The sequence below is a fragment of the Hymenobacter actinosclerus genome (genome assembly GCF_900111515.1).
In the GTDB taxonomy this organism is placed as follows: domain Bacteria; phylum Bacteroidota; class Bacteroidia; order Cytophagales; family Hymenobacteraceae; genus Hymenobacter; species Hymenobacter actinosclerus.
The window spans coordinates 115343-173013 of the sequence record NZ_FOHS01000005.1; the positions used below are offsets into that span (position 1 = coordinate 115343).

Annotated in this window: 46 protein-coding genes and 2 pseudogenes (2 of these 48 running past the window's edge); 16 read left to right on the forward strand and 32 right to left on the reverse strand. The window is 53.4% G+C overall.

The features are described 5' to 3' along the window. The 5 genes from BMY67_RS16560 to BMY67_RS16580 all read right to left on the reverse strand — a co-directional run. Positions 1 to 335, reverse strand: the beginning of a protein-coding gene (locus tag BMY67_RS16560) for a hypothetical protein (protein WP_092773731.1). The gene continues 4489 nt to the left of window position 1, outside the view; 335 of the gene's 4824 nt are visible here — the first part of the coding sequence; its start codon is at positions 333 to 335; its stop codon lies off the left edge, out of view. Between the two features lie 572 nt (positions 336 to 907). Further along, positions 908 to 1468 carry a hypothetical protein gene (locus BMY67_RS19095; RefSeq protein WP_143069877.1) on the reverse strand — a complete coding sequence of 187 codons (561 nt, stop codon included), beginning with the start codon at positions 1466 to 1468 and terminating at the stop codon, positions 908 to 910. Between the two features lie 4 nt (positions 1469 to 1472). Beyond that, positions 1473 to 3098, reverse strand: a complete 1626-nt coding sequence (locus tag BMY67_RS16570; RefSeq protein ID WP_177189892.1) for a M48 family metalloprotease — start codon at positions 3096 to 3098, stop codon at positions 1473 to 1475. 518 nt (positions 3099 to 3616) lie between these two features. Next, entirely contained in the window at positions 3617 to 7492 is a 3876-nt protein-coding gene (locus BMY67_RS16575) for a UvrD-helicase domain-containing protein (RefSeq protein WP_092773737.1), read from the reverse strand. After that, positions 7492 to 11634 (reverse strand): DEAD/DEAH box helicase, encoded by a 4143-nt coding sequence (locus BMY67_RS16580; RefSeq protein ID WP_092773739.1) that lies wholly within the window; start codon positions 11632 to 11634, stop codon positions 7492 to 7494. The genes BMY67_RS16575 and BMY67_RS16580 overlap by 1 nt, the downstream gene beginning before the upstream one ends. A 779-nt stretch (positions 11635 to 12413) precedes the next feature. Between BMY67_RS16580 and BMY67_RS16585 the strand changes: the two genes are divergently transcribed. From BMY67_RS16585 to BMY67_RS16600, 4 genes are all read left to right on the forward strand, one after another. Beyond that, positions 12414 to 13640 carry a DNA/RNA helicase domain-containing protein gene (locus BMY67_RS16585; RefSeq protein ID WP_092773741.1) on the forward strand — a complete coding sequence of 409 codons (1227 nt, stop codon included), beginning with the start codon at positions 12414 to 12416 and terminating at the stop codon, positions 13638 to 13640. A gap of 4 nt (positions 13641 to 13644) precedes the next feature. Beyond that, a complete protein-coding gene (locus tag BMY67_RS16590; RefSeq protein ID WP_218144627.1) occupies positions 13645 to 13956 on the forward strand; it encodes a nucleotide pyrophosphohydrolase in 312 nt (103 codons plus the stop codon). An 89-nt stretch (positions 13957 to 14045) separates the two neighbouring features. Next, complete coding sequence (locus BMY67_RS16595; protein WP_177189893.1) at positions 14046 to 15794, forward strand: McrB family protein; 1749 nt, start codon at positions 14046 to 14048, stop codon at positions 15792 to 15794. 26 nt (positions 15795 to 15820) lie between these two features. Beyond that, complete coding sequence (locus tag BMY67_RS16600; protein ID WP_092773747.1) at positions 15821 to 17260, forward strand: McrC family protein; 1440 nt, start codon at positions 15821 to 15823, stop codon at positions 17258 to 17260. A 23-nt stretch (positions 17261 to 17283) separates the two neighbouring features. Here BMY67_RS16600 and BMY67_RS16605 read toward each other — a convergent pair whose 3' ends face one another. The 14 genes and pseudogenes from BMY67_RS16605 to BMY67_RS16665 form a co-directional block, all read right to left on the reverse strand. Continuing rightward, positions 17284 to 17817, reverse strand: coding sequence for a hypothetical protein (locus tag BMY67_RS16605; RefSeq protein ID WP_092773749.1), 534 nt, complete (start codon positions 17815 to 17817; stop codon positions 17284 to 17286). Between the two features lie 92 nt (positions 17818 to 17909). Further along, complete coding sequence (locus tag BMY67_RS16610) at positions 17910 to 18557, reverse strand: hypothetical protein (RefSeq protein ID WP_092773751.1); 648 nt, start codon at positions 18555 to 18557, stop codon at positions 17910 to 17912. Between the two features lie 88 nt (positions 18558 to 18645). Continuing rightward, positions 18646 to 19074 carry a hypothetical protein gene (locus tag BMY67_RS16615; RefSeq protein WP_092773753.1) on the reverse strand — a complete coding sequence of 143 codons (429 nt, stop codon included), beginning with the start codon at positions 19072 to 19074 and terminating at the stop codon, positions 18646 to 18648. A gap of 139 nt (positions 19075 to 19213) precedes the next feature. Beyond that, positions 19214 to 22105: a DEAD/DEAH box helicase gene (locus tag BMY67_RS16620; protein ID WP_092773755.1), complete on the reverse strand. Its 2892-nt coding sequence runs from the start codon at positions 22103 to 22105 to the stop codon at positions 19214 to 19216. A gap of 9 nt (positions 22106 to 22114) precedes the next feature. Then, positions 22115 to 22510 (reverse strand): (deoxy)nucleoside triphosphate pyrophosphohydrolase, encoded by a 396-nt coding sequence (locus BMY67_RS16625; RefSeq protein WP_092773757.1) that lies wholly within the window; start codon positions 22508 to 22510, stop codon positions 22115 to 22117. 296 nt (positions 22511 to 22806) lie between these two features. Next, positions 22807 to 23376, reverse strand: a complete 570-nt coding sequence (locus BMY67_RS16630) for a hypothetical protein (RefSeq protein ID WP_092773759.1) — start codon at positions 23374 to 23376, stop codon at positions 22807 to 22809. Between the two features lie 87 nt (positions 23377 to 23463). Further along, positions 23464 to 23997, reverse strand: coding sequence for an SHOCT domain-containing protein (locus BMY67_RS16635; RefSeq protein WP_092773761.1), 534 nt, complete (start codon positions 23995 to 23997; stop codon positions 23464 to 23466). Between the two features lie 65 nt (positions 23998 to 24062). Further along, entirely contained in the window at positions 24063 to 24998 is a 936-nt protein-coding gene (locus BMY67_RS16640; RefSeq protein WP_092773763.1) for a toxin-antitoxin system YwqK family antitoxin, read from the reverse strand. Between the two features lie 65 nt (positions 24999 to 25063). Next, a pseudogene (locus BMY67_RS16645) lies at positions 25064 to 26134 on the reverse strand (IS3 family transposase); the annotation flags it as partial. Between the two features lie 124 nt (positions 26135 to 26258). After that, on the reverse strand, positions 26259 to 27515 hold the full coding sequence (locus BMY67_RS16650; RefSeq protein ID WP_177189894.1) for a 5-methylcytosine restriction system specificity protein McrC: 1257 nt from the start codon (positions 27513 to 27515) through the stop codon (positions 26259 to 26261). Positions 27516 to 27602: 87 nt separating this feature from the next. Then, the gene (locus BMY67_RS16655; protein ID WP_177189895.1) at positions 27603 to 28505 is read right to left on the reverse strand and encodes an McrB family protein; all 903 of its coding nucleotides are present in this window, start codon (positions 28503 to 28505) and stop codon (positions 27603 to 27605) included. Between the two features lie 166 nt (positions 28506 to 28671). Next, positions 28672 to 29328 (reverse strand): hypothetical protein, encoded by a 657-nt coding sequence (locus BMY67_RS19100; protein ID WP_143069879.1) that lies wholly within the window; start codon positions 29326 to 29328, stop codon positions 28672 to 28674. A 23-nt stretch (positions 29329 to 29351) separates the two neighbouring features. Next, on the reverse strand, positions 29352 to 30539 hold the full coding sequence (locus BMY67_RS16660; protein WP_218144628.1) for a DNA-methyltransferase: 1188 nt from the start codon (positions 30537 to 30539) through the stop codon (positions 29352 to 29354). Positions 30540 to 30643: 104 nt separating this feature from the next. Then, positions 30644 to 31606 carry a site-specific integrase gene (locus tag BMY67_RS16665; RefSeq protein ID WP_092773771.1) on the reverse strand — a complete coding sequence of 321 codons (963 nt, stop codon included), beginning with the start codon at positions 31604 to 31606 and terminating at the stop codon, positions 30644 to 30646. 198 nt (positions 31607 to 31804) lie between these two features. On the opposite strand from BMY67_RS16665, the gene BMY67_RS16670 reads away from it, so the two are divergent. The 8 genes and pseudogenes from BMY67_RS16670 (at position 31805) to BMY67_RS16690 (ending at position 38005) form a co-directional block, all read left to right on the forward strand. After that, entirely contained in the window at positions 31805 to 32323 is a 519-nt protein-coding gene (locus BMY67_RS16670; protein ID WP_092773773.1) for a site-specific integrase, read from the forward strand. Further along, positions 32320 to 32751 (forward strand): site-specific integrase, encoded by a 432-nt coding sequence (locus BMY67_RS16675; protein WP_143069880.1) that lies wholly within the window; start codon positions 32320 to 32322, stop codon positions 32749 to 32751. Before BMY67_RS16670 ends, BMY67_RS16675 begins: the two co-directional genes overlap by 4 nt. Positions 32752 to 32888: 137 nt before the next feature. After that, positions 32889 to 33818, forward strand: coding sequence for a hypothetical protein (locus tag BMY67_RS19105; RefSeq protein ID WP_143069881.1), 930 nt, complete (start codon positions 32889 to 32891; stop codon positions 33816 to 33818). 380 nt (positions 33819 to 34198) lie between these two features. After that, a complete protein-coding gene (locus BMY67_RS16680; RefSeq protein ID WP_092773777.1) occupies positions 34199 to 34501 on the forward strand; it encodes a transposase in 303 nt (100 codons plus the stop codon). After that, positions 34498 to 35370 carry an IS3 family transposase gene (locus BMY67_RS16685; RefSeq protein ID WP_092773779.1) on the forward strand — a complete coding sequence of 291 codons (873 nt, stop codon included), beginning with the start codon at positions 34498 to 34500 and terminating at the stop codon, positions 35368 to 35370. Before BMY67_RS16680 ends, BMY67_RS16685 begins: the two co-directional genes overlap by 4 nt. Positions 35371 to 35430: 60 nt before the next feature. After that, positions 35431 to 36039 (forward strand): hypothetical protein, encoded by a 609-nt coding sequence (locus tag BMY67_RS19110; protein WP_143069882.1) that lies wholly within the window; start codon positions 35431 to 35433, stop codon positions 36037 to 36039. A gap of 21 nt (positions 36040 to 36060) precedes the next feature. Next, positions 36061 to 36633, forward strand: coding sequence for a hypothetical protein (locus BMY67_RS19115; RefSeq protein ID WP_143069883.1), 573 nt, complete (start codon positions 36061 to 36063; stop codon positions 36631 to 36633). A 262-nt stretch (positions 36634 to 36895) separates the two neighbouring features. Further along, a pseudogene (locus tag BMY67_RS16690) lies at positions 36896 to 38005 on the forward strand (IS3 family transposase). Positions 38006 to 38247: 242 nt separating this feature from the next. Here BMY67_RS16690 and BMY67_RS16695 read toward each other — a convergent pair. Beyond that, positions 38248 to 38502: a DUF4394 domain-containing protein gene (locus BMY67_RS16695; protein ID WP_092773781.1), complete on the reverse strand. Its 255-nt coding sequence runs from the start codon at positions 38500 to 38502 to the stop codon at positions 38248 to 38250. Positions 38503 to 38606: 104 nt separating this feature from the next. Here BMY67_RS16695 and BMY67_RS19760 point away from each other — a divergent pair, with 104 nt between their 5' ends. Continuing rightward, entirely contained in the window at positions 38607 to 38735 is a 129-nt protein-coding gene (locus BMY67_RS19760) for a hypothetical protein (RefSeq protein WP_262490365.1), read from the forward strand. Between the two features lie 61 nt (positions 38736 to 38796). Here the strand turns inward: BMY67_RS19760 and BMY67_RS19120 are convergent, their stop codons facing one another. From BMY67_RS19120 to BMY67_RS16710, 4 genes are read right to left on the reverse strand one after another with little or no spacing between them, the layout of a single operon-like run. Beyond that, on the reverse strand, positions 38797 to 40098 hold the full coding sequence (locus BMY67_RS19120; protein WP_143069884.1) for a hypothetical protein: 1302 nt from the start codon (positions 40096 to 40098) through the stop codon (positions 38797 to 38799). Between the two features lie 38 nt (positions 40099 to 40136). Continuing rightward, positions 40137 to 42092, reverse strand: a complete 1956-nt coding sequence (locus BMY67_RS16700; RefSeq protein ID WP_092773783.1) for a DUF3732 domain-containing protein — start codon at positions 42090 to 42092, stop codon at positions 40137 to 40139. 29 nt (positions 42093 to 42121) lie between these two features. Then, positions 42122 to 42613, reverse strand: coding sequence for a three component ABC system middle component (locus tag BMY67_RS16705; RefSeq protein ID WP_092773785.1), 492 nt, complete (start codon positions 42611 to 42613; stop codon positions 42122 to 42124). A gap of 10 nt (positions 42614 to 42623) precedes the next feature. Beyond that, positions 42624 to 43829, reverse strand: coding sequence for an ABC-three component system protein (locus tag BMY67_RS16710; RefSeq protein WP_143069885.1), 1206 nt, complete (start codon positions 43827 to 43829; stop codon positions 42624 to 42626). Between the two features lie 343 nt (positions 43830 to 44172). On the opposite strand from BMY67_RS16710, the gene BMY67_RS19415 reads away from it, so the two are divergent. Next, on the forward strand, positions 44173 to 44373 hold the full coding sequence (locus BMY67_RS19415; RefSeq protein ID WP_092773789.1) for a hypothetical protein: 201 nt from the start codon (positions 44173 to 44175) through the stop codon (positions 44371 to 44373). 599 nt (positions 44374 to 44972) lie between these two features. On the opposite strand, the gene BMY67_RS16720 is transcribed toward BMY67_RS19415, so the two are convergent. From BMY67_RS16720 to BMY67_RS16735, 3 genes are all read right to left on the reverse strand, one after another. Then, positions 44973 to 45629 carry a nucleotidyl transferase AbiEii/AbiGii toxin family protein gene (locus BMY67_RS16720; RefSeq protein WP_092773791.1) on the reverse strand — a complete coding sequence of 219 codons (657 nt, stop codon included), beginning with the start codon at positions 45627 to 45629 and terminating at the stop codon, positions 44973 to 44975. A gap of 918 nt (positions 45630 to 46547) precedes the next feature. Then, positions 46548 to 47447, reverse strand: a complete 900-nt coding sequence (locus BMY67_RS16730; protein ID WP_092773795.1) for an IS3 family transposase — start codon at positions 47445 to 47447, stop codon at positions 46548 to 46550. Between the two features lie 27 nt (positions 47448 to 47474). Continuing rightward, positions 47475 to 47762: a transposase gene (locus BMY67_RS16735; RefSeq protein WP_092773797.1), complete on the reverse strand. Its 288-nt coding sequence runs from the start codon at positions 47760 to 47762 to the stop codon at positions 47475 to 47477. A gap of 179 nt (positions 47763 to 47941) precedes the next feature. Between BMY67_RS16735 and BMY67_RS16740 the strand changes: the two genes are divergently transcribed. Both BMY67_RS16740 and BMY67_RS19865 read left to right on the forward strand, forming a co-directional pair. Further along, on the forward strand, positions 47942 to 48130 hold the full coding sequence (locus BMY67_RS16740) for a class I lanthipeptide (protein ID WP_143069886.1): 189 nt from the start codon (positions 47942 to 47944) through the stop codon (positions 48128 to 48130). Between the two features lie 236 nt (positions 48131 to 48366). After that, positions 48367 to 48540 (forward strand): class I lanthipeptide, encoded by a 174-nt coding sequence (locus BMY67_RS19865; RefSeq protein WP_394333377.1) that lies wholly within the window; start codon positions 48367 to 48369, stop codon positions 48538 to 48540. Between the two features lie 363 nt (positions 48541 to 48903). Here the strand turns inward: BMY67_RS19865 and BMY67_RS16745 are convergent, their stop codons facing one another. From BMY67_RS16745 to BMY67_RS16765, 5 genes are all read right to left on the reverse strand, one after another. Further along, entirely contained in the window at positions 48904 to 49239 is a 336-nt protein-coding gene (locus tag BMY67_RS16745) for a helix-turn-helix domain-containing protein (protein ID WP_143069887.1), read from the reverse strand. 507 nt (positions 49240 to 49746) lie between these two features. Further along, a complete protein-coding gene (locus BMY67_RS16750; protein ID WP_092773803.1) occupies positions 49747 to 51078 on the reverse strand; it encodes a beta-barrel domain-containing protein in 1332 nt (443 codons plus the stop codon). Positions 51079 to 51111: 33 nt separating this feature from the next. After that, positions 51112 to 53301 (reverse strand): peptidase domain-containing ABC transporter, encoded by a 2190-nt coding sequence (locus BMY67_RS16755; protein WP_092773805.1) that lies wholly within the window; start codon positions 53299 to 53301, stop codon positions 51112 to 51114. Positions 53302 to 53318: 17 nt separating this feature from the next. Next, on the reverse strand, positions 53319 to 54533 hold the full coding sequence (locus BMY67_RS16760; protein WP_092773807.1) for a lanthionine synthetase C family protein: 1215 nt from the start codon (positions 54531 to 54533) through the stop codon (positions 53319 to 53321). A 105-nt stretch (positions 54534 to 54638) separates the two neighbouring features. Continuing rightward, positions 54639 to 57671, reverse strand: partial view of a lantibiotic dehydratase gene (locus BMY67_RS16765; protein ID WP_092773809.1) — the 3' portion only. The gene runs 111 nt beyond the window's last position; 3033 of the gene's 3144 nt are visible here — the last part of the coding sequence; its start codon lies beyond the right edge, outside the window; the stop codon is at positions 54639 to 54641.

Below are 57671 nucleotides of genomic sequence, written 5' to 3' on the forward strand. Positions count from 1 at the left end.
ATGCTGCCCGGCTTTACCTGGTGCTGGGCTTGCAGCTGGCTGTTCAGCTTTATAGTGGGCGCAAAACGACTAACGGCCATCCCCCAACCCACGAAGCGGGCGGGAATCATCCGAGAGGGAAGCGTGGATTTTAAATGGCCAGGCGGCAGCTTCATCACTGAGCGTACTACGCCGTGCTGTTTACCCTGCACCTTGATGATTACGGCTTCCTGGGGAGCTGGCCGCCAGGCGCCGGACGTTTTAATTTGCCGGACAGTAAAGGAATAAAGAATACCGGTATTGGCTCGGATCAGCCCGTACGTGCCGTTATAGTTAACAACGATTCCCGTAAGCATAAAGCAAATAAGGCAAGGAGAGGACGCCCTCTCTGATATGGGTAAAACCTAAAAATAGCGGCCTGCTGTCAATGCGCCAGCCAATCTACAGAGTTCGTCCTATGCAGTGCAACTATTTCTCTGCGGCCGTCGCACCATTCACCTACGACTTGCCCGCCAGCTTGAGATTAGCAGGGCTTGCTCAGGCCCATTAGGGTGCTAGATCAGGTTTGAAGGTAGAATAGATACTGCTTAAAGCTGCTGCCAGACGTCTATTTGATGCCCAGCATACTACTCATAATACTACCCAAAAAGAGCATTTTGTGTACTGGATCCCTGAAATCAATGGCGCCCTGGGGCAGCCGGCAGTTAATGTAACAGCTGACTTATTTCCCCTGTGATCTTTGTCTAACTGTTACCGTCGCCACTCACCCAGGGCACTTGCCCCTTGATTCACTCGATTCATGCCTTGCACAGTCTGCTCGTGTTGACGCTGCTGACCAGGCCGATTGCTTACGACACCAGGTTTTTGTCAAGAGTTACCACCCAACTCACAACTAGAACTATAGCGGTGAGTTTGCTTAGGGATAGAATCACTTGCAGAAATTCATGCCTTGCATAACGAAGCAAATCGCCCGGTACTTAAAGGGCGGTTTGCCTAAGTTTTCCGGCTTTAGATTCACTAAGACTGCGTTCATGCCACTATTTTCTGAGTAGTAACGCTTTACGTCAGATTTTTTTGATTGATCCATTACATAGTCCATCAAAAAGGCATATATTACCCCAAATTCTTCAATTTCCTTCTGAGTAGAAGCCAACACTATAAAGTTGTTCAGATGCTTGAATCGGGGGCTGAATTCCAGACCAATATACATTTTGTTATAGTTGAACCAGAGGATGCTGTCTCCAACAGCTTGTGAAGAGGGATCTGGAAGATGCACGAAGTTAGTGGCCCTTTCATCAGCTAATAACTGAGCGCGAACTGCTGGAAATCCTTGCGAATTACAATAGTTCTCTAGGATGTAGATAGGCATGTATTTTTCGAAATACTCATTAGAAGAATCTGGTGTAGTTGTGCTTGTTGGGTCGGACTTCTGAGCGGATGATTGCTTGTAGGAAAGCAACAGGAAAAGCAGCAGTAGAAGATGTTTCATGGCGTTAACGGCACAACATTTTGACTCGGTCACAAGCTGTGTGACCATCGATTGAACAAGCTTTTTTAAAATCAGCACATGCCTCCGTTTCGTTACCACGACTAAGTTGGCAAGTGCCTCGGTAATAGTATAGGTAAGGTTCCGGGGCTAGCACGATTGCCTCGCTATAGTGAAGGATGGCTTGCGGGTAATTTTTGAGGCCCTGGTGTACTCGGCCTTTGAAATAGGCGACCTGCGAGTAATCGAATGCTAGCTGGGATTTCTTGGTTAGAGAAGCTTGATAAGTGTGATAGACTTTATCAAGCTTGTTAACATATGCCAGCCCTTCAGTCCAGTCAGCTAAGCGAATGCTGACGAGTGCCAAATTGGTCAGCGAGCTTAACTGGTTAAGCGTTTTGTTGCTGTAAAGCAGTTCGTAAAAGTCATTGGGTAAAATCGGCCGCCCGAAGTAGTTGGCCGCCGCTACTAATTGTTGCTTAGCCTCGTTGAAGTCCCCTTCCCGCAGGGCTAATAGGCCGAGGGTGTTCTGCGTCTCGGCTATTAGCAGGGCATGAGCTTCCGTTGCAGGAAGTGATGCGGGTTTGCTGACAATACCCTCAAGGGCTTGCCGCAGGGGTGGCAGCCACTTCGCTTCTTCATCCCGATTCACTTCCAGTCTAGCCAAATGGTAGTTGGCAAAAGACAGTGCACTCCGATCGTTAAGACTGCCAACCAGCTCGGGCTGCATTAGCTTGTCTTTATGCTTTTGCATGATGCCTTCTGCGGTGGCATTCCTAGACGAACTATAATAGCTGGCGAGCTCCAGCAAGTAAGCTTTGTTCTTAGTAAGGGAATAAACATATTCCAAAGCCTGCGCATACCTGTCCCCAGATCCATCGGCAAAGAACATGGCGCCCAATTCGTGCGCTAACATCGGATCAGCCGAAAACCGGATGGCTTGCTGGTAGAAATTGACGGCTTGCTGGAGCTCCCGCTTGTCACGCGTGACAAGAAAGCGGTCGAATTTACCGCGAGCCATGGATACCAGGTAAGGCACGCTGGTTAAATTCAACCCGACATCTTTAGTGAGGCTTTCTAAAAGCTTATTTTCTTCCGCCCCTTTAGACAAATCAACCCCGGCGCGGACGGCTATGATGCGTTGCGCTTTAGCGGGATGGGTGGAATTAGGATCGCTGTCATCGGGAAAGCCCCGCAAAACGTGCGCTACCTGAGCGCCGGCGAGCCCATACGTGCCCAATACGTAGCCCGCGAAACGATCAGCTTCCAATTCAAGCGATTTCTGCTCGCCGGGCTGCGTAGCTTGCCTACTGGTGTGACCAAGCAGGTGGTGACCAATCTCGTGGCCGATAACCATCAGATGCAGCCAATCGCTACTCCCGCTTTTCATGCTTTCAATCCACTCGACATCCAGCAAGATGTAAGGCACGTTCGCTTGCTTTAAAGCAACGGCGTTATTCAACCCGTGACACGTCTTTACTACGAACAGGCGGGTGGGCGCCTTTACGCGGGCGAGCATGTGCTGCACGACCATGTTGGCGTTGATGTTATCCTCATACCGTGAATATCCCTGTAGGCAGTCTGTTAGCGCCGCCTGTCGGGAGTTGAAAGCACATACGGTTTGCGCCGTCACTGTTCTAGCGCTGAGTAGGCATAAGATGCCCAGCAGCAGCGTTGCCGCCTTATACAAAATAGGATAAGTCTTTAGGTTGTGACTGCCTCACTAGCTGGATGAAAGTCAAAAAGTGTGATAGAGTCCAGCTCAGACCAGCAAATCTATCTTTTAATCGATTATTAGGCAATTCCATCGTGCTTTAAAGGGTTTGAGAAATCAGGCTGAGGTGGTCAGGTGAAACAAAAGAGAGTTAGTTGCTACCTTCCCAAACCGATGGAGAACGCCCCCACCTTCAAACGGCAGCGCTATGATGCGGCCTTCCGCGCCGAAGCTGGGGTAAGCTAGCTAAAATGGCCAGTGAGAAGTCTTAACCTCTACTGCCCATGACGTAGAAACTGAATCTTGGTGGGTTGCGCGCCGCCCGCAAGAAATACATGCCTGCTTAAAAGCCGGCGTGCGAGCGCCAGGTGGCAGCCGGTGCCCGATAAGCAGGCGTAACCTGCGTCTAGGTCGCTATAATTGCATTTAAAGCGGCCTCACTCTTTGTAATAACCTGCAAAATCAACGAGATAGATGTGGCCGCGGGTAACGGCACTCTGCCCCCAATTCTTGAGCGTATAACTGCTTTGATTCTTCTCATCATACTGCTGTGAAGCGTTGTGAGTATAGTAGCTTATGCCTGAGACCGCAAGGCCCAACAATTGATCTACCTGCGGCTCCTTCTCAAATGCACCCGTTTTCAGTTGTCCGACCTGCCAGCCGTTACACCATAGTTGCCATTCCGCCCAGGAGTTATCCCTAAAGGACCTATGAATCTTTACCAGTTTCACCTGGTCGCCGATTTTAATCTTGTCCCGGATAAACTGATATGTCCGCTCTTCCCGGGCACCCCAGGAAATAAACAACTTATCGAGGCCCGGCTTGACAATCCGGCCCAGACGCTGTTCCTTATTGGCTAACTGATATGCCCGGCTATCCAATATGGCTGCTTCCCGGTCGTACTGAATGACAGTCAGCCGGTACCGGGCCCTAGTATAGGCCACGTAGAGCAGGCGCCGTTCCTCCTCCGCTATCTGGAGTAGATTGAGTACGGGCTCACCGTTGCGATCAGTCGCAAAATCAGCGAAAGACGGGGGTATCAGTACCGCATCAAACTCGAGTCCTTTCACTTTGTGCATGGTCGTAAGCACCACTTCTCGCCGTGAGTGGCCCGGTACCAGCTCCGGCATATGCTTCTCGTAAAGCTTCATGAAGTGGCCATCATCCCGACTGGCCATATCGTCGATGAAATCCAGCAGATCCTGATTCGTAGCGTCATCCTCTTGCTCTACCCGAAACTCGCGTACCAGGCAATGCACTAAATGCATCAGGTACTCATCCCACACGCCGGCAAAGCGCAGCAGTGTTTGCTGCTTAATAGCGGTGAAATCCTGCAGGTAGTTGGGGCCAAGGAGCGCTGCTGGATTTTGCTGGTAAGGCTCGAGCAGATGCTGAAATTCACGCGAGCTTACGGGGGAACTAGAAGATCCCTGGATGCGCAGGGCTACGTCGGATGGAAGCTTACGGGCTTGCAGTTCATTGAAAGCGCGGAATACTTCGTCGTTGGAGCGCAGCATGACGGCTACCTGCTGGTAGTGTTTGCCCGGCTCGTACTCGGGTTCGTCGAGCAGGTCGTCAAGCTTTATCTTCCAATCGACCCTACTTTCTCGAAATGTGAGCAACTCACAGTAGTTTGAGCGGAAAGCAGGCTGCCGAACTGGCTTCAGGGGGGGGATCGAAAATCGGTCTGGGTTGTTGACCAACAACTGGGCAGCAGCCGTAAGAATGTCAGGGTAGGAGCGGTAATTGTTGCTCAGATAGTGTTTTTTAGGCTGATATAGCTCTTCGAATTCCGCGTAGTAAGGGTATGGGTCTATCGCACCTCCTTCCGCCACACGTTCGTACCCGTAAATGCTTTGGTTGGGATCGCCGATTACGCACAGCTTTACTGCGTCAGCTGGAGCGATTGTTTTGAGCATTGCCAGGCGTTCGCCCGTTATATCCTGAAACTCGTCCACGAATACATACTCAACTGGGCCTAGTTGCTGACGGATCAACCGTGGGTTTTGAGCCAGTGCGCGCGCCAACCGGGGCACCCACTGGCTGAACTCTACGCCCTCCAGCTCTCCTTGCAAGCAGCGGCGGCATAATCCGTGGAAAGTGTATATGTGCAGTCGTTTGATGAGCTGCCCATAGCCGAGGGCTCTAAAGAGCGTAGTAAGCCGATCTTTAAGCTCCACCACCACTGCCCGGTTGTAAGCCAGTACCAGGATCTGATCAGGCTGGATATTATTCTTCTGAATTAGCCGGGCAACGCGCAGCGTGAGCGTATGCGTCTTGCCGCTGCCCGGGCCAGCAATCACCTGCAGGTTGTCACCAAGCGGGGCATCGTATACTTGCCGCTGCTCGGCGCTGAGCTTTTCTTCCGCATCCTTTAACGCCTCCTGTCGGAAGGCCCTTAGCATTGGATGGTGAGCACCCGAGTCCAGATGGTCTGCAAGTAGGCCCACTAAATCAGCGCTACGCTCACAGGCAAAGTATTGCTTGATAAAGGCGTCTTGCTTTGAATGGCTCATCCCTGAGAGGCACTCCAACGCCAGCAAGCGGAGTTTTTTAATCTCAGCCCCTTCTAAAAACTGCTGATGCGTCTGGAAATCCGGCGACGATGGATCCTCATAGTCGGGAGCAGCTGCTTCAAGTAAAAACATTTCTATGCCCATAGGCATAAAGCTGCCGCTACCCTTCAAGTAACCTAGGGCTCTAGCTAAAAACAGCAAGTTGTCAAGGTAATCCACCCCAGCTTCTTCCAGCTCCAAATCCACCACCATCGTGGCGTAATTGAAGGTGTGCATCCCAGTGAGGGCTTGAGTGGTTACATATAGTAACAGTTTCAGTAGCCGCTGCTTAAGCTCTGCCAGGGGCTTGCGCCAGAGGGAATCGTGACGGTTACCGTTGTAAATTAGCTGCGTGACGCCCGGCTCACTCCGGTCGCGTACATTCATGATGGATTGTAGCCGCATATTAGGCAGCAACCGGACTAGCTTGAGCGCGAATTTGGCCCGCTTTTCTCGCCAGTCCGCCAGCAAATCTTTGGCGGCCATTTTTGGTTCAACCGGCTTGCCTTTCTTGAGCGGGGTCCAATAAATATGCTCTGGCCTTAGGCGTTCAGCCGCTACTTCTTTCACTAGCCGGTCCAGCTCATTGCCGTCCAGGCTGCGCTGCGTCTGCGGCGTAATTGGCGCCAGCAGGCGCTCGGCCAGCAAAAACACAGCCTCCACCAGAGGCAACTCCCGTCCCTGCCACTGCGATTGCTCCCAGGCCTCGAGCTCCACTTGCCGCAGCTGCGTTAATTCCAGGTGTAGATTCCGGTCAATGGAGATGGCCTTAATTTTCTGGGCTAGAAATAGAAACTTAAACAGCTCAGTATGACGGCTTTTGCCGGTGAGTGATTTGAGCTCATCCATCGGCATACTGACGGCAGAGGCTTCCCGGTACTTCGACGCGTGTAGGTGAGCAACAAAATGCTGCATCTGAGTCCGCTCCGACTCCTCTTTTATTTTCAGATAGTTAGGTTTTTCCAGCAGCAGTAATGGCAGGAAAGAAGGAGTGAACAGCCCGAGCCGAATGCGTCCTAATAGCTCCAGCCAGTGCAGCGCCAGCCGGAACCGGACGTCGTCCTCATCCTTTTCACCCGCATCGCGCTGCCACAAATCCAGCGGCAGCGCCAATGGTTCATGCCTTAGCGTATCCAAGTCCCGGTACTTCTGCGCATACTGGTGAATCAGCTGCTGCGTCTTGAGCACGTATTCCCAGCTCAAAGCGGATTTGTGCTGTAAATCGCGGAGCACTTGAAAATCCCGACTGGCCATCACGCACACGGCCTGGATGGGATGGGCTTCGGAGAACCCGGCAGACTCCAGCGAGGCCCGGTTACGGCCTGCCCGACCTACTTCCTGTAGGAAGTCTTCAAAAGCGGAGGAAGGGCCCAAATGGTAGACATAGTGGATATTTTTGATATCCATTCCCATACCAAATGCCTTGGTTGCCACCAGTATTACCGTTTCACCAGATTGATACGCTGAATACTTGCGCTCGCGATCAAATCCATCCAACCCAGCATGGAAATAGTCAATCTGATCAGCCCAGGGTAGCCCTGCTTCGGTGGCCAGCTCACTAAGCTGCTGAACGGCTTCTTCAGCTCGGCGGCGAGTCCGCACAAAAACCAGAACTCGGCTCACGCTCGAATCAAAGGTCTTGTCCTGCAAGCTGCGCACAACCGTCTCGGCCTGCTGCACTTCTTCTTTGACCCGCTCAAAGCTCATGCGGATATGCTCCCGCACCGGGTTGTAGGCTAATTCTCCTAAGCGCTCCATTACACAAATAGCTCGGTAAACTCCTGATAGATCTTTTCTGAAACAGTGGCCGAAAATAAGAGCACTGGAAACCGGCGTGGGCAACCCTCCCTAAAACGCTGGACGGCTTTGCCCGAATACAGGTAATCCGGCCGGAACTCGTGCCCCCACTGTGAGATGCAGTGTGCTTCATCATACACCGCGTACTCCAGGCCTTGGTCGTTATTGAAACGCTGTAAAAAAGCCTTATTAAACGCCCCGCTCCGGAAGCGCTCCGGGGTGATGAATAGCAGGGAAATTTCCCCGCCCGCCAGTCGGCGATAAATTTGCGGTAGCTCATCCCGCTTGTCCTGGTTGATGTATTCCACACTGCTGTAAAAGCCCAGCTTCCAGAGCGCATTAACTTGGTCTTCCATCAACGCCTTGAGCGGCGTTATGACAATGGTCAACCGGTTAGTAAAGGCGCTGCGGTACAGGGCAGGGGCCTGAAACAGCAGTGATTTGCCTCCACCAGTTGGCAGTGAGACAAGCAAGTCTGTTTGGGCGGGTAAAATTTTATTCAGGTAAGGTTCTTGGATATTATACCAGGGATGGCCGTCAAGAAATACGTTGCTCAGCAGCTCTTTAGCCTTTTCCAAATCCAGCGAAAAGTCTTGTTCTGGCCGAACGCTTAACAGTACCTGGTCAATTGTTTGTGCGGCCGCCAAGTATTCTTCTTCGTTTGCCCAGGGGGCATCAGTGAAGTACTTGTGCATTTGCCAAGATTGCTCCAGAGCGGGGAAGTCCCCTAGGCGAGGATCCAGCAGCCAGAGGTGATTTTTTTCGTGGTTATCCAGCAAAAGAGACCGGAGTTGTTGCACTAGGGGCTGTTGCAGCTTAAGCAGAAAGAATAAGTCGCGTTCCAGGACGTCCTCCACGCTACTGCCCTCGGGCGAGCTTTTTTTGGTTGAACTGACTGTTTCACTTCCTTCTACATCTCGGGCCTGTAGCCGAGCCCGATCAAATAAGCGCGAGCCCCGCGCAAGAAAGTAGTTTTCAAGCAGGTTGAAGCTTTCCAGAATTAACTGAATCGGCCCCAAGTAATTCGCTTCAAGTATCGTCGTCGCCTGACTTATCGGCACAATTAGGAGCCGCCGGCCCGAGCCCTGCTGGTGTAATAACTCCAGGCGCCGCCCCAGCCCGACTTTTCGTTGAGGAATGTAAAAACCCTGACCCCGAAAGTAGGCTTCCACTGGCTCGACTTCTTCTGCCCGCTGCAGCAGTAATATTAGGGGGGCTGAGCTGTTACGCTGCAGAATTTCCTTGACCAGGATGGCTTGCAATAGCCAATAGCGGGAACGATAGATAGTTTCCGGATTGAACGGCGTAATTCCTAGTCGTCGTTGTAGCGGCAGCTGAGCCAGGCCCAACCAAGTAACTTGCTGACGCGGAAACGAGCGTTCCGTTCCGCTGATCACGTGCACCTGCGCCGCCGTAAGGGATGTGAGTAGCAGCTCCCAATCAAAGCTGCCCCAGATGCGAAACTGCCCGTACAAATGCTTTTCCAGCCATAAGTTGCTGTAGCCAGCGGGGACTACTGCGCCCAGCTCGGCCGCCTGGTCTGGCCGGAGGGCTACAAAGCTTTGGCCACCTGAAAATTTGATCCAGGCAGGACGGGTGGCGGGGCTTTTTAATACATCGGCCGTGGTGAGCTCACGCAATAGGAGCTTACGGCCCAGGGTGATCAGGTCCGGCTCCAGCACGAGTACTTCAACATCTGGTTGTCCTTGTAAGTAGGCTAATTGCACCAGTAGCTGCTCAGCACTCAAGCAGACCCGCGAGCCCGCCTGCCACGAAGGAGTCACCGGCAGCGGATGGCACTTGCCAAAGTCCACAATCTGCTGCAGGCGTAGCCGGAACGCCGGAATCATATTGGCCGCAACTGGGGGAATGTGGGCTTGCTGGCAGTAGTGGAAGAAGCGTTCCGCAATGACCCGTTCGGCCGGATAGTCTACCAGCTGGTCCAGTAATGGTTGCGCTAGTAGCTCCCGATAGAGAGCGGGGGTGAATTCTGATGCCCAAAACCGCACGCCAGGTTCAGCCCGCAGCTCGCCCCATAATTCGGTCGGTGTTAGCACTAGCGTAAGAGCGGCAGTGCTGTTCGCCAATTGCTGCTGGACAAGTAGTTGACGCGAGGAGGGCTGCGGCTGCGGCCGCAGGTAACCAGCCGCTTCGTCCCGCAAGTCAATTATGGTCACCCAGGGCTCTAGTGGTTGCGTCCGCAAACGGGTCAAAGTCGCGATTACTGCGGGGCCAAATAAAGGAGCCAAGTCCTCCCACTCAGCCGCAGGCAGTAAGATCACTCGCTTCACCTGGGTCAGGAAAAGTTTGAGCGCAATTTGCGCATCGGCCTGAGCCTGGTGGGCAGTGCGCAAGGCCAGCACCCGCCAATCCAAGCTTAAGGCCATCTCAACCGCGAGCGTATCCCACAAACAGGCTGCTGGCAACTCCACGTCGTGCCCGGCCAATACCGGAGCGTCGAAATGAACGATATTGTGCCCTACCAGCAAGTGGGACTCGCCATCGCTCACTCGGCTGCGAAGCTGCTGCATTATCTCTTCTACCGCCGTATCTCCCTGGCCCACGTACCAAGACCCCGGTCGGCCCCAGGCAATTTCATTGATGACTTCGCGGTCGCTTTCCAAATCAATTCCCAGCGCGCAGAAAGCAGAAAGCAGCTGCTCATCCCGGCCCGCCCGCACCCTTTCCAGCAGTTGAGAGTCGCTAGCCAGCGTTAACCACTGGCTTACGCCAACCAACTCCTCATCCGTCAAATTTGCTGCTACCTTGTCCTGCGCAGTCAACGGTAGGCTGCTGAACTGCTCTAGCGCCACTTGCCGCGGAAAAGCGTAGTACTGCTCGTCTTCCAGCCATAATTCTAGGTGCGTAGTTGCCGGAAGAGCTTCAAAGAGTTCTTGCTCAAAATGTTGAGCCGAATCTCCAATAACAGTTCGGGAAATATCAAAGCGCTGCCGAATCGTGCCCGGATCGTTTGCACTGCCCGCCTGCTGGAGCCATAGAACCACCAACTCATCGTACACGGTGGGATATAGATCCGCCAAATAGCTCTTAATCTTAGCTAGTTCAGCACTCAGCGCATCATGGCTATGCTGCGATAGGTAGGCGAGGCAAAGTGCGGGTAACGTATGCTGCGTATTTCTCCACCACCCCGTGATAGACTCCGTGGCCGCTAACAAGTGGGCCATTGGGGTGACAACTGTTGGGTGAGCGTTCAGGGGAGAATAGCGATAGAGCCATAATTGCCAGGCATAAAATGGTGTCGAAAGCCCAAGAATCGTTTGCACTGCCTCAGCAGAAAAGGCCGGTACAAATTGGGTGATTTTAGCTAGCTTTTGAGCCGCCGCATTCCATGTGGCAGTATCATTTATGGCTTCTGTCCGCCCTAACAGCTCTTGCGCAGTAGCGGCCCGTGCCTCCTCCGGTAGTATGCTAAGCAAGGACAACAGCGTGCCCTCCTCAAAATGCCGTTGAGCCTGATGTGCCAAGGGCAAATTTTGGGTGAGCAAACAAGCCCAGACCACTTGCTGCGTACCTGGCTTGCGTTGGCTAGGGCCTTCGGCAAACAGGACCCAATCATTCACTTTTGGCAACGTTCCTAAGACGGAGAAATGCCAAAAAATCTCCTCGCGCGTCCCCGCTTTCTGAAGGAAACCGAAGCCCTTTTCTTCGACTACATCGATTATCTGACCTAAACGCAGCTCGTCATCGGCGGGCTGTTTTGGTAGTGCTCTCTTGGGTTTATTACCACGATTCTGAGTGGTCGTCGTTGGCCGCTGCCTTGGTAGGGATGTGGGTAGAGCTTCAGCTACAGTAGCCGTTGGAGTGGCATCTGCTAGAATACGCGAATCTGACAACAACTCGAGGTTGATACTGCGCTTGCTAATTGAGGACTTGGATTCATCCTGCACAAACGCTACAAGCTCCTCCAGCGGGGCAACGCCCTTAGCTTGGGTGCGACCTAGCTCATAGTTTAATATTGTTAACCAATTATCAGGAGCTGTCTTTACGTATTTTAGTTGGACTTTAATGTTATGCTTAGCTAAAATATCACTCAGCTGCTTGGGGTCGATTTTATAGTGTTGGTAGACTTTTGCAAGCTGCATACAAAGATTGCTTGGGTAAAAATGAGCAAAACATTAAGGAAATCGAAGATAGAGTGTTTTTTAGCCCTTTCTTCCATAAGTACAGCAATGCGTGAAAGAGTAGGAGCTAAGTAGTTTGTAGACATATTTCTAGATTATTCCCGGTTGAATAACTGAACTGGTGGCTGATACCCGGATAAAATGCACCAGCTACAGTGCCTAAGGATAATTATAATTCACAAACGGCCGATGAATGGGTGCAGGGCCGGCAAGTGGAAGTTGGTTAACCTGTAAGCCGTCATCAGCCAGGTGTGGAGTTATGCTCCGCGAAATCCTTGTTCACAATCAGTTCTTTATTTATGAAAACAAGCCTGCGCCAGCGCATACTATGCAAGGGTTGAGGAGGAGCAGATCAAAAAACGAGCGTGCCTCTTTGGTGTGCAGCTTGCTAAGCATTGGCATAAGAGCAGTAGGAGGTCAAGCTTTGAATTCGGCAATTTGCTACGCCTGTTTGCCCTGGCCTCGATGTCCGCTCCCTGATTATGTCTGCCTCACAATCCTGAGTGTGTATCGGTCAACGCCAGGGCACTCGTCCGGGCTCGCACGGGGCATAAATTAACTGAGGCACGGCTTGGTAAAGGCCCCTCCATTCCGGGCGTGTTTTTCAGTATCTGGTTTATCTTCGGGCCGGCCATCGACGGTAATTCTTTTGCGGCTCTGCTGTCTTGCCATTTCATGAATCTATTCGTTCAGGCGATTTAGATTAAAAACCTAAAATACAGTTACTTATATCTTTTTCAATGATTGTTTACCAGAAAACCAAGTCCCAATTCCTTGACGATGTCCTATCCAACTCTATTGAAGAAATCATCCAGGTCCTGGTCCTAAAAAAGCTAGGCCGCAAAACCGGCCAGTCTGAAATCAACTCCTGGCGCAACTCCATGCTCTACATGGACAAGGTGCTCAGCGACGCCCAGATTCCTGATGACAGCGGCGTGAGCATCGAGTACCAGCTGCCCCACGCCGGCATGCGCATTGACTTCGTGCTCACGGGCCAGGATGAGCAGGGCATCGACAAAGCCATCATCATTGAGCTAAAGCAGTGGTCCGAGTCCACCGCCACCGACAAAGACGGCGTGGTGGCCACCTACCTGGGCAAAGGAATCCAGGAAGTAAACCACCCGTCCTACCAGTCCTGGTCCTACGCCGCCTACCTAGAAGGCTTCAACGAAACCGTGTACACGGACGGCATCCAGCTGCTGCCCTGCGCCTACCTGCACAACCACCCCGACAACGGCGTGCTCACCAGTGGACACTATGCTGATTACGTAGCTAAGGCCCCGCTCTTTCTCAAGAGTGATGCCCTGAAGCTGCGCGAGTTTATCCGTCAGCACGTCAAGCACGGCGACAAGACGGGCATCATGTACCGCATCGAGGGCGGGCGCATCCGTCCCTCCAAGCAGTTGGCCGACTCCCTCGTCTCCATGATGAAGGGCAAGCAGGAGTTTATTCTGCTCGACGAGCAGAAGGTGGTTTACGAAACGGCCCGCAAGCTGGCGGCCAAATCCGCCGACGCGAAGAAGCACGTGCTCATCGTCCACGGTGGCCCCGGCACCGGCAAAACAGTAGTGGCCATTAACCTACTGGTTAATCTCACCAAACAGGGCCTGGTAGCCAAGTACGTGAGCAAGAACGCCGCTCCGCGGGCCGTGTATAAAAGTAAGCTCACGGGCTCCATGCGCGGAACTCACATTGACTCGCTCTTCGTCGGCTCCGGCGTGTTCACCGAGACGCCCGAGAACACCTTCGACGCGCTCATCGTCGATGAGGCCCACCGCCTCAACGAAAAGTCCGGCTTGTTTAGCAACTTGGGCGTCAGCCAGCCCCTGGAAGTTATCCGCGCCGCCCGCTTCAGCGTGTTCTTTCTAGACGAAGATCAGCGCATCGCCGTGCAGGACGTGGGCAGTGAGGAAGAAATCCGTAAGTGGGCCGGGCAGCAGGGGGCCGAGGTGCACGTGCTTAGTTGAAGAGTTGCTCCAGCAGCTTCGCCAGTTTCGTGACGAGCGGGACTGGGCCCAGTTCCACAACTCCAAGGATCTGGCTCTGGCTCTGAGTATTGAGGCCTCCGAGCTCAACGAAGTCTTCCTGTGGAAAAAGGCCGAGGACGCTGACCCCGTCCGGGTCCGCGAGGAGCTGGCCGACGTGCTGCTCTACGCCTTCCAGCTGGCTGACAAGTACGGCTGGGACATCCCCCAGCTTATGCAGGAGAAGATAGATCGAAACGCAGAGAAGTATCCTGCCGATAAAGCGCGTAGCAGCTCGGCTAAATACGATAAGCTCTAATAGAGTAGTGTAGCTTGCTATCCTAAGATTCGGTAATCAATATGACCAACTTGTTGGAGCTACATGGGCGTCCCATCTATAAGGTATCCATGGGACGCTTCAATAAAAACGCAGCTGGGCGGCAGCTGTTAGACGCTTTTCGGGAAAAAGGATGGCTCGTAGTCAACAAGCACTGTCCGGATAACCAGGGGCAGCTGTTCATGACGGGCATCCAGAATGGGGATTACGTCTATTCCTGCGCCGGTTCCGTGCAGTTATGGGGGATATACCGCGTCGAGCAGGACTGGGCCGATTTGCCGGTTGAGCTAGCGGACTTGATTACGGATTCCAAAAATTGGATTTACCGTCAAGCAAAGATCATCGCCGTTCCTGTCCGGGAGGATCTGCAAGGCCTCAATAAACATTTAAGTTGGTGGGCCCCGAGTGGCTACCGCACAGTGGCTTTAGTGAATAATCTAACTAAAGCTAACGTGGACTTATTTGAACCCTACTTTGCGCTGCAACTCGTGCCCGGCACCCGTACAAAACCAATTATTCAACCTATGATTAGCGCCCGATTCCCTAATCCAAACATCATCTTGTACGGCCCGCCGGGTACTGGAAAGACTCGGTCTACTCTCGAGTTAGCCTACGAAATCCTGACTGGCAAACAGGATTACAGCTACGCTGATGCTCAAAAGCTATTCCAGGAGGAGTTAGGTAATCGGCTGGAGTTTGTCACGTTCCATCAGAGCTTCACTTACGAGGACTTCGTTCAAGGTTTTCGACCGAAGGTGATCAAAGGGCAGATGGTGTTTGAGAAGTCTGACGGGGTTTTTTACCGCATAGCCCAGCGTGCTCGCCAAGAAATGATTTCTGGGCATAGCAAGGCCAAATCTTCTAAAGTTGAGGCCCAAGAGCTCATATTCACTCCAGATCAACCACTATTAACACCTTTTGAACAGGCACTCCATCAGTTAGTTAAAGGGCCAAAAGATTCCAATGGGTATGTCTTTGTATCAAGAGAAAATGCCAAATTTCCAGTCACGGTAGACTTTGTGTCACGAACCGTAAGTTTTCGTCGAGGACTCAAGCAGAAAGCAAAACAAGATAAAAACGTAAGCTTTACAACACTTAATCGCTGGTACAATGATCAATCAAATGTACCCAATCCTAATGGCACTCAGTTATATTACCAGTACATAGCAAAGCGCTTACGAGAGTTATCAAAACAGCCGGATAACACTTCGCCCGCCACAACTATCTCTGATTTTGAGCAGAGCGAAAGCGAGCAACAAAATACCATCCAGAACTACGTCCTGATCATTGATGAAATCAACCGGGCGAACATTGCGCGGGTTTTTGGCGAGCTGATCACCCTACTAGAAAAGGACAAGCGCCTGGGGGGCTCTAATACGCTGCCTGTCACCCTGCCTTCAGGAGAACAGGGCTTCACGGTACCGGCTAACCTGTACCTGATTGGCACCATGAATACGGCCGATCGGAGCCTGGCCCTGCTCGACATTGCCTTGCGACGGCGCTTTGAGTTTCGGCCACTATATCCGCGTTACGATGTGTTCGGCAAGATGAAGGATGACCGGAAGGACACTTTACAAAAGCTCAACGCCGAAATTGTCCGTCAGAAGTCTCGGGACTTCCAAATCGGCCACGCCTACTTTCTCGACCCCGAAGAAAGTCTGGAATCCATCTTCAATGGCAAGGTCATTCCGCTCCTTTACGAGTACTTCCTCAATGACGAGCCCAAAGTACAGGCCCTGCTTCGGACGGCGGGCGTCACCACCCACGTTGACCAGAGTGTAGGTCTGCGCTATGGTCCTGCGGGCCCAGCCACTCGCTGAGTAGTTGACTAGCCGCTGATTAGTCGATGGATCACTACCTCTATGAATACCGAAATCACTTGCCCCTGGCTGAACTGCCGCCAGGGCTAGAGGCATACCTGCAGACTATCTGGGAACGGCGCCCTCGCACTGCGGGCCTGTTTGGGGTGGATAGCTCCAGGAGCACCCGGCAGCGCTATCTCGAATTTTCGGTTGACGCGCAGGGCCACCGTACTGTTCGGGCCCGCAATTATGTCGGTCTTATCCAGTACCAGGGCCATCGTCTTCACCTACTGCCCAAGGTGTTCTATGAGAGTAACAGCTATCCTGCGGCCGGCAGCCTAGAGGCTATTCATGCACATCTCTACTGGTGGCTAAGCTATTCGGTGCGCTTGCAGTTTCCCCGCTCGCTGGCCAGCTTTTCCCAGGTATCGGCGGATTGGCTGGAGCTATTGGTCTTGTTGTTTGCTCAGTACACGCACGAGCTACTCAGCCGCAGCCAGTACCAGTACTACCAGCAGGTAGAACAGGAGCTAAATACGCTGCGAGGGCGGCTCAATTTTATTGACTATGTGCGTAACCGCTCGGTTGGGCGTCAGCACGTGCTGCCCTGCACGTTCGATTCCTTTCAGCCCGATAATCAGTTCAACCGCATCCTCAAAGACGTAGTCAGCCGCCTGCGGCTTTTTACTCGTCATAGTCCAAGCCGGCAGCTGCTCGAAGACATTAGCTTTCTGCTTGCCGAGGTAAGCGATCAGCCCGCCAGCCTGGCTGACTGCGATCAGGTGCAGTTACCGCCTTTATTTGCTGACTTCAACTTGGTGCTGACTTACTGTCGATTTTTTCTGGCCAGCCACAGCCCCTTAGCTAGCACTGACGCCAAAGAGCAAGTATTTGCGCTGCTGCTGCCCACTGAGAAAGTGTTCGAAGACTTTATCGGTGGTTTTCTGCAGCAGCACTTTCAGTCCAGTTTTCAAATCACTGCGCAGGCCAGCGATCTGTACTTAGCCCGCCAAATGCAAGCTACCGCGAACAGTAAGCCTGCGCTGCGTTTCAAGCTGCAGCATGATATTCTGCTGCGACCGTGGGGTAAGGGTAGCTTGACATTAGGTGGGCCAATCGTGATTGACTGCAAATACAAAACCTGGAAACTGGTTGAGGGAGCGCTTGATCAGAAAGGGATTTCGCAGGCGGATATGTACCAGTTGGTGTCTTACGCCATCCGGCGGGGCAGCAAGCAGAATTACTTGTTCTACCCCGATTCCCTGTCCGATCCAGCCACTGATGCGACTACCAACCACTTAGAATTCGAAGTGACGGACAGCCTAGCAAATACCTCGCTCTCCATTACGGCCCTACGACTTCCAGTGGTAGCACCCAGCACCTTTCTATCTCCCGGCAATGCGGCAGCTGACTTTATGGAATTGGAGCGGGAGCTTATCAGTCGACTCGAACAAATGTTGAAAGTTGTGCCTGCGGGCAGCTGATACCAAGCCTTACGCAGCTTGTGCTACAGGAGCGAATTCAACATCAGACTTTCTCTTTCATCTTGGCTATCATAGACTTTACCGTATCGACCAATCAACCCCTTCGTCGTTAACATCCGCCGGCTGGTTATCGGCTGATCATGCGCGAGCTGTTCTTGGCCATTGCTGCGCAGCTCATCTAGTGTGAGCCACCCCAACCGGTGCACCTGGTAGGCCACATTCAACTCAATGAGGATAAACTCATCCCAGCCATCTTTCAACCGGGTAGTGCTACCGCTCTTATTTTCCGCGGTAATGAGCTTAACCGATACTGCTCTTGGCTGCCCACCCGGCATTGTAGCCAGCAGGTCCGTTACGGCATGATTTAACGCAGCGTGCTTGACCACTTGCCGCCCCTGGAGTTGAAGAAACTGCGCGGCGATCATCTCTCCGATTCGCCCTACGATACTGTCATTGCCCGCCAGCTCAGGATACTGCGCCGCTTGGACAAGGAACTGCGCCCGCGTCTGCAGGTAAGAATGCGCAAGTCCTTTTAGAATGGTGTAATCCGTGGCCATGAAGTCGTGCTTTAATTGCTTCTCGTTGAGGATGTTTTTACTGCAGCTTGCAGCTCAACAGCCAGGAGTCAAATTAGTGAAGCTCAGTCTGCCTATGTACTGGTGTGCTTTGCAAGCCGTTGACGCCAGGCGGCGGCTAGTGCCAGGGCGATAGGCTTGAACTCTTCAACGTCGAATTCGTCCGTCTTGGCATTGTTACACCAGTAGCAGCACAGGGCCACGTTACCAGCTTCGTACCCATGCTGGGGATCGCGGCAGTCAAATTCGAAGCTGCGCCCGCGGGTGCGGAGTCGTTTGGTGCGCACTATACCCAGCGCAATCAAGCGGCGAAACTCGCTTTCTTTAAGCTCGCAGTATTCGCAGGCAAGCTCCCCAGCTTGGGTGCTAATGAGCTGCTGAAAATCTGTTAGGCTCAGGCAATGGTGCTGGTCATGGATGGTCCGCAGCTCAGCCTCCAGCACGGGGTTTGTCACCCGCCACTGCCGGATGGCTTTATCCAAGTCCTGGACTGTTCTAGAGTGGGCGAAGGGTTCCCGCAGATTGGGCGCCTGCTCCGCCCGCAGGTAGGCAGCCCGCAGCTCTGCAGTCGATTCAAACTTTTTGTAGGTGGCCAGGTTAGCGCCCCCAAGCTGGCTGTCCCCGTCTAGCAAATAGATAGCCGTTAGGTACAGATCCAGGTGGCGCTCAAAGCTGCGGCGGCGCAGGGCCTTATAACGTGGGGGGAGGGACTCAGTAGCCATGGCTAAAAGATAGGGGATGAGGTCAAACTAACGAACCAGCACTATTATGAAAGCTTATAGGCGATGCTCGATGCGGATGACGACAATCTTATTCCTCGTCGATATAAATTATATGAATCGAAGGGTTTTGCGGATATACTTCGAACATGACTCGTAGGCCGTTGACTAGCAGAGTGTAAATCGTCTGATCATTGGACGTAATCTGCTCGGCTTTGAAAAGCTGCGGATCGGCCGCCAGCGAAGCAAAGGTTTCATTGAGCAGTTGCTGACCGATCCGTTCACAATCCGCATTTGTCACCCCGTTAAATAACCAGACGCCAAAGGCCCTGCCAGCTACCTTTCTCCAACCTAGCTTCTGTAACTGGTGGTAACGAGCGATGATGGATGGCCAGTTGGTTTTATCGGGAGCGCTAGACTCCCCCCAATACTGGATGTCTACAAAGGGCAGCTCCTGCAGTAATCCGCGCAGCATCCCGGCTTTTTCAGCGTTGGTGATAGTAAGGTTAACCGTGATCATAGAGTGGGGCTAGGGTAGTGGAGGTGGGTAATGACTGGCGGGTAAGCTTCGCGGTTGAGCTACTTTTTAGGCCTCAGTAACTGATCATAGCAACGGGGTAGAGGCCAAGCCAAGTGGTTGCTTAAAGTCAAAGGCTGGGCTAATCAGGTAGACTTTCAGTAGTTAAGTAGCGGTACATGGTCTCTTCAACGGGATGGTTCATCTTAAAGTGAACCTTGACTACGGGGACCGTGGCGCCATTTACGGGCATGGATGATTGCGTTAAATCAAGCGGCGTGACGTCTCCCATATAGTAGAAATCCAGCCCTTCGGTGTCACTTTTCTTAATGAATAAGAGCATTCGAAGTCCTGTCACGGGCGCCTGCTGGATGGCTTGAATCTCGGCGCTTTCCAGCTTGCGCCTGGACCGGGACATCCATTGAAACTCGGAGTTATTAAGAAAGCCGTCCTCGTAGTTGGTGCTCTGCGCAATGTCATCGGCCTTATGGTAGGTGACAAACAGCGGACAGCTACCGTCTTTGACTTTGTAGCCGTTGACTGTGGCCGTTTCGTCCAGCTCCCAGTTCAGAATGCGGCACACGTCGCGCCGCGAGTACTTCTGGTAAAGGAAAAACCCTTCCACGAAAGCAGAGGCGTTGGCTTTATAGCGGGCCCGCGCGTAGTGCAACGCATCGAGCAAGTAAGCGCGAAAAAGTGGGGTTGCCACTGTTAGAGCGAACGCGGGATGCAGGGCAAACTCACCTCCGTCAAAGATGACTACGGGCTGGGGATCCCGGACAAAATCAAAATTCAAGTTGCGCGCGCACGAAGCCCAGGTAGCAGCGCTGGCCTGGTGGCCATAAGTGGCAAGCAGCAGCTTATTGACCTGCGCCGTGGACACGACGGCGTGCTCCAGCAGCAGTTCCAGCAGCTCGACTTCCTCGATGCGCTTGCCATTGGCAATATAGGTGCAGATAAGGGCGAGCAACTTCGTTTGCGGGGGCGTTAGGGCCGCTGCCAGTTCAGGCTCGATGCTGGCCGCAAAGTTGAAGTAGGACCCAAAGGGTTTGTTGTTGCGCTTCGTAGTCACAAACAGCCAGGGGTCGCGGCCGCTGTGAGCTAAAAAGTCCATCATCCAGGGCGCGCGCGCCAGCTTGAACTTAAGCAGCCGGTACTCCTGCGCTAAATCCCGGTAGAGATTTAACCTAGCCCCGTCAATGGAGGCATAAATTCGATCGAGGGCAATGCGATCAAAGTTAACGGTCGATGTGCCCGGCAGCAAGCTGCTGCCCCCGGCCAGCAGCTTACGCAGCGTGTCCTTGTTGTAGGAAGTGTCGCCAAACAGGGCGATGGGCACCAGGTAGTTGTTTTGGTAGTTGCCAATGAAGTCGAGCACCGTCAGGTAGTGCTTGCCTGGGGCTTTGCGCAGCCCGCGGCCCAGCTGCTGAACAAAGACAATGGCCGACTGCGTGGGCCGGAGCATGATGACTTGGTTGACGCGCGGAATGTCAATGCCCTCGTTGAAAATGTCAACCGTGAACACGTAATCCAGCGCAGTGCCAGGCTCGTCGCTTTCCAAGCCATCAATCGCCTGCTGGCGCTGCGCATCACTGCTCTCACCCGTGAGGGCCACGCTGCGCAGGCCCCGCGCATTGAATGCGTCGGCCAGCGCTTTGCTTTCTGCTATGCTGCGGCAGAACACCAGCCCCCGCACTCGGCCTTCGTCACAGCCGTAAAGCTGGGCCTGCGCGAGGATGTGGCTGACGCGCTGCTCGGCAACTAGAAAGGAAAAGTCAGCCGTTTCAGTGACCAGCTGCCCATCCACCATTAAATCGGTGATGCCGAAGTAATGAAAAGGGCAGAGCATCTCTTCTTCCAGCGCGCGCTGCAGGCGAATCTCGTAGGCGATGTTGTGGTCGAAGTGTTGGTAAATATCGTGCCCATCGGTGCGTTCCGGAGTGGCTGTCATACCCAGCAAAAAGCGGGGCTGAAAGTGGGCCAGAATACGCTGGTAACCGCTGGCGCCCGAACGATGGGTTTCGTCGATAACCAGGTAGTCGAACTCCGTGGGGCTGAAGTGCTGTAGATGATGGGCGAGCGAGAGGGTCTGAATGGTGCAGAACAAGAAATCAGGCGTAGTCTCCAACTGATTGCCCGAGTACAGGCCCATGGTGCGCGTGCCTTGGAACACCCGCTCAAAAGTGGTCAGGGCCGCTTGGGCAATTGTCAGGCGGTGCACCACGAACAACAGACGCCGCGGGGCTAGCTGGAGCGCATCAAAAGCGGAGAGGTAGGTTTTACCCGTACCAGTGGCCGAAATGAGCAAGGCCTTGCGCTCGCCCGCCGCGCGTAGAGATTGCAGGTTAGCGAGCGCTTCCCGCTGCATGGCATTGGGCTCAGGTGCTACGGTGGGAAAGAGTTGCTGCTGCTGCAGAGCTTGCTGCCGGCTGGCCAGTGTGCGCGCCTGGTAAATCGGCTCGTAGTGCGCCAGAAAGGCTTCGTCAACCACCTGGGCCCGCGCGAATTCGGTTTCAAATTCCGCCCGGACGAGGGGCAGGAGTTCACCGTGCTCACTGGCGCTGACTTGCAGGTTCCACTCCTTGTTGACTTTGAGGGCGCCGGCCGTTAAGTTGCTGCTGCCGATGAGTAAGTCATACAGGCCCGCTGGCTTTTGGAATAAGTAGCCCTTGGCGTGAAAATTCCCCTTGGTGGCAATTCTCAGCGTGATGTTGGAAAGCTGCAACAAGGCCCGCAAAGCTGCCGGCTGGGTAAAGTTCAAATACTGGGACACCAGTACCTGCCCCCGGACTTGACGCTGCTCCAACTCGAGCAGGGTACTAAGCAGCGTCATCACGCCGCTCTTGGTGGCAAAGGCCACGGTCAGCCAGAACGAATCACACTCCTGCAAGTGCTGCAAAACAGTGCTGAGCACGGTCACTGCGCGGACCTTGTCGTTGACAAGTAGTTTGGGTGCCAGTTGCGAGCTGCCTGGCGCGGTAAGATCAACAAACCCCCGGGTGAGGCTGGCCATTAAGTCAGTAGTGGTTGCCATGAAGTAGGCCTAGGCGGGAGCTTGCAACTGCGCCACAATCGGTAGATCGGCTGCCGCCCAGTCCAGCGTATGCAGTTGCTGAGTAGGGAGCCAGCAATAGGCAATGTGTTCGTGCAGGGTCAGATCGGAGGAATCGGCCGTGCACAGTAGACCGTGCATGGTGATTTCAAAATCGGGATAGATGTGTTCCACTGTAAGGATGTGGCTTCCAACCAGGATATCCAGGCCCAGCTCCTCCTGAATTTCCCGCCGCAGGGCTTCTTGTTGCGTTTCGCCGGCTTCGACTTTGCCGCCGGGAAACTCCCATTTTTCGGAGATGTATGCGTACTTACTTGGGCCCCGCTGCAGACAGAGGAACTCATCACCGCGTTTGATAATGGCGGCAACTACTTCATGGTGTTTCATGGTTTACACTAAAGGGGCGAGTAAAATCATCTGCTTGCACACGGTTCACTCAGGATCACGCAAAAATGCGCTCTATTTCGTTGGTATCACCTACAATGATAGCGTAGCGGCACAATAGGTGGCCGTCCTCGTTCGCGACTTAGTCTTCACCGCCATAATATTTGAGCATACTATAGCACATGCTCTCTAAGAGTATTATTTCTGAGAGAAACGAAAGAGCCCCATCACTTAGTGGGGCTCTTTCGTTTCTACAGCTTCTCCGCTGCTCGCTTCACTCGCAACTCCTTATCACGCTGCTATTTCTCCTTCATAGGAGTACTTGATATCAAAACGTCAAAGTCATCTTCATCAACGGGAATGGTTAGAAAAGCGGACGCTTTCTTTCCATGCCAGTAAAAGTGCCCATCCAGTTGATCCTCCGTTATTTCTTGCTCAAAGGGTGCTCCATATGCCTGCGTGAGCACTTTCAACACTTCGTCTGCGTTAGTTGAGCCAGTAGAAGAGAATAGAACATCTGAAAGCTGCCCTTTATAAAAGCAGTATAGCACTTGCTTCAGTTGGGCATTACCCAGAACCTTATTCTCGGAAATCTTTTGATAGACTGCTTTCCCGCCTCGATTAGTTACGAACTTCAACCCCTTCACTTGGGCTAGTGGCGTCTCAAAACGCAATCCACGGAAACCATAACGCTTATCTAATTCGGCGGAGAAACCTGGCATAGCCTCAACCGTTACGGTATCAGCCTTCACCAATTGCAACGTATCGATCAAGAGCTTGGGCTTTTCTAGATCAAGCACCCCCTGCGCTTGGGTCGCGGTCGCAGTGGTGAGCAGTAAAGCGGTAATGAAATAGTATAAACAGTTCATATACAGGACGGGCTGCTAGCGCAACTGTTGACAAAAAAGCCCCCAGCTGAAGAAGCCAGGGGTCTAAGTTTAAAGTGGATTACAGTTCTATTTGCTTAGCAATTTCGTCTTTTGCTGGTCGAACTCCTCTTTCGTAATGACCCCTGAGTCTAAAAGTCCTTTCAACTTTAAGAGCTCATCAGCTACGCTACTGATAGGAGCCTGAGCAGCAGATGTAGAAGAAGGCTTGCGGTTATTTTTAGTCGTGATTTCACCAGCAGCTTCTGCTGATTCTAGGTCTACACAACCATTTACCCCACCGGGTGAAACCACTGCCACTGTACGGGGTGCCATACGTTTGTTGGCAGCTTGCACTCGAATATCCTTAATCACCAACCGGTTATTGTTGTAAACAGAACCGTAGTGAGTTTCTGGCAAGCCAATCAGATAATTAGCAGGGATGTAAGCATAGCGGTAAGCGCCTCCATCTGTAGTACCCATTGCAAAGAAGATCGTATCTCCCTTATGGAATGTGGTGCCCATTTTAGTAGTGTACTCGGTTACCGATTTGCCAGGGATTTGTGCCTGAGCATAAGGGGAAGAGAGTAGCGATAAGAAGAAGATTAATAGAAGTTTTTTCATGCAAACAAGATACGGGCTTTTATAGATGATACTCAAAAATTTAAGATGACGTAGGCAACAATTGCCTACTGGCGGCTAGCCACCAACGCGCTCACGGTCAGCTTCAGCTTAGCAGAAGTGCGCAGATTATCGTTTTGCGCCGCGAAGTATAGCCGCTTAGTTCCTGCCGGCACCAGCAACTCCCGCGTTTCCTGGCCCCGGTTTACGGCCTGCTGATAACACTGTGCCGTAGCCGGCATGGTGCCCTTAGTCGCATACGCCAGGAACGGCTGGGTCAACTCCTCATTATCGACGATGAAGAATCGGCACTTCGTCGCGACGGCAGCAGCAGGCTGGCGCTCGGTACTAAGTGCTTTTGCCCCGGCTGACAACATCAACGCGGGGCCCAGACCAGTGGGGGCACTTGCTAGGGCGGCCGTCAAGGTAATGGCCGTTGTCCAGTTCACGGGTGGCTGGTCTTCATCCCGGATATCGAACTTATACACCACGCCTACTGTGCCCTCCGGCAGGTCAATCGGAATGACTTGCCGCGAGCTGCCATTATTATAATAGGAATGGAGCTTGACGCCGTCCGTGCTCAGCACTTCCTGCCAGGCATAGGTCAGCTTGATTTCCTTTCCGTCTTCCTTCCATTCTCGGTAGTCACTACCGGTCTGTCCTTGAGCAAATATGCCCTTGAAATGCAGCTGGCCGTTTTCGTACCAACCGGTACATAGGCCTGTGGCTACGTCCGGGCTTTCACTTGCCACCTTGCCTTCGAACTGCTTCTTCCACGAAGGATAGAAGTAGTCTCGGACAGTACCAATCGACTTGCCCTCTGAATTACGTCGGGCAATGCGCGCATACACTCGGTCCTGTGGCTCGGTCGTTCGCTCCCAGTCGTGATCGAAATAAATAGTGTCCTGCCGAGTGGTGACAGGGACTGTCGTTTTGGTCTGAGCGTGGGCACTATGGAGCGATAGAATACTGCTAAAGAGCAGTAAAGAGTAGAGTTTCACCATCTATGTTAGTCTAACTAGGTACGCCAAAAACACACTGGGGTGGTCCAGTGAAAACGTACAGTGCGCTAAGATAGGTTGGTTTTCAAGTCGCGTTCAAACTGATGGGGCGAGCGGTAGCCGAGGGCGGAGTGGCGGCGGTCCAAATTAAAGTAGGTCTCGAGGTAGTGAGCAACCTCCAGTCGGGCCTCTTTGAGACTGGCAAAGGCAGTGCCTGGAGGCAGCAGTTCGGTTTTGAGCGTGATCCAGCCGGCTTCCGCCTGGGCGTTATCATACGGATTGCCCGGCCGGCTGAAGTTGGATAGTGCGCCGGCCTGTTCGATGCGGGCGCGGTAAGCGGCGCTGGTGTACTGGCTGCCGCGGTCGGCGTGGATAATCAGGCCCGGCGCAGGCTGGCGCAACATTAGGGCTTGCTCCAACGCATACAGGACGAACTCGGTGGGCATCTGCGCGGCCATACTCCAGCCCACGACCCGGCGCGAACAGGCGTCACGCCACGTGGCCAGATAGCACCAACGCCCGCCCAGCAGGGGCAAATAGGTGAAGCCACGTCCCACCCAGACCTGGTCGGGGGCAGTGGGGGCGGGTTGACTGAGCAGCCGGTTTTCAGCCACGACGGCGGCCGGGTCGGCCACCGTCGTGCGGGGGCGTTGCGGGGGCGTGCTCAGCGCCCGCGGCCCATTGCGCTGCAGCCAGGAGCGAAGCGCGTACCGACCCACGGCGTGGCCTTCGGCACGTAATGCGGCCCGCAACCGCCGCGTGCCGTAGCGGCGCTCATGGCGCGTAAACGCCGCCTGCGCTGCTGGCTGCCACGTCGCAGCCGGTTGGGCCGGGCGCTGCCGCCACTGGTAATACCCGGCTGTACTGACGGCCAACAACTGGCACAACAACTGCACGGGCCAGGGCTCGGTGCAAGCCTGGATGAACTGGTAGAAATTCATGACTGAGGCGGTTGGGAAAAGATGGTCACGACTTTTTTTTAAAATGTCGCGCTCCATTCCCACGCGCCGCAATTCGGCGCTGCTGTGGACGGCGGCTTTTAGGGGCTCGCGCTGCCAGCGGCCGAGCAAGGCCAACGAAATGCCTTGAGCGCGAGCCACGTCCGTCTGCCAGGCTCCAGCCGCGACTTGGCGCACGCACTCGGCTTTGAAAGCGAGCGTCTAGTTCTTGCGCGTGGCGGGCAAGCCATTAAGATTCAGTTTCTCGGTCATGGGCAATGGAAGGTAAGACTTCTCACTGTCCGTTTTAGCTCGACCACCTCATTCAGGCTATCAAGGAAAGGAGAACTTCAGTTATGGCTGCCTCTTCACTTGCCAAATCATTGTTTCCTAATTGTAGTGCATAATGGTAAACCTTAGCCATACCTATCTCCCCCATAAATGTTAGCTTGCTGGGCTTGCCCATTTCAGCTAGGGAGATAATGCCTACCACGGGCACCTGGTAACTCATTGCGTAGGCCAGAATTTGATTAAGGTCGTCACGCTCCGGTTTCTTGGGTTTGTATTTGACATCAAACACCGCGACGGGTCTGCGGAGGGCATGCATGTCAACTTCCATAATTACGATGTCAGGGTTTGCCATTCGAAAATCGGGGCCGTTTACGAATAGCCTCTTCCCACCACCGCCTTGTTGTTGGTCAACATTGCCATCAGCAACTTCATACTTAGGTAACGCTTCAAGCAAGTGTTGACGCAATCCCCAACGGACGTAATCTTCGAAAATGTCATCCATCTTCCATAGCAATGAGGGCAGGGAGACATTCCCCTCATTGCTATCAAAATCCAGCCCTCGGATTCCCAGAATTAGTTGCGCGAGTTCGAGAGCAGGTAGATAATACTCTCGGGTGGGCGGCAACTTGCTGAACACCGTGCTCAGCCGTAAATTATGAGTTGCCAGAGTGGTTACGCCGGAGAAGACCGCAAGGCAATCACGAATAGCTCCCAGCTGCTTGGTTACAAGACCATTTTTATTGCTAGTTTGATAGGTGCTAGCAAGCACGAGCAAGGCGAGCTTAAGTAACTGGTTCGGGCTTGTATTAATGTTGCGCTCAAAGCGTGCGGTACTTATAAGGTATCGTTTGCCCTTTGCAAGTAAGCGCGTGATCGTCTCGTTAAGCAAAATACGGCCCCTCGGGAAGGAGGTGTCCTCTTTTCGGGTTTCATAGATGTAGTGGAGACCCGATGCCCCGATAAGCTGCACCTGCCTGATAAATGCGTTGGCTAGCTCATCTCGTATTTGCCCAACGGGAACAGCTTGGGTGGCATAGGTGCGTAGGGATTCAGGAAGGCGTTGGGGTGCTCGCCCGGATGCGGCTAGTATCCTGACCAGATTTGAAATGGGTACCCTGGGTACAATTTCCAACGTGACGTAATCGTTCAGGGGTATCAGGCCGATATAAGGGCCCGCGTGAATGACTACTTGGTCTTTGTCTGCTTGGACGCGAATGTATCCGCTTCCGATGACATGCGGAGAAAGCAATAAACTTCCAGTCTGTAAGTCCAGAAGTTCACCGCGATTCAAGGGCACCCGTGAGTGCTCGGAAACTTGAACCAGTCGAGGTACTTGAGGCAAACCTGAAGTACTAACTATCTCCCTTGATTCCATTAGTTAGGATAAGGCAGTTGCGCCGCTTTCCCCTGCTGGAGCATCGGGTTCGGGCTCAGCACTTGCGGCAGGTGTAGCAGCAGCTGGTGTAGTGATTACGCGCTGCCATTGCTGTTTGATTGCCGCAAGCTCAGACTCGTTGGGTATAGCACGAAATGCCCGCCGCATCAGATGCAACAGTTGGTAATTCCAGAGCCGCTCTAGGCTAGCTAAATCCCGCACACGCGCAAAGTAGCCGTGCCCTAGGTGTACTTCTGGGTTTGCATGCCGCAACAAGAAGCGAAAAAAATCACCGATCCTTCTCCGGAGATCGACCTCGACTCCATTCTCCGTCAACATGTTTTCTAACGCTTCGGGAGAAGGAGCAACTTCTACGCGGGCAAAGCGCCGCTCAAATGCAATGTCCACTTCATCAACCCCACGATCACGGTCATTCATGGTGGCCAAAATCACCAGGTTGTCTGGTACGACCAACTCCTGGCCAGAAGACAACTTGAATTTTTGACCTTTTTTATCCTGCTCGATAAAACCCAATGCTTCACCGAAAACCCGGCTGGGGTCTACGCGGCTCAATTCGTCTACCACCAGTACATGGATTTTGGGATAAGCCTTCTCGGCTTGATTACACATCTCCACAAAGTGCTTGTCTTGCAAACTAAAGCCTTCCCCGTCTGCTTTCGGAACGAATCCCTGCATAAAGTCCTCGTATTGGTACGAGGGATGAAACTGAATCATCTTGTAGCGGGATGGGTCTGACTGTGCCAGCCAGATAGCGACACGGCGGGCGGTACGGCTTTTGCCCGTACCAGGTAGACCCGCATAGATAACACCAGCGAACCCATCATCTAGGAGTTGGGCTGCTAACTTAAGGTCCGGATCCGTCGCTACATCAGCGAGCTGTTGCAAGCTGCCAAGCCGAGGACCCTCGTACTCTTCAGCAAGTGGGTCTGATGTTGGTAGAGGAGGTGACGGGGTTCCTGGAACACTAGGTAAAGGCAGCCCTACTTCAGTCGCAGTTAGTGCTCGTACCGGCCCAACAGTTAAAAAGCCATCCATAGAAGTTGCCGGCATACTATTGCTCAAGGGGGTGGGTTGTAGTAAAAGTGGTGAACCAATCCAGCGAATCAGAACCCTCTTCTGGAGTATAATCAGCGTAGAGGACTTTGTATGCCTCGGTAGGCGAGCCGTCATTCTCTAGGTAGCCGAATTCCTGCTGGAAAGCGCGAATTAAACTGCCAACCGTTGGTGTAGCACTCGTGATGCCACGGTCCCTATATAAAAATACAGCCAAGGGTAAAACGGGTATTTGCCGGCCTGCTGCTAAGTATTGTCGGGCTGCAATCCAATGTTGCGGGTTCAAGTTGTAAAGGCCATCAGAAATGGTCAGTACCTGTAACAAAGGGCTAACCCCTCGCAGTGAACTAGGGGCATAGGAGCCTGCTAAATTGCCGCTTATCCAGAGTTTGGTGTCAGCTGCAACAAAGGGATTGATGTACGGCCGATTCTCTGGAGCATCACCAAGGGCCAAGAATTCCTTGAAGAACTCGTTGTAATGGAAAGGCAACCCCGTCAGTTTTCCGAGTTGTGCAGCGGTGCGCTGCAGGCATAAGTAACCAGCTAGGGTAGAGTGTGCTTTGATGTTGCGGAGCACCTCCAAGCTGTCTTTAACCTTGCTGGGGTTCAACACGAAAAGTGGCTGCACGGCTTGTGGAAGGCTTGGGGTGTTCATGGACGCAAGTAAAGGGCTAGAGACTACACTGCTGGATTCAGGTCGATGCCGTAGGCCGAGTGGCCCAAGCGTGCAGCTACATCCAACGTGGTACCAGTGCCAACGAAAGGATCCAAGACTACGCTGGGGACCATCTCACCTTGCCCACAAGCGCAAGCTTTCCATCCCGTTGTAACACGCTTGGCGAAGGTGAACTCTCGGAAGTAGCCACCAAGAACTTTTTTGGCGTGTTTCGCTAATCGCTGCACTTCTTCGGAGTTTCGACCGGTACCATTCTGATAAGACTTGGCTTTACCAGCATCCGTGATACCAGTGGCTTGGATAGCTGCAATATGCTCAGGTCCTAACCCATGCTCTAGAGCGAGTTGCATGGCGCGACGGGCTTGGGGACGTGATTCGTCCAGTTCTGCCGTACGTTTCCATTCCCGTTCAAGCGGGGTCCCACAATGCGAGCAGACAGAATAAGGGCACGCCAGCGTTATAGCGCGTTCCACTATCTCACTAGGAAAAGGGGCCAAATGGCCACCGGTGTCCCTCTCTAAACCCACGTACCAGATGTCCCCCGGATTAGATCCGTTTCCGTACTTCTGGGAGTAACCATGCAGGTCGTAGTAGTAATTGGGTTTGAGTACGAGGTGAATAATGTACTCATGCCGTGATGCCAGACGGTTTTTAGCAGGCTCCGGCATTCCACTAGTTTTAGCCCAGATAATGCGGTTTCTAACAATCCATCCATCATCCACGGCTGCGGCCTCAATCCGTCCAGGTATACCCACCAAGCTTCTCTTATGATAGGTATCACCAACATTTAAGAAGATGGATCCCGTATTCTTAAGCACTTTTTTCCAATCCCTCATCGCACCGATAAGCGCCTGCACGTATTCTGCAGGCGTCGCTTCTTGGCCCAATTGATCAGCGTGCCCATAATCCCGCTTCTGCCAATACGGTGGAGAGGTCACAATAAGGTCAACCGACTTAGCAGGAATAACGGATGAAACGCGAGTGGCATCCCCGAGAATCCGTTGAACAAAGGCTGGTTGTGAAGAAGCAGGAGGAGGCATGTCTACCGATGCCTCAACGGACACAAGCCTCACTGCGGGCTTGCCTTCACTCACCTTGGGCTGGTGCAGGCCAATGTCACCTTGTATATATAGTGGAGAAGCTGTAATAGCCTCTTTTTGACGTCGGGTTGGAGCAGTCATTGTTGTCATTTCAGACGAAAGTTAAGCCCATTCTTGTCAGGAATCGTTACGGTGTGCTATTGAATTTAGCAAAGCGTTGTGCTATAAATAATAGCTTCCAGAAACTGGAGCCCTTATAAGCCCAATTTCTGTGCGGCGTTATGTTGCCGGACATCATCAATACGGGTGTAGCGTCGAATCATGGCGCTAGTCTTATGCTTGGTCTGATTCATCACCTCTGAGTCATCAGCTCCTGCTAGTTTGGCCACCGTTACGAAGGACGCTCGTAAGGAGTGAGCGGAGTAGTCCGGCCCCAAGTAGCGTTGCACCACGGCGTTGATGCTTTTATCCGACAACCGCGCCTGCGTCACTCGCTCGCCCTTGCGTAACGACACGAACACCGGCCCCGTTTCGCGGCCCAGCTGCTGCACCCAGGCCTGCAGTGAGCGGATGGGACATACCTTAGCTTCGGGCGAATAGAAGATGGCTTTTTCCTCGTGCTGGCCCAGCTGGTTGGTTTTGCTGCGGGCCAGTGAAACGATGACGCACTCCTCTGTGAAGCACAGGTTCTCCAGGTTCAGCTCCGAGAGCTCGGAGCGCCGAAACGCTCCAGTAAAGCCCAATAGTAGAATCGCCCGGTCGCGCAGACCTGCCACCGTCTTGATATCAATTTCGCGCACCAGGCGCTTGAGTTGATTCAGAGTAAAAGCGGGCGCCTGCTTTTGCCGAATCCCATGCACGCGGGCGATACCATCGAGCAGGACTTTGAACTGCTTGTTGTCCGTCGGGCAGTACAGGCCGCGTAGCACGTGGGCCTTGTTGATGGCCGAGAGGTGGCGCTGGAGTGTGGCTACTTTTTTGCCCGCATCGGCCAGGTAGGTCACGTAGCCGGCGAGCGTATCGACGGTGGCCGGCAGCGGCTCGAGCTCATTGGCCTGACACCAGTGCGAGTAGTGACGCAGATCGGACGCGTAGGCTTTGGCCGTGTTGGGCGCGCCGCTCAGGCCGGCTTCGACGTAGCGAGCAGTCTGCTCGGAGAGGCTGGCCAGCGAGGCGGCGGTGCTTTGGTGAAGGGCGGGCAGCGTGACCGATTTCATGCGACCTATATGTAAAGGAGTAGCGACCCCGAAAATGGGCTGATTTTCAAAGATAATGATAGGTTCCGATAAGTAAACTTTATCGGAACCTATGTACTCGGTAACGGATAAGGCCCGATAACCTTCTCTTATCAGACCTTATTGCTATATTCCCTTTTCAGACCAAAAAGTTGTTGATTACTCCTGTATATAGGTCACATGGAAAAATCGTCTGAGCTCTCGATTCCCGGTAACACTTCGCCGGCGCTGGCACAACTGGTGGAGCATACGTCGCGCTACATCGAGGCTGGCCTGAGCGGCGCGGCCAACACGGTGAAAGCGTACGCCGGGGATTGGAAACGCTTCGGGGATTGGTGCGCCGAACACGGACTGGAATCGCTGCCGGCGTCGGTCGAAACGCTGGCGGGATTCGTGACCCACTTGGCCGAAACTGATAAGAAAGTGGCGACCATCCAACGCCACTGCGCGGCAGTGGCTAAGGCCCATGTATTGCGCGGACTTGATTCGCCTACGGATGACAAGAAATTTAAGGTGCTGATGGAAGGGATTGGCCGGGTTAAAGGCGTGCGGCAGAAACAGGCACCCGCCTTTACGCTGGCCAACTTCAAGCGCACGGTCAAAAGCATTGATGGCAAAACGCTGGCGGTTTTCGTGACCGAGTTATTCTGCTGCTATGTTTTACCGGGGCTTTTCGACGTTCTGAGTTGGCGGCTTTGAATATTGAGGACTTATCGTTTTCCGGGGAAGGGCTGATTGTCAATCTGGCCAAGAGCAAAACGAACCAGTACAGCGCGGCCGAGGAAAAGGCTATTTTCTATTCCCCGGATTTCAAGTTGTGCCCTATTCGCACGTTGGAGGCCTGGATAAAGGGGTTGGACCATACTACGGGACCGGTATTTGTATCCTTTCGCAAGGGCGAGCGCTTGACTGAGCGGCGGCTTACGGATAAACACCTCAACTTGATTGTGCAGCGCTATTTAGGGCCAAATTATTCTGCTTCCTTTGTCACCGTGGCGAAGCTAGCTGGAGCGGATGACTCGGAGGTGATGAACCAAACGAAGCACAAGACGAGTGAAATGATTCGCCGCTACACCCGCATTGATGATGTGCGCCAACATAACGCTGCTCAAAAACTAGGTCTGTAACAACCTCTGCACCTATGTCTAATTACATTTGATTATCAGCACATTGATGATTAGCCCCACGAGGTAGTACCAGCTGAACTTCCTTCTTTAATTACAAATCCTACTTTGGGCATAATCCATAATGCAGGACTGCTTGTATGATTGTTGACCTCCCCACATCCAAGGATTTTGAGAACATAGCCCGCGAATGGTTCTTACATGCATTTGATATCCTTTACGACTACGGCATAGAAGAACGGGACATTTCGCACTTAGGACTCTCTCAATATAAGTTTAATAAAACTAAGCTTTCTTCAATAATTGTACTAGTTCATCAGTCCTTTGAGGCCACATTGAAAGCAACCGTTTGTAATCTAACGCCCTTGCTTTTACTTGACCTGAAACCAAGTGACTGGCCAACTTTACCGGGAGTTAAGGATAAAAGCTTCGATGGGCTGATGACCATCGGAGCAGAAGCCCTGATTAAGGTTTTCTGCGCTGTTAATACAGACGTAGAAGCTACAAAGAACTTAGTTCCTCTTTTTCAGGAAGTCAGAACAATAAGAAACCAAATTGTTCATAGTTTATATAAAGAGGAGCTAAATACCTTTTATCTGCTTGATCTACTATTTAGGGTATCTGAGCAGCTTTTCCATACTGATTTATTTGCTCTCTTAAGAACAAGAGACGGTGACTTCCCCAACGAGGAGTTTTTCGCGAACAACCCGCACTTAGAAGATGATAGCCAAGGCACAAATCTAGAAATCCGTTATCGTCTTCAATCTTGGGCAGAAGAAGTGCTTGGGAACAAGAAGCTGCAATCCTACCTCAAAAACAAAGGTCGAGCTTATAACTGCTGTTTTTGCTGGAGCACAATTGACCGGTACGAAACCAAAACAGCTTACTTGCGGCCAAACTCGTCAGTTTCCAAAACTATTTATTGTTCAAACTGCCTTGATTGTTACCCCGTTATGAGAGCTTCTTGTTTAGATAAAAATTGTAAAGGCAATGTGCTTTATGAAGAGGGCAAGGGAAAATTAGTCTGTTTAACTTGTGGAACAGAGGGTAGTGCTCCAGATAGCCTTTAGCCATATTTGGGCATTATTATGTAAAGCCCAATAAACCACACAAGACTGCTAAAAACGCAATTCATATATTGCTGTAAATCACAACGCTGCCTTTGGACCTCGAACGATTCCGGGAGCTACAAGAAGTATCTGAAGGGACAACTGTGCGTGACAGATGCGATTTTCATAAAAACTACTTTCAGTGGATTGCTGATGAAAATGTTGAAGAGCTTGCTAAATACGTGGTCCGTTCCTATCAACAAATGTGTTCGGGTGCCTTAAATACAGCTCTGCGAAGGCAGGGCTGGGAGCTTACAGCTGCGCATAGCCTTAGAACTCAAATACTCAATTGAGGTGGTCTAGCTAAAACAGACAGTGCGAAGTCTTACCTTCCACTGCCCATGACCGAGAAACTAAATCTTAGTGGTTTACCTGCCACGCGCAAGAAATATACGCCCGCTTTTAAAGCCGAGTGCGTGCGCCAAGTCGCGGCCGGAGCCCGACAGACGGACGTGGCCCGCGCCCAAGGCCTTTCGCCGGCCTTGCTCGGCCGCTGGCAGCGCGAGGCCCTAAAAGCCGCCGTGCCCAGCAGCGCCGAGCGCAAGGAAATCAAACAGCTACGCGCCGAACTGCGGCGCGTGGAAATGGAGCGGGACATTTTAAAAAAAGTCGTGACCATCTTTGCGCAACCGCCTCAGTCATGAGCCGCTACGAGTTCATCCAGGCTTGCACCGAGCCCTGGCCCGTGCAGTTGCTGTGCCGTTTGTTGGCGGTCAGTACAGCCGGTTACTATCAGTGGCGGCAGCGCCCGGCCCAACTGGCTGCGGCCTGGCAGCCAGCAGCGCAGGCGGCCTTTACGCGCCATGCTCGCCGCTACGGCACGCGGCGGTTGCGGGCCGAATTACGCGCCGAAGGCCATGCCGTGGGTCGCTACGCGCTCCGCTCCTGGCTGCACCGAAACGGGCTGCGGGCGTTGAGTACGCGTCTACAGCGCCCCCGCACGACAGTGGCCGACCCGGCCGCCGTCGTGGCTGAAAACCGGCTGCTTGGTCAGCCTGCCCCCACTGCCCCCGACCAGGTCTGGGTGGGACGTGGCTTCACTTATTTGCCCCTGCTGGGCGGGCGCTGGTGCTATCTGGCCACGTGGCGCGATACCTGTTTGCGCCGGGTCGTAGGCTGGAGTCTGGCCGCGCAGATGCCCACCGAGTTCGTCCTGTATGCGCTGGAGCAAGCGCTGACGCTGCGCCAGCCCGCGCCGGGCCTGATTATCCACGCCGACCGCGGCAGCCAGTACACCAGCGCCGCTTGCCGGGCCCGCATCGACCAGGCCGGCGCCCTGTCCAGCTTCAGCCGACCGGGTAATCCGTACGATAACGCCCAGGCGGAAGCCGGATGGAGCACGCTCAAAACCGAGTTGCTGCCCCACGGAACCGTCTTTGCCAGTCTCGAAGAGGCCCGCCTGGAGGTTGCTCACTACCTCGACACCTATTTCAATTTGGACCGCCGCCACTCCGCCCTGGGCTACCGCTCGCCCCATCAATTTGAACGCGACTTGAATCTCAACCTATCTTAGCGCACTGTCCGTTTTTACTGGACCACCCCACTATCTTGCTCGAAATCTTACTGACTACTCATGCTACTTCAAACAGCACCTTTCTTATCTACAGCTACTATAGTTACTATAACTATCTCAGTTATAGGTGGTCTGATTCTGTGGCTGCTAGATAAAGCCTATACGGCACGTAAGAAGCGGAATGAAGCGAAGAATGCGCAGCCTAAACTAGCAGTACGGTTAGAATTTCTAACAAGGGGTAGAATGAATGAAGGTATTTCCCACCTAAATAATTTTACACCCGATACTGTTGTTGACGCAGATAAATTGAATGAAATAATAATCAACTTTAAAATTGATTGGGATTTTGCAATGCACATTACCAACCAATCAGATGCACCAGCTTATAAGATTAAATTAATGGTACCTGAAACAAAAGGTAGGTTCATCGTGAAAAAAGAGATTGATTATACTAGGCCGTTTGTGCATGGCGAAACCAGAGCGCATGAAATCAAAGTTGTTCAGTATTTTGTGGGCACTAGTGTAGAGGCAGATGTTATATTAAGTCAGAAGCCATTTACTGAAATCGTACTTGAGTACGAAAACTCAGTAGGTTCAAGATTTGCAACATCATTCTTTCCTAAAGAAGCTGAAGAGAGTAATAAGAACATCTATAAAGTTGTGTCATAATAATTCATTAGTATAGTTTGTATGGGATTTTTTGATTTTACCTCAGTAGGTGACCATAGAGATTTTGATAGATACGAAAATCTTTATAAGGCGCTGATATGGGTTCTTGGTGGCTTATCTCAAGTAATTATAAGCTACTTTAAATCAAGATGGAATAAACCGAAGTTGATGATCAACTTGGTGAATCCGAATAACGGAAGAACCGATCTTGCTTCTGGTCTTTGTCGTATCGTATATAATTTCTCGTTCGATATTATAAACCAACGGCAATTAGCTGCCCACCACGTTTCTGTTTATGGCTACGAAGTGATTGATGAATTAGTAGGAAAGGTAAAATTGTCCCGTCCAACAGAAATCAACTACTTGACCATATTCAGTTATAATACCACTCAGAACCTTACTATGCGTATTGAGGCTGATGTATATGCCGAACTTGCTGATATAATGATAGATGTGAATCCAATTAAACAGCTGACTCTTGAATATCAGAACGAATCCGGTGCTTCATTTAAAACCATGTTTTATCCGTACGTTACTGATATAAGCAAGAAGCATAAGTATAGGAGACGAATTGTGTTTAATTGGTGGTTATAGTAGGAAGGTTTCAATCTTTATCGTGCGCTTCCTTATTGTAAATGCACTAGCTCATTGGTAACACATCTATTATAGTGCCACTCACTTTAGAATAATCTGCCGTCATCTACACTTACCTTGCTGCATTAACAATCATCACGATCCAGTTATTAGTTTATCAGCATGGAAGAGTTGTACATGATGACTTCCTCCCAAGAAACTGGTCCATGCTAAAGTAGAGAAATCAAGCCCTTGTCGTATCTTAAATCAAGAGACATGCGCCATGAAAAAGACGAAGTTTACCGAAGCCCAGATCGTGTTTGCTCTGCGTCAGGCGGACACGGGCGTAGCCGTCGCGGAAGTCTGCCGGAAGATGGGCATCAGCGAGGCTACTTACTACAACTGGAAGAAGAAATACGGCGGGCTGGGCGTGCCCGAGTTGCGCCGGTTGAAGCAGTTGGAAGAGGAGAATCTGCACCTCAAACAGTTGGTGGCTGACCTGAGCCTGGACAAGCAAATGCTGCAGGACGTGCTCAAAAAAAAGTTCTGAAGCACGTGCAGCGTCGCCACGCGGCTCAACACCTACGCGACGCCTATCGCATCTCGACCCGCCGAGCCTGCCAGCTCGTATAGCTGCAGCGCTCGAGCTGGTACTACCGGCCGCACGGGCGGGATGACACGGTGCTGCGCCGCCGGTTGCGGGAGCTGGCGCAGATCCGGGTGCGCTACGGCTGCCAGTGCCTGTTTACGCTACTACGCCGGGAAGGCTGGCCCGACAATCTCAAGCGCGTTCACCGCCTCTACTGCCTGGAAGGGCTGCACTTGCGCAGCAAGCGGCCCAAGCACAGCCGGGCCGCGGCGCACCGCCTGGAGCGGGTCGAGTTGCAGCGCCCGCACCAGAGCTGGAGCATGGATTTCGTGGCTGATCAGCTCTTCGACGGCCGGAAAATCCGGGCCTTAACGATAGTCGATAAGTTGTAGTCGCCAGTGCCTGGCCATTCACGTTGGGCAGTCGCTGAAAGGAGACGACGTGGTGGCCGTCATGAGCCACTTGCAGCAAATGCTGGGCGTCGTACCAGCACGCATCCAGGTGGATAATGGCAGCGAGTTTATCAGGAAAGTGCTGGACAAATGGGCGTATGAGCAGCAGGTCACGCTGGACTTCTCGCGGCCCGGTAAACCGACTGATAACCCGTATATTGAATCCTTCAACGGCAGCTTCCGGGACGAGTGTCTGAACGTACACTGGTTCTTATCGCTGGCCGATGCGCAGGAGAAAATCGAGCAGTGGCGGCAGCAGTACAACAGCTTCCGACCGCACAGCTCGCTGCAGAATTTAACGTCCGATCAGGTCATGGCAGCCGCCAGTACTGTCGAGCTTCAAACCGCCTGATTCTCTATGTCAGACCGGTCCAGCAATTGGGAAGAGATTATTTCTATATAATTGTAAATCAAATACTTGTATCTAAGGTTGGGTGACTGATTTGGTTTTAGATCACACGGTGAATTACACAACTATTCCACAAGTAACGGCCAGCCTTTGATTTCTAACCTTGTCTGACACTAAAAGCCCCGCGTTCCTCAATCGAGGGCGCGGGGCTTTTTTCAGCCGTTGGTTTGCGGCGTCTGGTTAGCTTAGAAGCCCAGGCCAATGGTGAAGCCTGACACTGCCCCGCCAAAGCGGTAGTCGTTGGACAGCCGGGCGCGCCCGGTTTTGTCGTCGATGGTGTATAGTTGGGTGGGGCCCCCCACGGTCAGCAGCGCGTACCCAGTGTCGCTGGTGCCGCCGATGTCGTAGCCGTTCAGCGCTTCCGCGTCGACGCCCAGGGCGCCAACTTCCACCAGCGTGCCGTCGTTGGGCGGGGTCTTCTTATAGAGCTTATCGGTCATGTGGTCGATGACTTACAGCGTGGTGCCGGCCGTGCCCGCGAAGTTGTTCTCGTAGGCGGCCGCCCTCACGGCCGGGGTCCCGGGGTTGAGGGAACAAGCTGCATTTGGAGCGTTTCATCCATTATGACAACTGGGAGAAGAAAGTACGCACCTACCTGGCCTCCTTCGGCGTGAAGGACGAGGATGATGAAGGAGTCGAAGGTGATGAGGATGCAGCGCCAGTCGCGGCATAAACATTACTTCAATAAAAAAGTCCCTGCAGAATCGGCAGGGGCTTTTTTATTGGAGTAAAGCTTATGCTAAACTTGGAAGATGAGACGGAAGGGTATACCCCCCTGCTGCCACAAGGGCTTTAAACTCTTGTTTTTTAGCATCTTTGCGTTTAAACAGGTCTTCAAGGCGTTCACGCAGCCAATAGGAATAAGTTCCACTATTATATATCGAACTTAATTTCTTTACTACTACATCAGTTAGTGGATAGTGTTCGATGAATCCTCGAATTAAATCTGCCCGTTCATTAGTCCAAAGGTATTTAACTATGCTATTACTTGTAAAGACCCCTTCTTCGATAATCTTTCCGAAGCCGTTAGCTTCTAGTATAACGTGCTGCTGAACATCATCAGTGTATTCCCGAGCGATTCCGAAGACTACTCGGTTGGCACTATCTATCTCATCTTTTGGAATCAGAGCGTTCGCCAACATGGAAGCATAAATTGCTAGCGGCTTCTCTGCTCGGCTAAGCGTTGTATTCCAAAAACTTCGAATTTCTGCAGGAGTATAATCTAATAGTGCAATAAATGACGGATTTTCAGACAAGTAACTGAGCAAAAGTCTCTTGCTACCACTTTGCTTTAAAAACTCTGCCAACGAATTGGTTGTTCCAGCATCTTGTAACGCTAACACCTTATTTATCAACACATTTTCTTCTCCAAAAAAAGGAGATTCTGTTTGAATGATACTAAAGGCAACTCTCCAGAATTCGTCTCGTTCAGCAGGTTCAACAGAAGAAGGAATCTCTGCCACTAATGGAGTTACATCTTGATTGGGTGGAGTGAAAGTAGGGTCATAATGTGTCTTCAGCTTATTCAGCAACGACCGCATTCCACCTTGAACAGTTATTTTAGAAAGATTACTTTCTAAAAAAGCCCAGAACGTTTCTACGTGGTAGTTATTTATAATATTATCCTTTGCATGTGCACAATCGTTACGCCGGTCCTTCCAATACATAATCTGTTGACGTATGGTAGGCTTAATTGCAAAAATTGCATCTCTTGTTTTCGGCTTCACCTTTGTAACTGGGTCCTCTGGCCCAAATGCTTCCATCGCTTGCGTCGCATTTAAAAGCGCTTCTTCCCACTTTTCATCATTGCGCAAAAGCCCTAACATAAAGTCCCATTTCCCCTGTTCATAAACAGCAGGCCTATGTGCCCCAATAATCCGTTCCTTCAAAATATTCATAAATGCTAAGTAAGAAAAAAGCAGAGAGGCTCGGTAAGCCTCAGCTTTATAACACTTAATTGATTCGCTGAATAGTGGCTCAACATTTCTGCTGACGGTTTGCTTTTCAAGCCATGTTTCAAATTTGTGCTTCAACATTTAAAAAGGTTATGTGTGGTGAATGAATAAACTATATATTATTTCACTTTTGTCGTCAACCAATTCTGTGGAATAAGCGCCCGCCCATTAGTCCAGGGCGCTTCCACTAGTGCCCGCTGAAACTCCGGCGTATCAAGGTTAGCGTGCTCCGTCACGATAACCTGCAGCTTGGGGCTCATCAGCGTCACCACCTTAAAGAGCAGCACGAACATGCGCCGCACGGCCAGCACGTCGCCGCCTACAGCTTCCAAGTCCTGCACGGTGCCATCCAGCTGCTGGTAGGCGCGGGAAACGCCATCGATTTGCGGGAAATACACCTGCGAGGGCTGGTCGAGCACCAGGAAGTGGGGCACTGGCCGGTCGCGCTCGATGAAGAACTTGTGCATGGCCAGCAGGCAAATCAGGTGGCAGCCCAGCCAGTTCTCGCCGCTGCCCATGCGTTCCATTGTGATGATGCGGTCGCGGTCGGCCACCACCGTGAGCTTGCGGCGGTCCAGCCGGTGTGGGTAGCCAGCGTGCTCCATGGCCAGGTCGCTGGCCCATTCGGTCATGTCCTCGGCAATGACGCTCAGGCTCGAATCGACGATGTCGTCCACCTCGTCGCTGCTCAGGCTCTCCAGAAAATCTTTGATGTATTTTTTGCCCGCCTCGATGCGCTCGCGCAAATCCGCCTGGTCTTCCACCAGCTCGGTGTTGCTCAGGTGCATTTCAATTTTGCCCACTACCCGGGCGGCACGCAGTTCCAGGTCGCGCAGGCGCTGGCCGTTTTCCCGCTCCGTGCTCAGTGTGGCCACGAGTTGCGACGAGGTGGACATGTTTTGCCGGATATCCTCCAGCTGCGCCCGCAGCCCGCTCAGGTATTGCTCCAGTTGGGGGCGCTCCCGCTTCACATCAGTCAAATCGGCCTGCATGCGGCTGAGCGAAGCCGTCAGGGCCGCTACAGAAGGCGGCACTTCCTGTAGCGTGCTGTCACACACGGGGCATTTGTGGGCGTGCTCCGCTTCCGTTCCAAACGCGTGCACGGCGCGCAGCCGGTCCGAGTGGTCGGTCACGGCCGAGGAGAACCCCTCCTCTTTGCTCAAGTATTCCTCGGCTTCCTCAATTTCACGCTGCTTGTCCCGAAAGTCGCGCTGCACCTCGCGCAATTGGGTGCGGGCCTGCTCCAGTGGGCTATTGTTGATGGCCACTCCCTGGCCAGGCTCCCAGGTCACCAGCCGCTGCAATTCCGCAATCACCTGTGTATCCGGCACGATTGCCTCGAGGAGGCCCGCCGCCTGCGCTTCGGCCAGCAGCGTCCGACCGTTTTCGGCCTGCTTGCCAAACAACGCATCGGCCTCCCGGCTCTTGCTTTGCAGCCGTTTCAGGCCCCGCTGCAGCTTATCCAACTCGGCCAGCTTTGCCTGGCGGTCATCCAGAATCGCCCCCAGGAAATAAGGCAGCGTTTCGCGGATATGCCGGGGAATGCCTTCCTCGTCCTGACGCCAGAACAACTGCTTGGCATTGGCCACCAGGCTCTGGTTCTGGAACAGGTAATACTTGGCGTGCTGCATGGTGGCCTGGAACGAGTCGAGGTTGATGCCCGCCGGCCCCAGCGTCTGGTTGGGCGCAATGCCCAGCAGGCTGGACAAGGCCGACGTGATGCCTTCGTCGTTCGTGTTGGGCTGCAGCTGCGCCAGCGTAGGCACCGTGATTTCCGTCGCCGTTTCAATGTAGCCCCGCGTCTGGGAAGCTGCCTGACCCGCCGGGGCGGGTTTTGCCAGAAACACCTGCGTATCGCCTACCTGCAGCAGCACGGCATACCAGGCCACGACATCACGGTTTACGCCTTCGAAAATCGTAAACGTCGGCCGCCCCATGCAGTAGTCCAGGATATTGATAACGGACGATTTGCCCGTTCTCGACTGCCCGGTAATGATGTTGACCGCGCCCAGCTTAAAGGGCAGCGTGCGCGTGTCGCCGTCGTAGTTGTAGAGAATAATGGATTTGACCTGCATTGGAAAGGAAGGAAAGCAGCGGGTATTGATTAGTTTAGCTTGATGCCCCAGGTGGAGAGGAAGGTGGCTGGGCTGCCGGCATCGGCAAACCAGCGCCCCACAAATTCAGCTTGTTTCGCACACTTGGCTGCTTCCGATGCCTTAGGCACCGGATAATTGCCTAGTTCCTGTGGTCCAGGTATCAGCGCGCCCTCCCCATTTAAGGCCAGTACCCCATGCTGCAGTGCGAAAAGCAGCGCCTCTTTCGTGATTTGCACCATATTCTGCATGCGTTCAGCAAAGCCGATGCGCACCTGGTGGTTGCGGTGCATCCATACATGGAGCTTGGTCGAGAGGCCTGGTAGTTTATCCCGTGTATCCTTGTGCAACACCACCGGCAGCACCACAAAGGCCATGGCATAGTCCATGCCGCGCTCACTGGCCTGCTTATAGCCGCCCACTGCTTGCCGTAGCAGCAGGCCACAGAAAGCAGGATTGAATAAGTTGGCAACTTCAACCGGCCGCTGATTCCAGGGTAGCATAGGATGGGCCTTATTGAGCAGTTACGGCCAGGGCCTTATCCAACTCTTCGAGAAAATTTGGGTGCCAATAGACCGGCGGCCGGGGTTTGTCGGCTAGTATATGAAAGCTGCCCTGCGCCACATATTCGTGGTTAGCCGGCATCCGCTCCCGAATAGGCATTTTAACGCTTCCCATCCATTTGAATACCTGCTGGCCAAACTTCACGCAGACCGGGGCCTCATCCATTTTGCCCGAATACTCGGTATCATCCAGCAGTTCTTCGACGTAACGCTCCCACTGCTCTTGCAAGCGTCCTTCGTACCGGTCCAGTTCGTCATCAACTAGCAGCGTATTCTTGGCCCACTTCGTACGCTGTTCGAATGCCCGATAGTAGTCGACTACCGCGAACCGCATTCGACTAGTTCGGATATTCAGCATCTCCATCTGACGCCAGAAGTTCTTCGTTTTCTGCGCCGTGAAGTAGCCTTCGTCCGGTGATTTGTCCGCGAACTCAATCGGCAAACTATCGCGCTGAAACTGGCTCGTTATTTCTTCCAGTTTCAATCGCAGCTCAATCTGCGATATTGACTGCGAAGATTTACCCAGCAAATGGGCCGCCACCTTATCGAACCACCAGCCCTGAAGCATATTGTAAATCTGGTCCACCTTATCAACAGGCGGCCCAAAGAACAGCTTCTTCTTAATTTTGGGGACTAGGTCTTGGATATTGGGTGCCGCATCAGCCACGATGATGGCTTCCACCAATAGCTTCTGCTCAAAAGGAGTTAATGCCTTAAAAGCAATGAAAGATTTCTCCAGCGTTTCGTTGGTGGAGGTGGCAGCAGTGGCTATCAAAAGCCGACGGGCCTCATCGGTATCACGCCCTTCCTTTTCTCGTAGCAGTGCTCCGACTGTTCCATCCGAAGCAGTGGCAGTCGTGATAAGCCGAAGTTTTACTTCCGATGCTTTCCATTGCCGAGCTTTCAGCAGGGTGCTCCAGACCCGAATTGTCTTCCACAGTTCCGGGCTGGCGTCGGTTAGCGTGGCCTGACTCTTCACATGGTGCTTGAGCTGCTGCAGTTCCACATAAGCAGCTCCATCCAGCGACACGTCATCCAAGCCCTCAATTACTACCGTCGCTTCTGGGCGTTCTTCCTCCAGCAAGGCGTAAAGTGCGTGCTGAGCTTGGTACAGGTAGCCCAAAGTTTGGGGGCCTGCAGAAAATGGCGTATTCATAAAGTAAAGTGGTAGAAGACAGGTGGTCGCTGAGTGAGAATCAATTACTCCCATCAGAAAGGGCTGCAATCTAAATGAATAAGCGTACATACATACTTACACTACTTCATTTTTACTTTGCCCTCCTAAGGAAGTAAACCGCCAGCTCCGCTTCGACAAGCTAACCAAAAAAGTCCTTGCTCCTATCCAGCTGACCTTTTGCTGGGACGGCCTGCGCCTGCGCAGGTTCTGCGGGGAAAAGTGCGACCCCAAGCACTGGAACCCCAAACGCGAGGAAGTAAACGACTACCTGCCCCACGTCCAGCATCTGGCTGGCTTTACCCGCTTCAAGCTCACGAGCAAGGTGGGCTTCAAAACCTTTGTTATACTCAAGATTAGCCAGAGCGTGCCACGTGCCCAGGTGATGCAGGTCACCGGCCACCAGACCGAGGCCAGCTTCAGGGGCTACTTGGATGTGGTGCAGCAGCAGCTGGTCGAGACCTTCCGCAAAACCGCCTGGAAGGTGACAAAAAAAGGTGGCACGCCGGTGCCCAGGGCCGCTTAGGCCCGCGGGGCCTAGCGAGCGCAAAGTCCGTTTTCCGCGCATCAGGGCATATTCGCTAAGCCCCATTAGGCCCCATTAAGCCCCCTGACGTCCCGTCCAGACTATGTTCTTTTTATAACCTCTGCATAAGATTACAACGCCATTCTTCCTTAACCTTAGTACCGACAATTAACTATTATCGGTACTAAGATGAACCTTGAAGCTGCGTTCAAGTCAGCCGCTCGCTCCTCCACTCAGATCACCAACTCAGACCTGGTCACGCGTGGGTGGCGACTAATCGCTCTTGGAGTGAATTGATCCCTCCAAGCCTCAAAAAGATCTTAGTGGGCGATAGTATGTACTTGCCGCACTATAGCGGTTTCGCGAACGATGTACCCAGCCCGATGTAGAGACGCATATTTGCGTCTCATCGTTGAACGGTACCGCACCAACGGCGTGAGCGATAAGACGCAAATATGCGTCTTATCGCTACATACTGGACACACCGTTCACGAAACCGCACTAGGACGGTGGCTGGCTGAATTACCGCTCGCGCAAACCATCACTAGCCAGGACGCAGAGATCGACTCTGATTACGTATACAAGCCTCAATTATATACCTACAATGCCTGTAGCCTTTGGCTAACCCGTTCTAGCATGGTGAGTACGGCAGCTTCTGGCGGCATTGTTCCGTAGACCATGGCCCGAAAGTCCGTGCGGTACGTTGTCTGCAATTCGGGCCAGAGCTGTGTAGGCCTGGTAAACAGCGCTGACTCTGCAAGGGGTTTTTCGGCCCAGGCCCCCTGAAACTCGCTGTTGCGGGCGTCATCGGCCTGCACGTCTTTCACCAACGCGTCGAAGTCGGTCCCATCAAAAAAGCCTTGCAGCGAATCCCGCTCGAGCAGGTGGTACAAATCGTATATGTGGCGAATCTTGGCCCGTAACTCTGGCACTGGATCCGGCTGATACCCCGCGCGCACCAAGGCCAATATTTTTTCGGTTAGCGTGCGTTCCAGGCTGAGCACCTGCACTTCAAAAGGCGCCAAGCGGTGTTCGGCCACCAGCGCATGCTCGCCGCTGGCCTCCAGAAACTGGCCAACGTAGGACTGCACGGGCAGCCACTGGCTGGGGTGCGGATGGGCAAAGGCGTTTACTTCTACTAAAATCTGACCGTGGCGTACCTGGGCAAAAAGCTGGGAATCCAACACGGATTCGTACTGGTGCACCGTCCGCCGAAACCGCGACCCGCGACTGGTTGCTACATCTAATGAAACCACCTTGCCAAGTTTATACTAGCATAAACTTGACAAGGTGGTTTCATTGACCGTCCTTAAATAGCTGATTTTGGAGTTGGAATGCTCATTTTGGATCTGAGCTTATGGTGCGTTTAACAAATAATTATTCTGACACAAAGACTAATTATCAACTTGTGGACTTTTTACCGCGCTTGGTCAATATTGAGCGTGAGCACCTGCTGCAGGTGATGGGGCTGAAGAATAATGTGAACCGGTAAGCTGCTTTAACATTGGACATCGACGAGCCTACCTTGGCTACGCAGCTACGAGCAAGGCTTACCGTACATCTCAATAATTGCTACACGCCACACCTTTGTTGTGGTTGTCGCTACCTAACTATTGGCGAACCTTGGCAATAAAGGGCGTTTTGAAACTTGGCTTATTTCTGGCAACTCGTCCTTTACCGGCTGGCATGAAGCGGTTCCCAAACCAGCTTCATGCCAGCCGGTAAACCCAAAGCTTTTTCAGGAATCAGAAAAGAGTTGCCTTCCATTTTAGATGATGCCTAAAGAGTAACGCGCCTGCCCAGAGGCTTTGCTAGATCTTTCCGAAGTACGGCTACTCTATATGCCTCGTCAGCGACTTGTTGGAGCAGGCGTTTTACATACAGGTCTGCGACTTCTCGCCTACCAAGGATATCAACTACAGCAATAGGTTATTCCAGCAGTTAGGCCGAGTCGGAAATCTGGTCGAGCAGCTGGGGCTCACCCTCCTTATCAGCGTCGACGAGTATGAGGTGCAGGCCCTAAACCATGGACTGCCGCGGCAGGTGGCCTGTCATCTGCCCTAGGAGTTTACTGCGGCTTAATCAGCCGCAGTAAACTTTCTCCTCCTCCCCTATTTTTTTTCCATACGACGCCTATGCTGATTCAGCGTGCCTTAATCACTGAGGTGGTCCGATTACGCTGGACAGTTTAGGGCATTAAGTTGAAGAAGCTGTTGATGAGCGTGATACGGCGTCTGATAGTCGATGCTGGAATGCAGTCGCTCGTGATTATAATAGTCAAAATAGTCGGCGACGCTGCGTTGCGCATCGGCTAGGTTCGCAAAAACGGGCCGCTCGCGGACTTCCAATACCTCCGTTTTGAGGCGCGACCACAGACTCTCGGCTTGGGCATTGTCGTAGCAGTCGCCGCGTCGGCTCTGTGAGCGCACCGCGTGGTGATCGTGCAGCAATTGCCGATAGACATTGCCGCAATACTGCCCACCCCGGTCCGAGTGCACGAGCAGGCCTGGCGTGGGCAGCTGCGCCCAAAACGCGCGCTGTAAGGCACTGGTCACCAACGCTTCGGGCATCGTCGCCCCGACCTGCCAGCCTACCACCTGCTTGCTGGCCATGTCCTGAAAGGCGCACAGATAGGCCCAGTCGCCATTAGCCAAGGGTAGATACGTGATGTCACTGACCCATACCCGGTTGGCCTGGGTGGGCTTCGGCTGGTCGAGCAGCCGGTTCGGGGCGCAGCGCAGCCCGTGGGTGGAATCGGTGGTGCGCGGCGTAAACGCCTTCGGCTGCAGCGCGTGCAGGCCCCGGCGGCGCATGGCCGCCCGCAGGCGCTGACGTCCCACCCGGTGTCCCTTGTTGCGCAGCGCGACCTGGAGGCGACGCGTGCCATAGCAGCGCTTATGGACTCCGAAGACCTTGACCAGCGCCGTTTCCCACGCCGGCTCCGTCTTAGGGATGGCCTGTTGCTGAACCTGTTGCCACGCGTAGTAACCGCTAGCCGGCACCTGCACTAGCTGGCAGAGCAGCCGCACGGCGTACTGCTCCCGCTGCGCCTCGATGAAACGATAACGGCTCATTGGTCCGGTGTCTGTGAGAGCCTGTGCTTAAAGCAGGCAACTGGCGATGGCTTTTTTTAAAATTTCCAGCTCCTGCGCCTGCCGCCGGGACAAGGCCCGCAGCTGACGCAACTCGGCGGCCGTAGCCGGGTCTAAATCGGCCCCGCGAGCGGCCGCCACGGGCGTCAGGGCTTCTTTCTGCCACTTGTAGAGTAGCTTGGGGTCGAGATTCAAGGCACGAGCGGCAGCTGGAGTCGAGCGGCTTTCGGCTACCACCCGCAGGGCTTCCGTGCGGAAGGCCGCGTCATACTTACGGCGTTTATCGGGCTTTTCCATAGGCGGAAAATACCACCCAATTCTGTCTCGCTCAACTAGACCACCTCAGTTTTACTAAAGGCAAATCAGATTATAGCGCCAAGCTATTGTCGAAGCTTTCGCAAAGCTTCTACTTTGCCCCCACTTCGGACGAGGTACGGGCGGCCGAGCCCGCACTGGTAGCCGCAGCTTACCCCCCCATGAAAAAAGTAACCACCAAGCTCACGCTCAACAAGCAAACCCTGGCCAGCCTGGACCAGCAGCAGATGGCCGCCGCCAAAGGCGGGTTCACCTACGCCATCTCCATGGGTGGCAATTGCAGGTTATCCATGCGGTTGACCGCCGGTAATCGGGCGGCATGTGAGGACATGGTAGAAGAACGGCTCTAACACAATTGCTGAAATTCTGCAATGCGTCCTGTCGGCAACTGCCGGCAGGGCGCATTGCAATTCGCGGAAACTACCTGGTTTTCAATCAGCAATATTCGAGGATAGCGTTTTATAAAGATAAATCAGAATAGCGCCAGGCTATTGTCGAAGCTTTCGCAAAGCTTCTACTTTGCCCCCACTTCGGACGAGGTACGGGCGGCCGAGCCCGCACTGGTAGCCGCAGCTTATCCCCCCCCATAAAAAAAGTAACCACCAAGCTCACGCTCAGCAAGCAAACCCTGGCCAGCCTGGACCAGCAGCAGATGGCCGCCGCCAAAGGCGGGTTCACCTACTCCTTTTCCCTAGACGAGCGGTGCATCAAGTCGGCCCGCTTTGGAGATGTAGGCCAGTGCCGTGACAAAATCCAGTAAGTGTCAGTAGAAAAGAATATCTGCGAAAAAAAATTACAATTCTGTACAACTGGAGCTGTATCTTTAAGCTCGGCTCTGCCTATTTGCGCAAGTCTTAAGAAATAAACGCGCTTTTTACCCTTCAAACAGCTTTATTCTCTATCCAAAGCACCGCTACTTGGGGTGGTCCAGTAAAAACGGACAGTGCGCTAAGATAGGTTGAGATTCAAATTGCTGGGGCAAGCGTTCGGCTGCGAAGTAGTCATCCTCCAACAGGCGGGCCACCACGCGGGTAAAGGTGAGCCGGGCATGACGGGCTTCGGGCTACACGCGGCGCCAGCCGCGCAAACCCAATAGTTACTCCCCCAAATGAGCCAAATCAGACTACCAGGGAACCAGTGAAAACAACAGGTTGTGCCAGCTACGTCCGCCTTTCAAGGCATCCAGCTGCATGTTAGTCAGGCCTTGCGGCAGGTGCGTAGATTGGACTTGCGCAAAAAAATCGGTAATGGGCGTATCCAGTACCGCCGCCGCGGCCAGTAGAGTTTCTACTTTCATGGATACTTTTCCCGATTCTATCTTATGGTAGCAATTCTGGGAAATATTTAGGTGGTATGCCATACATTCCTGAGAAATACCTTTATACTCCCGTACTTTGCGCAAGACACAGTGAATTTCCATTTTATTTACAGCTATTAAATGTTGGATGTTGTCAAACAAATAGGGTAAAACCTCAGATTCTGTGGCCAAATGGCCCTGCCACTCATGATAAGGTGCAGAAGCGGCGTTAGAGCATCGAAAACCCGATAATATTACATGCACCTCAACTCAATCGAAAGAGGATAGCGAAAACGAACGTTAAGACTATCATTCCAGCCACATACCAGATAATATATTGTCCCACAGGTCGCTAATCGGGAAATCCAGGCAGTTGTATGCCTGAGTCGGAGGTTTTACCCTATAGCGGTTTCGCGAACAGTGTACCTGCTGTAGAGACGCAACAGTTTGCGTCTCATCATTGCTGATGTTGACCATCGAGTGCTGTCGTTCAACGACGAGACGCAAACTGTTGCGTCTCTACATAACAATGGGTACACCGTTTACGAAACCGCTATATTTGTTTGACAACACCTAATATTTCAAAAGTTTAAATTACAAGCAGAAACATTTTAAATCAAGCAATAAATTCATACATGAATGCACAAAATTCTTGATTAGGTGTGATATTTAACGTTCTGAAGATTTTCTAAAATTATATAATAACTTTTCTAATAATCGCATATCAGCTGTTATTATTTCGGCTTTTGCCTTCATGCCCGGCCGCATAGCTATTTTTTTATTATATGTAGTAATCAGCCCTTTTGGCAATAGTATTCGTGCCAAAAACGTCCCGTCTTTTGAAGAAATATCGGAAATATAATCAACTTGGCCACGCACGACACCAAATTCTTGAAAAGGATAACTGTTGAATTTAATTATTACAAATTGCCCTGTTCTTACTTTTCCCAGATTATACTGCGGAATCTGCACTTCACAAAACTCCCGCTGCGACTGGGGAACCACGAAAAACAATTCCTGCCCACCCGTAATTAGCTGTCTTTCCTGCAGAAATGAAGCGAAAAAGACCACGCCTGCTACCGGAGCTGTTAGGACGTATTTTTGCTGCCAACTCGCAGTGGCGCTGCGCATACTGCGCAACGCCTGCGTGAAAATACTGTGTTGCTGCGCGGTCAGGTGCTGAAGATCCAGCAGCTCGCTTCGCTTGGCCGACTGCTCTTTGCGACTGCTGATTAAACTCGTTTCCAACTGCTTAAGCGGCAGTTGACGGTTCAAAAAGCGACTCTGTTGCTGCTTGAAATCTAATGGGGCAATTACCTGCTGCGCAAATAGTTGCTGCTGGGCCGCCAGTTCCTGCCGGGCAAGCGTAACATCCTGCTCGTAGAGTCGCTGCTGGTCTTGCAGCGTGGCGTGTTGCTTGGTCAGGTTTAGCAGATCCTGTCGCAGGAGAGCCTGCTTCTGCTGATAATACTCACCCGCAGCGAAAGCTTGGTACTGCAGCCGTGCCTGGTCGAAAATTTGGAAATCGGCTTGCAGCTCACCTAAGTTCTGGTAATCGATGGCTTGCTGCGCCAATTCTTGTCTAATAGCTGCTGGGGATTGCGTTTGCGCGGCCCGGTCCAATTTTCCAAGCCAAGCGTCGAGGTGTTGTACCTGCTCGTGGTTGCCCGTGCTTTCTAGGTAAGCCAGCCGTGCGCCCCGGACTACGGGCTGACGGTTGGTCACCAACAGTTTCACTAGCTTGCCCTCCACCCGGCTGTTCACAGACTTGGGCGAATTCTGAGTGGTAAGCCGCAGGGGCACCACCACTATATCGGGGTATTTCAGAGCGTAACTCCCCCACAGGACGAGCAGCAGCAAGGCTAAGATTATCCCAATGCCCCATCGGGTAATCCAGCTGGGCACTTTCTCAATGACATCCTGCAACTCATCACTGCGCACCGCCAACGCAGGCGCGGCCGCCTCCGAGGCCGCCGGCCCACCTGAACCAATAACTGGCATAACAACTACTCGAAACACTGACAAACAAACAACTCAAGCTCCCAATTCCAGCTGATTTTTGATCAGCTGATAATAGCGTCCTTCTTGAAAAACCAGTTCGTGGTGGCTACCCTGCTCCACGATTCGACCATGTTCCAATACAATAATTTTATCCGCGTTCTTGACGGTGCTTAGCCGATGCGCCACTACCACTACCGTGCGGCCCACAAAGAATTGTTCCAAATTATTCATAATTTTAGTTTCATTATTGGCATCAAGCGCATTAGTAGCTTCATCAAAGAAGATATATGCCGGATCTTTATACACGGCTCGCGCAATTAATATGCGCTGCTTTTGTCCCTGGCTTATTCCATTACCTTCGGTGCCTATTTTAGTATTATAACCTAGTGGCAATGACTCGATAAAGCTTTCAATATTGGACACTTTTACCGCGTTGCGTAAACGCACGACGTCAACAGCCTCTTTACCCAACGCAATATTATTGGCAATAGTATCCGAGAAGATAAAGCCGTCCTGTCCGACCACCCCGCAGTTTTCCCGCCAGAACTGATGACTAATTTCTTTTAAATTTATATTACCCAATAATATTTCTCCTTCTGTAGGCGCATAGAACTTGAGCAGCAGCTTGAGCAGCGTGGTCTTGCCACTACCGCTCATCCCCACGATGGCCGTAGTTTTGCCCAAGGGGATGTCTAAGCTAATATCCTTTAACGTGAGGCTCGCGTCGGAGCCCCCGTATCGGAAGCACATGTTCCGGACCACGATGTCTTGCTGCTCGTAATGTGGGGCCAGGGCGGTCTGCTCGCGGGCTTCCTCGTCGGGTATTTCGTGGATTTCGCTGAGCCGTTCTAGACTAATTTTAGCCTCCTGGAAGGTTTGCAGAAATGTAATGAGCTGCTCAATAGGGCCGTTGAGCTGCCCGATGATATACTGCACCGATAGCATTGTGCCGAGCGTCATTTCCCCGGATATGACGGCCTTGGCGGCCAGAAACGTCGTTAGGATGTTTTTTCCTTCGTTGATAAAGTGCGCGCCGGTCTGCTGCGCTTGGTTCAGCGACAGGGACTGGGTATTAAGTTTGAACAGCCGGGCCCGCAAAGCCTCCCAGTGCCAGCGTTTCTGGGTTTCGGCGTTGGCCAGCTTAATTTCCTGCATGCCGCTGATCAGTTCCACTAGCGCACTGTGCTCCTTGGATTGCAACTCGAAGCGCTTGAAATCCAGCTTGCGCCGCCCACGCATAAAGAACACTATCCACAGCGTGTACAGCAGGCTCCCGCCCAGAAAAACAAGAAGAATAGCCGTATTGAAATAAAACAGCACGGCCCCAAACACTAGCAAATTGAAGGCCGAGAAAACTACGTCCAGCGACGTGCCCGTCAGGAAGCTCTCGATGCGCCGCTGGTCATTCATGCGCTGCATGATGTCGCCAAAGAGCTTCACATCGAAGAAGGACAACGGCAGCCGCATGAGTTTGATTAGGAAGTCCGTCAGGATGGAGACGTTAATCCGGACAGCGATGTGCAGCAGAATCCAGCCGCGAATCACATCAATGGTGGTGCGCCCCACGAACAAGGCCACCTGAGCGATGAGAACCAGGTAGATGAAGTTTAGATTCTGCCCGTTGATGCCCACGTCCACAATCGACTGGGTCAAAAACGGTAGCAGCAGCTGAATCAGGCTGCCGGCTATTAGCCCTACGAACAGCTGGACTACCAGGCGCTTGTAGGGAACCAGGTGCGCGTAGAGCCGGCGAAAGCCGTACTGCTCACCGGCGGCCTCGTCTTCAGCCGTAAAATCGGCGCCGGGCTCCAGAAGCAGCGCAATACCCGTGGCCTCTTGCGGATTGGTGGTGTCGGCCCAGGCCTCGCAAAACTCCTGCTGGGAATAGATGACCAGCCCGCTCATGGGGTCGGCCACGGATATCTGGCCCTTGCCGATGTGGTGAACTACGACGAAATGCTCTTGCTTCCAGTGGATGATGCACGGCAGCGGGATGGCTTCGGTGAGTTGCTCATAGGAAATGCGGACGCCGCGGGTGTGAAAGCCTATTGTTTCGGCCGCCTGGCTTATACCCAGCAACGAAACGCCCTCCCGGCTCAGACCGCTGGCATCCCGCAGCCGCTGCAGGCTGTAACTTTTACCATAATGCCGGGCAATCATGCGCAAGCACGACGGCCCACAGTCCATCTGGTCCAGCTGAAGGTAGATCGGAAACTTTCTCATGTGGTAGCTCTTCGGAATTACGCGGCCAGCAGCAGCAGGCGCGCCCACTCCACCTGTCTAGGATTGGCGAAGGCCAGCAGCACCAGCCCAATGCCGGCAATACCTTCCAGTAGCCCGTAGCGCTGCTCTAGCTCCGGGCTCTGCCCGTCGAATTCTTGAATAAAGAAATTCTCACTCAGCGCAGCCAGCTGGGCAGGCAGGTGGGCCAGCGTGAGGCCCAGCCAGTACCGCGCCCGTTCGCCCAACACCGGGTCTCCGGTCAGTTGGTAGAGCCGCAGAAACAGCAACGCGATACCGCTGATACCGTGGCAAATACCCAGGTCCGGTGCGGTGTCTGTCAGGTGCACCCCGGCCTGCGCCAGGTCGCGGGTGGCGGCTCGGCGAGCTACGGCCACACCTTTGTCCCGCCAAGCGGGCCGGTCCAACTGGCGACCGGCCAACACCAGCATCAGCGCGATGCCGATGTCGCCATGACACCACGCCAGGCGGCTTTCCAGCAACGGTTTCTCCCCACCTACGCTGGTGGGAAACACTGATAGCCCGGCGACTTTTCCCTGGGCCAGCACGAAAGAAATAGCCTGTTCAATAAGCTGCTCGCACTGCCCGGGCGCGTGGCCCTGCCGGTGCAGCTGCAACAGCCACACCACAATGCCCGGTACGCCGTGCGCCAGGCCCAGGTTAAAGCTCGGATCGGTTGCATCCGACGAGCTGATCCACGCTACACCTCCCGGTACCTGCACAGCCGCCCGCGCTACCCGGCGCAGTAGTTTCTGCTGCGTTGCGGCGCAGTCCGCATCGGGGGTTTCGGCGAGAAACAAGGAGGCCCCGATGTAGCCGTACAGCAGGTCGTAAGACGTGCTCATAGGGCCATCGGTGACCGATTTCACGACTAGGGGCCGGATGTCGTCGAGCAGCTCGGTGGTTTCGGGCTCCAAAATACCTTGCCCTATTAGGTGGGCCACCAGCCAGCTCAGGCCCGTGAAGCCTGTAGCCAGAAACGGAGTCTGATCGGTGGTGCTGACCCTGGCAATAGCCTGCTCTAGGTGCGCTACGCAGGCTTCCAGCGGTGCCTCCCCGGGCTGATAATGCGCCAAGTAGGCAAAAAATAAACTAATACCCGCGTTGCCCTGGATGAGCGTGGGCAGATGCTGCTCAGGGCTGCGCTGAAGCAGCGCCGCGATTAGCGCTAAGTTCTGTTCGATTAGGGCGCGATTCTGACTGTCTAACTGCATATAGGCGAAAGGCCTCTGAAAACGTGGAAATAAGGTATCGAACCGCCCGGGGCATCTGCGGGCGTCCAGGAGGCCCAGCTCAATGGCGGGCCTCCTGGAAGGGCTTCAGTTCAAGGCCAGGGCGGGAGCAGCCGTGCGCTGCTGTGCGAGCCGCGAGGAATAAGCCTGGAACAGGAAATCGTAGAGCACCATCTCCTGCTGGCGCTGGTGCGAGCGGAGCAAGCGGTTCAAAAACATATGCACGTAAGAGGCCAGTAGCGACTGAAAGCCAACGGCCAGCTGGCCTCTTTGGTGCCGCTCCCGGATGCGCGCCAGTGGTGCCTCCCAGGCCCGGCTCCGGGCTTCCAGGATCTGGATGACCGGGAACAGCTCGTCTTCCGGCCCCGCTACCGGGCTCAAAGCATCGTGCACTTTCGCTTTTTCCTGCCGGTAGCGGTAGCCCAAGGATTTGCGCGCGGCGGCGGCGTGCGCCCCAAACTCGTCCTTAAAGAGGCTTTGCAGGTCCGCCATCAGGTTTTTGCGCTCCGGCAACGTCAGGCCAACGTCCGATAGGAAAGTATCCACCCCACGCAGCCCAATCTGCCAGCGGATTTCGTCACCGGCTTCGCCCTCGTCCAACAAAGCCAGGATGCCTGCTACCGCCTCGCTGTCCTGCCAGAAGATAAACTCGCTGTCCTCGATGTTTTCCCAGCCATAGCGTTCTAGCTCCCGGGTGTAGGTAGCAGTATAATAATCTGTCAGCACCGCGGCGTGGCGCAACGGCTCCAGCACCTGGTGCAGTCGCTCCAGCACAACGCCGTAAAATGCGCCCTGGCCCCGAAACCGCACCCGGACGTGGTGGTCCGGATCGGCATAGCGGATGAAAAACCACTGCTCAATGATACCGGCCGCCCGCAGCTCTGCGGCCAGCGGGGCCAGGTACTCCACCACAACCCGGTCAGCTGTCTTTACGCCGCAGTATAGCTTAAGGTACAGCCACTCCGAGCCCACAGCGAACTGGCGGGGTATGTTCTGGACAAGGGGCGGTGGTAGCGGTGGCGGCGCGGCTGCGAAGCTGGAGTTGTGCAGCGGAATAATCAGCTCGTGCAGAAAACTGCTGCTACCGTCGGTTACCACGCTGGTGGCGGCGGGCAGCAGGCGCTCTTCTAACACGGCACTGCTGCTGTTGCGCAGTACCGACTTCAGCAGGCGTAATGCCAGCGGGTTATTCAGATCGAAGGGTAGTTCATTGTCGCCTTCCCGGTAAGTAACCCAGCGTGGCAGGTTGCGCCGGGCCCGCAGCTCCTTCATGAAGGCGAGGTCATCGGGTGCCGTGGCCAAGGCTTTCAGGTCAACCGCATGGAGCAGCCAGCGGGCCCGAGCTAGAATTACCTTGCCGATGACCACGCGCGGCAGGAAGTCCGCATCCTGGAGCAGACCCCAGTCCCAGCGGCAGTTGAGCATCTGGTCCTGTTGTTGCAGGTCGCAGAGAAGACGATAGGCGGGCAGGGTGTTGAAGCCATAGTTGTGTGCCGTACTCAGCCGCGGAATTACCTCTCGCTGCAGTCGTTTAGAGCGCAACACCACCGTATTACCGCGTAGCGAAATCAGCAGGTCATCAAGCAGAATGCAATGCTCAGCCGCGACGCCGGCCTGCACCATGATCGGAATTTCGTAGGATCGCAGCTGCGGCCGGATGACCACGTTGCCCATGCGCGACTGGTTAATGTGTACCACTTCCGCCAGGATGGCTTCCGGATATGCGGCCGCCTCCCGCCGTAGGCACTCTTGCAACTGCTCTGTCAGCTGGTCGTCTAGGTAGCTGAACCGCCCGATTAGACGCGCGGCCGATGGCCCATCCGTACCGCCGAACACCACCTGGTAGTTGCCATCGTCCAGATCCTGCGCAGAATCCGCCAGCAGCGAAATCATGGCGTAGCAGGAGGCGGGCAGCGGCGGAGCCGCCTGTTGCAGGAACGGAGCCAGCATTTCCTCCGTCAGCGTCAGTTCGGCCGCGTTGGTGCGGCGCGTTTCCACATAGGCCTCCAGCAGCCGCTGCCGCCAAGCCGTCCAACGATAGGTGCGGTCGGGCTCGGCCGCTGCCGCCGCGACTAGGCCGTTCAGTAGAGGCGCGCTATCCGACACCGAGGTGCTGTTGATGGGGTATCCAATGCCCAGTTCACTGTCCAGCACCTGCACCAGCGGCACTTCGGCCTCTTCATACCGAGTGCGGAACGCATCTTTGAACGCAATTAGGGTCGGACTTTCGTCGTGACGATTGAGGCGGCTAAGCAGGTCAGTGGCTTTGCGCACATCGTCCACTATGCTGGCATTGAGTTGCTGAAGTATGGTGGGCTTGCGCAGATCTACCTGAAACAGCTGCCCCAATTCGAACGACACGCCCAGTTGCCGCAGTTGCCGGGCAATGTCGTTGTAGAGGGGCAATGCCTGGGTACTGTTGGCGGCGCTCAGTTCCCCAAGGCTTTGCGTCAGCGTCGTCAGGTGTCCGACCAAGGCCGTGCAGGCAGGCAGCGGGGTCAGCTCCGCAATAATCATTTCCAGATAGCCGGGCCCCGTGATGCTGGGCTCCAGCCGGCTGACCAGCACCTGACTGTCCAGCAACTCGTAGACGTAGGCTTCAGCCTCCGCTAGCGTGACGTCAGCATCAACTAGGGTATTGGCTATTTCGGCAATGGTAGCACCTTGCGTAGCCGCCAGAATGGCCTGTTCCAGATATGTCGTGCGCCCGAGGCTGACCAGATGGTGCGTCCTGACTTTGTTATGGACCCGGTACTCTACCAGGCGCAGGCTGTCGCCGGCCCGGTATATCGTACTGTTGGGAAAGTACATTAGGTGACTTCGTATATCTGGGTCGCGCGCCAGCGAAAGCGCCAAGGCGCAGAGGTAGTCCATATCGAGCCGGACGTGCTTAGCGTATTGCTCGGGAGCTGCTAGCCGCAACGTGGTGCACGTACCCAACTCCCCGCGCGACACCCCGGCAAACAGACCGAAGGGGGTGCTGCGGTAGCTCATGCGCAGGACATACTTGGTCACCGTCAGCTCTACCCGATCTCGGTCCTTCGGGTTGGTCAAGGTGCCGTCGTACCACTGCCTGAAGACCTCAAAAAGGTCGGGAGAGGCAACAAACAAAGCTTCCTG

Coding starts and splice junctions, on each gene's coding strand:
- BMY67_RS16710 (WP_143069885.1), bottom strand. CDS start 43,829: ATGAATACGCCATTTTCTGCAGGCCCCCAAACTTTGGGCTACCTGTAC.
- BMY67_RS19120 (WP_143069884.1), bottom strand. CDS start 40,098: ATGTTGAAGCACAAATTTGAAACATGGCTTGAAAAGCAAACCGTCAGC.
- BMY67_RS16735 (WP_092773797.1), bottom strand. CDS start 47,762: ATGGAAAAGCCCGATAAACGCCGTAAGTATGACGCGGCCTTCCGCACG.
- BMY67_RS16730 (WP_092773795.1), bottom strand. CDS start 47,447: ATGAGCCGTTATCGTTTCATCGAGGCGCAGCGGGAGCAGTACGCCGTG.
- BMY67_RS16695 (WP_092773781.1), bottom strand. CDS start 38,502: ATGACCGATAAGCTCTATAAGAAGACCCCGCCCAACGACGGCACGCTG.
- BMY67_RS19115 (WP_143069883.1), top strand. CDS start 36,061: ATGGGATTTTTTGATTTTACCTCAGTAGGTGACCATAGAGATTTTGAT.
- BMY67_RS19105 (WP_143069881.1), top strand. CDS start 32,889: ATGATTGTTGACCTCCCCACATCCAAGGATTTTGAGAACATAGCCCGC.
- BMY67_RS16640 (WP_092773763.1), bottom strand. CDS start 24,998: ATGGTGAAACTCTACTCTTTACTGCTCTTTAGCAGTATTCTATCGCTC.
- BMY67_RS16750 (WP_092773803.1), bottom strand. CDS start 51,078: ATGCCAGTTATTGGTTCAGGTGGGCCGGCGGCCTCGGAGGCGGCCGCG.
- BMY67_RS16755 (WP_092773805.1), bottom strand. CDS start 53,301: ATGAGAAAGTTTCCGATCTACCTTCAGCTGGACCAGATGGACTGTGGG.
- BMY67_RS16760 (WP_092773807.1), bottom strand. CDS start 54,533: ATGCAGTTAGACAGTCAGAATCGCGCCCTAATCGAACAGAACTTAGCG.
- BMY67_RS16680 (WP_092773777.1), top strand. CDS start 34,199: ATGACCGAGAAACTAAATCTTAGTGGTTTACCTGCCACGCGCAAGAAA.
- BMY67_RS19095 (WP_143069877.1), bottom strand. CDS start 1,468: ATGAAACATCTTCTACTGCTGCTTTTCCTGTTGCTTTCCTACAAGCAA.
- BMY67_RS16600 (WP_092773747.1), top strand. CDS start 15,821: ATGGATCACTACCTCTATGAATACCGAAATCACTTGCCCCTGGCTGAA.
- BMY67_RS16625 (WP_092773757.1), bottom strand. CDS start 22,510: ATGAAACACCATGAAGTAGTTGCCGCCATTATCAAACGCGGTGATGAG.
- BMY67_RS16575 (WP_092773737.1), bottom strand. CDS start 7,492: ATGGAGCGCTTAGGAGAATTAGCCTACAACCCGGTGCGGGAGCATATC.
- BMY67_RS16670 (WP_092773773.1), top strand. CDS start 31,805: ATGGAAAAATCGTCTGAGCTCTCGATTCCCGGTAACACTTCGCCGGCG.
- BMY67_RS16595 (WP_177189893.1), top strand. CDS start 14,046: ATGGGACGCTTCAATAAAAACGCAGCTGGGCGGCAGCTGTTAGACGCT.
- BMY67_RS16605 (WP_092773749.1), bottom strand. CDS start 17,817: ATGGCCACGGATTACACCATTCTAAAAGGACTTGCGCATTCTTACCTG.
- BMY67_RS19110 (WP_143069882.1), top strand. CDS start 35,431: ATGCTACTTCAAACAGCACCTTTCTTATCTACAGCTACTATAGTTACT.
- BMY67_RS16615 (WP_092773753.1), bottom strand. CDS start 19,074: ATGATCACGGTTAACCTTACTATCACCAACGCTGAAAAAGCCGGGATG.
- BMY67_RS16580 (WP_092773739.1), bottom strand. CDS start 11,634: ATGCAGCTTGCAAAAGTCTACCAACACTATAAAATCGACCCCAAGCAG.
- BMY67_RS19100 (WP_143069879.1), bottom strand. CDS start 29,328: ATGAACACCCCAAGCCTTCCACAAGCCGTGCAGCCACTTTTCGTGTTG.
- BMY67_RS16635 (WP_092773761.1), bottom strand. CDS start 23,997: ATGAAAAAACTTCTATTAATCTTCTTCTTATCGCTACTCTCTTCCCCT.
- BMY67_RS16585 (WP_092773741.1), top strand. CDS start 12,414: ATGATTGTTTACCAGAAAACCAAGTCCCAATTCCTTGACGATGTCCTA.
- BMY67_RS16665 (WP_092773771.1), bottom strand. CDS start 31,606: ATGAAATCGGTCACGCTGCCCGCCCTTCACCAAAGCACCGCCGCCTCG.
- BMY67_RS16660 (WP_218144628.1), bottom strand. CDS start 30,539: ATGACAACAATGACTGCTCCAACCCGACGTCAAAAAGAGGCTATTACA.
- BMY67_RS16620 (WP_092773755.1), bottom strand. CDS start 22,105: ATGGCAACCACTACTGACTTAATGGCCAGCCTCACCCGGGGGTTTGTT.
- BMY67_RS16630 (WP_092773759.1), bottom strand. CDS start 23,376: ATGAACTGTTTATACTATTTCATTACCGCTTTACTGCTCACCACTGCG.
- BMY67_RS16610 (WP_092773751.1), bottom strand. CDS start 18,557: ATGGCTACTGAGTCCCTCCCCCCACGTTATAAGGCCCTGCGCCGCCGC.
- BMY67_RS16705 (WP_092773785.1), bottom strand. CDS start 42,613: ATGCTACCCTGGAATCAGCGGCCGGTTGAAGTTGCCAACTTATTCAAT.
- BMY67_RS16740 (WP_143069886.1), top strand. CDS start 47,942: ATGAAAAAAGTAACCACCAAGCTCACGCTCAACAAGCAAACCCTGGCC.
- BMY67_RS16700 (WP_092773783.1), bottom strand. CDS start 42,092: ATGCAGGTCAAATCCATTATTCTCTACAACTACGACGGCGACACGCGC.
- BMY67_RS16685 (WP_092773779.1), top strand. CDS start 34,498: ATGAGCCGCTACGAGTTCATCCAGGCTTGCACCGAGCCCTGGCCCGTG.